This is a genomic window from Rhodovulum euryhalinum (assembly GCF_004342445.1).
Lineage (GTDB): Bacteria > Pseudomonadota > Alphaproteobacteria > Rhodobacterales > Rhodobacteraceae > Rhodovulum > Rhodovulum euryhalinum.
Map to the genome: position 1 here is coordinate 109739 of NZ_SLWW01000002.1, position 54564 is coordinate 164302.

Sequence of the window (54564 nt, forward strand, 5' to 3'; positions counted from 1 at the left end):
GAGGACGAACACCGCGGTTTGCGCACCCTGGCCCCCGGCCGCGTTCGGGATCAGCTGTACCGCCAACGGAATCTCGGTCCCCGGAGTGCGGATGCCGGCCTGGGGCATCTGCGCAAAGGTGCTGAGGAACGCGCCCGGCTCGCCGCCCGGCGGCGCCGCGCCCGGGCGTGCGGCGTCGGGCGTTGCGGGAACATTGCCCCCCACGGAGTCGAATACGGGAAAATACTGCATGCGCATCGCCGGACTTCTGCCACTGGTCCCGGGCAGATTGGCCGCCAACCGGTTACCGCTTCTTTACCGCTTGGGCGTCATAACCGGGAAAACGAGTCGCAATTTAGGGAAACCGCCATGCTTCCCCCCGTCACCTCCCCAGCCATGCAGACCACCGGCCCCAATCTCCGCGACGCCCCCCTGCGCGAGGCCGCGCAAAAGCTGGAGGCGCAGTTCCTTTCGGAAATGCTGAAACACGCGGGACTGGGAGAGGCGAAGGGCGCCTTTACCGGCGGGCCGGGCGAAGCGCAGTTCGCCTCGTTCCTGCGCGAGGCGCAGGCCCATGAATTGGTCCGGGCCGGGGGAATCGGCCTTGCCGAGCAATTGTTCGAAGCCCTGAAGGAGCGGATGGATGACCACGGATGACCCGATCGAGGATCTGCTGCTGCGCGAACGCGCGGCGCTGAGACGCGCCGATTTCCCACTCCTCAACGCGCTTGCCGAGGAGAAGGAGCGCATGGTGGCCGAGTTGGCCGCGCACCCCGTGACCGACCCGGCGACGCTTGCGCGGCTGCGTGCGCTGGCCGAGCGCAACGCCGAACTGATCGAAGCGGTCAGGCGCGGCGTCGATGCCGCCATGGCCACCCTGCGCCGCGCCCGCCAGCCGGCCGAACCGCTGAGCACCTATGACCAGAGCGGGCAAACCAGCAAGATCGGTGCCACGCAAGGGTCGCTGACCCGCCGCGCCTAGGCCTTATTTTGGCCCAAACGCCCCGCTAAAACCTTGGTTCATTAGCCGTCGTTTAACCCGCAGTTGAAATGCTCGGGATCGCACCCAGAAGACGGGTGGCACGGCACGGGATACCTCCACAGCCGTACGGGTGAGAACACCATTGGATCGTCGTTGATCGGCGGCATCAACCCGTGGCGCAAAGCGCCATACGAAAAGGAAGGACTGAACCCATGTCCAGCATCAATACCAATACCGGCGCAATGGTCGCGCTGCAGACCCTGAAAAGCATCAACTCGAACCTGTCCAAGGTTCAGTCGGAGATCTCGACCGGCAAGTCGATCGACTCCGCAAAGGACAACGCCGCGGTCTGGGCCATCGCCAAGACGATGGAGGCGGACGTGTCGGGCTTCAAGAAGATCTCGGACGGCCTGTCGAGCGCCGAGTCCACCGTTTCGGTGGCTCGTAACGCGGCGGAATCGATCACCGGCCTGCTGAATCAGGTGAAGGACCAGATCGTCCAGGCCAAGGGTGCCTCGAACGCCGACGAGCGGCAGAAGATTCAGAACAACATCAGCGCGCTGAGGGATCAGGTCGCATCGGTGGTCGGGGCGGCCCAGTTCAACGGCGTCAACCTCATCAACAACGGCGACGACATGGACGTGCTGTCCTCGCTCAACCGCGATTCTTCGGGGAACGTTGCCACGGCCTCGATCAACGTCAAGGCGCAGGATCTGTCGATCGGCGGATATGTGGCAGCAAATGCGTTCACCACCGATTCCACGGGCGTCACCGCGGCCACCGACCGCACGGCGTTCACCCTCGGCGCGACCGGCGGGACGGGGTCGATCGCGATCGACACCAGCACGATGACCGTCGGCGACTCGCTGAATCTGACCATTGGCGACCAGACGGTCTCGGTCAAGTTCTCGCAGGAGATCGCTGACGCAGGGGCCGCGGCGCAACAGAACGCGGCGATGGCGGTCGCCATGAAGAATGCGATCGACTCACTCGCCATTCAGACTCCTGGCACGCCCGTCCCCCCCGCGACAACCGCCGATCCGGATCGCCTGACGATCGCCATCGACGGGACGAACGCGAACCAGATCACCTTTACCAACGACACCGCCAACAGTCTGTCGGTCTCGGCCCAGTATCTGAACGAGGGGTCGGGCAAGCTGGGTGGCCTCAGTGCGATCGACGTCACCGGCGGCGACAGCACCGGCGCCAACGCGGCTCTGGCCTCGATCGACGGACTGATCAAGACCGCGATCGACGCCGCCGCCGCCTTCGGCACCTCGCAGAACCAGCTCGAAACCCAGAACGACTTCGTCAGCAAGCTGATGGACTCGATGAAGACCGGGATCGGCGCGATGGTCGATGCCGACATGGAGGCCACCTCGGCCCGGCTCCAGGCGCTGCAGGTGCAGCAGCAGCTTGCCACCCAGTCGCTGTCGATCGCCAACCAGGCGCCGCAGAACCTGCTGTCGCTCTTCCGCTAAGGCAAGGCAGGGCCGGGGCAAAAGCCCCGGCCCTTTCCTGACGGACCTAGCCCCCTCTCAGAACGGAAGGACACAGCATGAACGCCCTGCACATGGCCCGGACTGCCTATTCGGCCCCCACCCAGGCCCAGACCCGCACCCCCCGCGCCACCGAATACGCGGCCTTCGCCCGCATCACCGCCCGGCTCAAGGCCGCCGAAGGCGCCGGGCGCCGGAACTATCCCGCGCTGGCCGCGGCGATCCACGAGAACCGCAAGCTCTGGACGATGCTCGCCGCCGATGTCGCCGATGGCGACAACGGACTGCCCCAGGCACTGCGCGCGCGGATCTTCTACCTGTTCGAATTCACCACCCATCACAGCCGCGAGGTGCTGAACGGCAAGGCCGATATCGGCCCGCTGGTCGAGGTCAACACCGCCATCATGCGCGGCCTCGGGAAATCGGAGGCTTCGGCATGAGCGGTCTTGTCCTCAAGCTTGGCCCCAAGGAACGGGTCCTCGTCAACGGCGCGGTGATCGAGAATGGCGACCGCCGCACCCGGTTGTCGATCAAGACGCCCAATGCCAACATCCTGCGCCTGCGCGACGCGATCCACCCCGAAGAGGTGAACACGCCGGTGCGCCGGGTCTGCTACATGGCCCAGCTGGTTCTGTCGGGCGATTCCGTGCCCGACGACATCCGCCCGCAACTGCTGCGCGGGATCGAACAGCTGAGCCAGGTCCTGACCGACCATGACAGCCGGACCCAGCTGACGCTGGCCACCGAGGCGGTGCTGGGCGCGGAATACTACCAGGTGCTCAAGGCGCTGCGCAGCCTGCTGCCGCGCGAGGAACGCCTGCTGGCGGGCGCGAGGCCGTCATGAGCTTTCAGCCCGTCGTCCCACTCGGCGGGTACGCCGGCTGGCGCTTCCTCGAACGCACGATGGAGCGCCAGCAGGAAGCCTTCAACAAGAGCACCGTGGTCCAGCGCGATCTGGACTACTTCGCCGAGAAGATCGGCAAGGTCACCAACGCCGAAGAACTGGTGGGCGACTACCGCCTGCTCAAGGTGGCGCTGGGGGCGTTCGGCCTGCAGGACGACATCGGGTCGAAATTCTTCATCCGCAAGGTTCTGTCCGAGGGTACCAGCGCAAGGGACGCCCTGGCCAACAAGCTTGCCGACAAGAGCTATTTCAAGCTGGCCGAGGCATTCGGCTTCGGCGGCGTGGGCGCCCCGCGCACCCAGGAGCCCGGCTTTGCCGAGGAGATCGCCGAAGCCTATCGCGAGCGCAGCTTCGAGATCGCAGTGGGCGAACAGAACGACGACATGCGCCTGGCGCTGAACGTCGAACGGGAACTGACCGATCTCGCCTCGAATTCGTCCGGCGACGATTCCAAGTGGTTCAGCATCATGGGGTCGAGCCCCCTGAGACAGGTGTTCGACACCGCCTTCGGCCTGCCGACCTCCTTCGCCGCCATCGATCTTGACCGCCAGCTCGAGGTCTATCGCGAAAAGGCCGAGGCCCTGTTCGGCAGTTCCGACGCTGCGCAGTTCGCCGACCCCGACAAGCGCGAGCAGCTGATCAAGATGTTCCTGGTCCGCTCCGAGATCAGTGCCGGCTCGGCCGGCTACAGCTCGGGTCAGATCGCGTTGACCCTTCTCGGCGGCTGAGCCGGTCCGGGAAGGATCACCTCTGGGCGGCGCCGGTCCCGGCCGCATCGGGCAAGGGTCCGGCCACGGCCAGAACGTGGGCGAGGCGCGCGAAACTTGCATCGACATCGCCCGGCGAGTCCTCGGACAGGAACGCGTCAAGCCCGGGCCAGGCCTTGATCGCGGCATCGATCTCGGGGTCGGAGCCCGCTGCGTACAGCCCCGCCTGGATCATCATCTCGGCCCGGTCATAGGCGCCGAGCAGCCTGCGCGCCCGCGCGATCAGCGCGTTCTCGGCGCCGTTGGCGGCGCGCGGCAGGCTGCGCGACACCGACCTGAGCAGGTCGACCGCCGGAAACCGCCCGCGTTCCGCGATCCGCCGGTCCAGGACGACATGGCCGTCCAGCACCCCGCGCAGGATGTCCGCGACGGGCTCTTCCATGTCCGAACCGGCCACGAGAACCGAAAAGACGGCCGTTATGTCGCCCATGCCGTCGACACCCGGCCCGGCGCGTTCGGCCAGCGACATGATCGCCTGCGCGGTCGAGGGCGGATAGCCGCGCAGCGCGGCGGGTTCACCGGCCGCAAGCGCCAGTTCCCTGTGCGCCTCTGCAAACCGGGTCACGGAATCGGCCAGGAACAGGACGTGGTGGCCGTCGTCGCGGAAATGTTCGGCCACCGCCATCGCCGCCCAGGCCGCCCGGCGGCGGACCATCGGCGACTGGTCCGAGGTGGCGGCGACGATCACCGAGCGCGCCATTCCCTCGGGGCCAAGCACATGAGAGACGAATTCGCCCACCTCGCGGCCGCGTTCGCCGACCAGCGCGATCACCGCCATGTCGGCCTGAACCCCGCGCGCGAACTTGGCCAGCAGGCTGGACTTGCCGACGCCCGACCCGGCGAACAGCCCGATCCGCTGGCCGCGCACAATCGGCAACAGCGTGTCGAAGGCCGTCAGGCCGGTGCCCAGCCGCGGACCCAGGCCGCGCCGTTCGGTCGCGGGCGGCGGTGCGGCGCGCAGCGGCCGCAGCTCTGGCCCCGGCATCAGGGGGCGGCCGTCCAGCGGCTGGCCGAACGGATCGACGATCCGCCCAAGCCAGCCGCGATGCGGCGCGATCGCGCCCGGGCCCATCAGGACGACGCGGTCGCCCACCGACAGCCCTTCGGGCGTGCCGTCGGGCAGCACCGTGACCGCCCCCTCGGCCAGGGCAAGCACCTCGCCCCGGCGGCGCACGCCGCGGCCGTGCCGGATCTCGACCAGATCGCCCAGCCCGGCCTCGGCGGACAACCCCGACACGGTCACCGTGCCGCTGCCCGCGGCCATCACCCGGCCGACCGCGCGGATCGGGGCCAGCGCGGCAATGCGGGCCTGGAGCGCGGCAAAGGGACTTTCGGGCATGCGGCATCTCCGATCCGGGTCAACACTTACCGTTTCTAAAGGAATCATCCTTAAGCCTTGATTGAAACCGAGGGAGAATCCCCGATGTTCGACAAGATGGAAATCTTCCGCATGGCGCAGGGCCTGGCAGTCCATGCCGGCACACGCCAGGCCGTGATCGCGCGCAACGTGGCCAACGCGGACACGCCAGGATTCCGTGCGCAGGACATCGCGGATTTCACCGAAACCTACCGCAAGACCGGGCCCGAACTGCCCCTGCGCACCACGCGCGAGGGTCACCTGCCCGCCAGCGAAACCGGCCTGCGCGCCGCCGCGATCCGCGAGGACGACGCGCCCGGAGAGCCGAACGGCAACACCGTTTCCCTTGAAGAAGAAATGCTGAAGGCGGCCGAGACCAAGAGCAAGCACGACCTTGCCCTGGCCGTCTACCGCAGTTCGCTGGGCGTGCTGCGCACCAGTCTCGGCCGGGCAAGATAGGAGGCATGAATGGCAGATCTCAGTGACAGCCGTGGCCTCTCGGCCAGCGGGTTGCGGGCCCAGGCGGCGCGGTTGCGCCATGTGTCCGAGAACATCGCGAATGTCGACACGCCCGGCTACCGGCGCAAGCTCACGGATTTCGAGGCCGAACTGTCGCCCAAGGGCCCCGAGGGCGCCGTCAGGACCGGGCCGGTCCGGCTGGACCAGACGGACCTGCCCCGGCTCTATGACCCGTCGCATCCGATGGCCGACGAGGCAGGGTATTTCCAGGGCTCGAACGTTAACCTCGTGATCGAGATCGCCGACGCCCGCGAGGCCCAGCGCAGCTACGAGGCCAACCTGAAACTCTTCGACCAGGCACGGCAGATGTCGCGCGGCCTGCTCGACCTGCTGCGCCGTTAGGAGGCACGCCCATGGATATCCGTTCCAGCATCGCCGCGCAGGCCTATGCAACCGCCAGGCCGGCGACGCAGCCGCAGAAACCCGACAGCGGGGGCGCCTTTGCCGACGCCGCCCAGCAATTCGCCCAAACCCTGCGGAACGGCGAGCAGACCGCGATGGCCGCCATGTCGGGCAGCGCCGATCCGCACGCTCTGGTCCAGGCACTTGCGCAGACGGAACTGGCCATCGAGACCGCCGTCACCGTCCGCGACAAGGTGGTCGAAGCCTATCAGGAAATCCTGCGGATGCCGGTGTAACCCATGACCGAGTTCATCTTCTACGACACGCTGCGCCAAGGGCTGTGGATCGCCGTGATGATCTCGCTGCCGATGCTGACCGCGGCGCTGGTGACAGGGGTCGCGATCGGCCTGTTCCAGGCGCTGACCTCGATTCAGGAAATGACGCTGACCTTCGTGCCCAAGCTGGCCGCGATGCTGGTCGTATTCTGGATGACGATGGGCTTCATGACGGAAACGCTGACAGGTTTCTTCACCGACCGGCTTGTTCCGATCATCGCAGGGGGCTGAGGAATGGACAGCACCACCTATACCACGCTGACCCGCCAGGTCGGCCTGATGCGCGAGATGCAGAGCGTCGCGCATAACATCGCCAACGCCTCGACCGCCGGTTTCCGGCGCGAGGGCGTGATCTTTTCGGAACATGTCGCCGCGGTCGAGGGGCCGGGGGGATCATTGTCTATGGCGAACGCCCATGTGCGCAACATCGACCTGTCGCAGGCGCCGCTGACCCAGACCAACGGCACCTTCGATTTCGCGATCGAGGGCGAGGGGTTCTTCATGATCGAGACGCCCCAGGGCGACCGGCTGACCCGCGCGGGCAGCTTTTCGTCCAATGCCGCGGGCGAACTTGTCACGCCGGACGGATACCGGCTGCTGGATGCCGGCGGCGCGCCGATCTTCGTGCCGCCCGACGCGGCCTCGGTCGCGCTGGCCTCTGACGGCACGCTGAGCGCCGACGGCCAGCCGCTGACGCAGATCGGGCTTTTCCTGCCGGCCGACCGCAACGCGATGACCCATGTCGCGGGCACGCTGTTCGATCCGGGCGGGCCGGCCGAGCCGGTGCTGGAAGGCACGATGCTGCAAGGCTTCGTCGAACAGTCGAATGTCGATGCCGTGGCCGAGATCACGCGGATGATCGAGGTGCAGCGGGCCTACGAACTTGGCCAGAACTTCCTGACGCAGGAGGACGAACGCATCCGCGCGGCCGTCCGCACCCTGAGCGGCAGCACCTAGGAAAGGACTGAACCCCCATGCGCGCCCTTGCCATCGCCGCCACCGGCATGTCGGCCCAGCAGATGCGGGTCGAGACGATCTCGAACAACCTCGCCAACATGAACACCACGGGCTACGACGCCCGCCGGGCCGAGTTCGCGGACCTGCACTATCAGCAGGTCACCCGCGCAGGTACGATCAACGCCTCGGATGGCACCGTGCTGCCCACGGGCGTGCAGCTGGGCCTGGGCGTCCGGCCCGCCTCGGTCACGGTGAACCTCGCGCAGGGGTCGCTGTCGCAGACCGGCAACGATCTGGACGTCGCGGTCGAAGGGCGCGGCTATCTCGAGGTGACGCTGCCGAACGGCAACCCTGCCTATACCCGCGACGGGTCGCTGAAACGCACGGGCGACGGGCTGATCGTGACCTCGGACGGGTTCGAGGTGGCACCGGGCATCGTGATCCCCGACGATGCGCGCAGCATTTCGATCAACGCCGAGGGCGAGGTCTATGCCTATTTCCAGGATCAGGTGGAACCGCAGCTTCTGGGCCAGCTTACGCTGACGATGTTCACCAACGAGAAGGGGCTCGAGGCCATCGGCTCGAACCTCTTCACCGAGACCGAAGCCTCGGGCGGCCCGATCGCGGGGGTGCCCGGCGACGAGGGGTTCGGAACACTACGCCAGGGCTATCTCGAGGACAGTTCGGTGGATGCCGTGCGCGAGATCACCGAACTGATCGAGGCCCAGCGCGGCTACGAGCTGAATTCCAAGGTGATCACCGCGGCCGACCAGATGCTTGGCGCAACGACGCAGATCCGATGATACGCGCGATGCTCCTCCTCGGCGCGCTCTGTGCAGCCTGTCCCGCCCCGGCCGAGATGCTGGTGGCCACCCGCACGATCCGCGGCCAGACCATTCTCGGGCCCGCCGATGTCGCGGTGGCCGAGGGCGAGATGCCGGGCGCGCTGATCGACCCGGCCGAGGCGATCGGCCAGGAGGCGCGCGTGAACCTGTATGCCGGGCGCCCGATCCTGGCCGGCGACATCGGCGCCCCCGCGATCATCGAGCGCAACCAGATCGTGACGCTGCTCTACCGCAACGGCGCCGTGAACATCGCCGCGGATGCCCGCGCGCTGGACCGTGCGGGCGTCGGCGACGCGCTGCGGGTGATGAACCTCGCCTCGCGCAATACCGTGACCGGATATGTCGCGCCTGACGGCACCGTGACCGTCGGCGCCTCCACCAGACCCTGAGGAGTCCTGCTGCCATGAAACGCCTGACCCTGATCGCCTGTACCGCGGCGCTCGCCTTCCCCGCCGCCTGCTCGAAGCTCGAGGATGTCGGAAAGGCGCCTTCGTTCAAGCCGATCGAGGGCACGAACGAATATTACGCCATGACCTCGCCCGGGGGCCTGCCCGAATCGATCGACCGGCGCAATCCGTCGGACAGATCCTCGCTCTGGGCGGCGGGGCGCAACTCGCTGCTGGGCGACCGGCGGGCGGAACGGCGCGGCGACATCATGACCGTGGTGATCGAGATCGACGACAAGGCCGAGATCTCGAATTCCACCGCGCGCAGCCGCAGCGGGTCGACCTCGATGGCGGTACCGCAGATGATGGGAATTCCGCAGATCGTCGACCGCATCCTGCCCGACGGCAGCACGATGGCGAATGCCGCCGATGCGGATTCGACCTCCAGCCACAACGGCGACGGATCTGTCCGGCGCAACGAGAAGATGACGCTGCGTGTTGCCGCCACGGTCACCGAGGTACTGCAGAACGGCGTTCTCAGGATCGAGGGGTCGCAGGAGGTGCGGGTGAATTTCGAGATGCGCGAACTGATCGTGACGGGCTATGTCCGGCCCCAGGACATCTCGCGCCAGAACGAGATCACCTATGACAAGATCGCCTCGGCACGCATTTCCTATGGCGGGCGAGGGCAGATCACCGACATGCAGCAACCGCGCTACGGTCAGCAGATCGCAGACATCATCCTGCCGTTCTGAGGATCGACATGGGCAAGCTCCTTCCCGTCATCATCGCAGTCGTCGGCCTCTTGGTGGGGGGGGCGGCGGGGTTCTTCCTGCGGCCGGCCCCCAGTACCGATCCGGCCGCGGAACATGGCGCCGAGCAGGGCGCGGACACCGCCCATGACGGGGACGCAGCCCATGGCGGAGATGCCGGTCACGCGGACGGCCATGACGGCGCGACGGATCCGACCCGCGATTTCGTCAAACTGAACAACCAGTTCGTGATCCCCGTGGTCCGCAACGGCCGGGTCGGGTCGCTGGTCGTGATGTCGCTGAGCGTCGAGATGACAGGCACCGGCGGCACCGAGCTGGTCTTCAAGCACGAGCCCAAGCTGCGCGATGTGTTCCTGCAGGTGATGTTCGATCACGCCAATGCCGGCGGATTCGACGGCGCATTCACCGAAAGCGGCAACATGACGATGCTGCGCCGCGCGCTGGTGGAGGTCGCCCAGAAGGTGCTGGGGCCCGACGTGCGCGACATTCTCATCACCGACATCGTCCGCCAGGACGCCTGATCGGCGGCTCAGCCGCCCTCGGCCCGGTGGACAAGCCGCCGCAATGCGTCGTCGCGCCCGAAAGCGCGGGCAGCCTCCTTCATCCGCATCGCCTCTTCGACCCTGGCGCGGGCCAGCGCGCCGTTCAGCGCGGCGCGCCTCTCGCGGTACCAGCGTTCGCGGCTGTCGCCGAGAAGCGCGCAGACGGCCGGGTCGGCTTCGTCATCAAGGGCACGGCGCTGGGCGTCGAGCGCCGCGATCTCGGCCTCGATCCGGCGGCACGCCTGGGCCGCGGTCCGAAGACGGGCGAGCGCCGCATCGCGCAGCACGCCCCCGACCTGGCCCAGCCGCTTCAACCTGTCGTCGGGCGGCGCCATCACCGGGCCCTCGCGCGGGTGCGCATGTCTTCGGCAAAGCGGATGGCGGCGGCGACGGCACGGTAATGCTCGGGCCGGATTTCCTCGCCAATCTCGACGGTGGCGAAAAGCGCGCGGGCGGTCGGCGGGTCGCGCCGCATCGGCACGCCCGAGGCGGCGGCGACCTCGCGGATCCGGGCGGCGACCTCGTCGACACCCTTGGCGACGCAGATCGGCGCGCCAGGCCGCGACCGGTCCCATTTCAGCGCCACCGCGTAGTGCGTCGGGTTGACGACCACCACATCGGCCGAGGGCACATCCGTCATCATTCGGTTGGTCGCGATGTCCATCCCGCGCTGCCGGCGCTGCTGCTTCATGTGCGGATCGCCCTCGGACTGCTTGATCTCGTCCTTCAGTTCGTCGTGGGACATCCGGTTCTTGCGCCGGTGCTCGGCGACCTGCCAGAGATAGTCGACCGCGGCGATTCCACCGGCGATCGCGACCACCACCGCCATGAACTCGGCCGCCATCCGGCAGAAGGTGGCCGCCGCCATCGCCGGCGAAAGGTGCATGGTGCCCAGCATCTCTTCGACATGGGCCGAGAGATAGGCGCCGACGAGGAGGATGTAGAGAAACAGCTTGGCCGTGCTCTTGGCGAATTCGAACAGGCCGCCGCGGCCGAACTTGTTCTTCGCATTCTGGATCAGCGACACCTTGGAAAGCTTGGGCTTTATCTTTTCGGGCGCGACGACAAGGCTGCGCTGGGCCAGGATCGCGGCCAGCGCGGCCAAACCTGGCACCGTCAACCAGGGCAGCGCGGCCATCGCCGTGCTGCCCATCAGCCCGCCCAGCGGCGCGCTTCCATGCCCGTGCAGCATCAGCGGCGCAATCCGGTCGGCCTGGCCGATCAGCCCCGCACCGATTTCGCCCAGCGCCGTCAGGCTGGCCGCCCCCAGTCCCAGCGCGGTCAGTGCGAACCCGGCATAGGCGGCGGCGGTGTTGAGGTCGTTCGATCTGGCGAATTCGCCCTTCTTCCGGGCATCGTCCAGCTTTTTCTGTGACGGCTCGTACTGCTTGTCGCCGGGGCTTTCGTCGCTCATCCCGCGACTCCGAACGGGGCGGCGAAGAGATCGAGAAGGCGGCCCTGCCAGAGCGCGAGCATCGGCGGCAGTGCCAGCAAGAGCAGCATCAAACCGCCCGCGGTCAGTGCAGGTGCGCCGACGAAGGCGACCATGAGCTGCGGCATCGCCTTGTTGATGACGCCGAGCGCAAGGTTGTAGATCAGGGCGGCGATGACGAAGGGCATGGCCAGCGTGGTCGCCAGCCCGAAGCCGCGCGCAATCCCCCGGATGCCCCAGTCGGCAAGGTCCGCGGCCTCCGGGAACCGGCCCGCCGGCATCAGGTCATAGGACAGGATCATCGCCTCGGCGGCGCGCACGTGCAGCCCCGACATCACCGCCAGCGCAAGTCCGGCCATCATCATCAGCCGCCCCATGGCGGGCTGCGGATCCATCGACATCGAGCCCAGAAGCTGGGCCAGCGAAGTCGCCTGCGCGGCGATCTCGCCGGCCATCTGCAGCGCGAGGATCATCAACCGCAGGACAAGTCCGAGGGCAAGGCCGATCACCGTCTCGGTCACCAGCGCAAGGCCAAGCGGCCCGGGCGAAACGTCAAGTCCAGGCGCAACCGCGGGCGCCACGACCGCCGTGAAGGCAAGCGCCAGGCCGAGGCGCACCCGCACCGGCACGGCCCGCTCGCCGAAGGCGGGCAGCATCGCCATCACCGCGCCGACCCTCAGAAACACCAGCCATCCGGCCCAGAGAAGCGGCTGCCAGGCCTCGGCGAGTTGCGCCAGATCGTAGCTCATGCTGCCACCATGCCAACGAGCGACGGGCGGCTGTTGGTGCCGATCTCCTCGAAGGACAGGACGGGAACCGAGAGTCCCTTGGCGGATAGGGCCGTCTGGACGAAACGCCGCCGCCGCCCGGATGTCGCGATCACCGGGAAGACGCCCGCCTCGCCGGCCCGGGCCAGCCGCTCGGAGACCGCGCCGGCAAGCCGGTTGAACTCCTCGGGCGGCAGGGCGACGTCGGGGGGGCCGTAGTCGTTCGCGACCTGGTAGGTCGTGAAACGTTCCTCCCACTCGGGGGCGAGTTGAAGAAGCGGCAGGGTGCCGTCCTCGCGCCGGTGATCGGCGACAAGCTGAAAGCCGAGCCGGCGGCGGACATGCTCGCAGATCGCCTCGGCGCTGGCATGCGAGGGCCGCGCCTCGGAGATGGCCTCGAGGATCAGCGGCAGGTTGCGGATCGAAACCCGTTCGTCCAGCAGCAGCCGCAGCACCGCGAGCAGCAGGTCGGTCGGCACCTTGTCGGGCACCAGTTCCTCCAGCATCCGGCGGTTGGCGGCGGCGCGGTCGGTGTCGGAAAGGTTCGTCAGCTCGTCCAGAAGCCGGCGCAGCGCCCGGTTCGTCATCAGCCGCGCGAAGTTGCGCTTGACGACTTCCAGCAGATGCGTGGCCAGCACCTCGGACGCGTTCACCACCGTGACGCCGAGCAGGGCGAGATCCTCGCGCTGCTCGACAGCAACCCAGCGGGCGGGCGCACCGTAGACCGGCTCGCGCACGTCCTCGCCCGGGGGCAGCATCATCGCGTCGTCGGCCCGAAGCGCCAGGACCTGGTCGGGGCGCAGCCGGTCGCGGGCCTGCTCGACGCCCTGTATGCGCATGACATAGGTGCCCTGCGCCAGCGCACCATTGTCGGTCAACCGGATCTCGGGAAGGATCAGGCCATAGGTTTCGGCCACATGGCGCCGCATCGAGGTGATCCGCGCCTCGATCCCGGTGGCGGGGTCCAGCACCATTCCGACGAGGTCCGGCGCAAACTCGAGATGGATGTCGTCAAGGTCGAGCAGATCACCCAGACGGCTTTCGGGCTTGGCGGCGGCGGCATCCTTGCCTTGCGGTTTCGCCGCCTCCTCTGCGGCGCGCTCGGCCCGCCGGGTCATCATCAGGCCCGCACCCCCAAGCGCAAGGGCGCCCGCCATGAAGGGAACGAACGGCAGGCCGGGCACCAGCGCGAACAGGCCCAGCAGTACCGCGACCGTACCCAGCGCGGCGGGGTGCCGGCCAAGCTGGCTGAAGAGGGCGAGATCGGCGGTTCCCGTGGCACCGCCGCGCGACAGCAGAAGCGCCGCGGCGATCGAGATGATGACCGCCGGGATCTGGCTGACCAGGCCATCGCCCACGGTCAGGATCGCATAGGTCTCGAACGCGCGGCCGATCGGCATCCCGTGCAGGATCACACCGATCGCCAGCCCCATGACGAAGTTGAGCAGCGTGATCAGCAGCCCCGCCACGGCGTCGCCCTTGACGAATTTCGACGCACCGTCGAGCGAGCCGAAAAAGGTCGTCTCGGCCTGCTCGCGTTCGCGCCGCAGCTTGGCCTCGGCATGGTCGATGGCGCCCGCGGCCATGTCGCTGTCGATGGCAAGCTGCTTGCCCGGCATCCCGTCGAGGGCGAAACGCGCGCCGACCTCGGCCATGCGGCCCGCGCCCTTGGTGATGACAATGAAGTTGACGATCATCAGCACGCCAAAGACGACGAGGCCGAGGAACACGCTGCCGCCCATGACGAACATCGCGAACCCCTCGATCACGTCACCCGCCGCGCCGGTGCCGGTATGGCCCTGGCCGATGATGAGCTTGGTCGACGAGACGTTCAGCGACAGCCGCAGCATCAGCGCGGCCAGCAGGACGGTCGGAAAGGACGAAAAATCCAGCGGCCGCTCGATGAAGAGCGTGACGGTGAAGATCAGGATGGCGATCGCGAAGGACGCGGCGAGACCGATGTCCAGCACCCAGGCCGGCATCGGCAGGATCATCATCACGATGACCGCCATCAACGCAAGCGCCAGCAGGATCGTCGGCCGGAACATGTCCTTCAGGCTGAGATTCAGCACGCTCTCATTCCCCATCGGCGCCAGGTGCTGCAAGCCCGCGACCGGCGGTGGGCGCGATCAAGCCTCGAAACCGCCGCGCGAGCGCGTTTTCCGCGAGGCGGCGCGTGGGTCGGGAAGGGAGCGCGAAAGCCGCCATCCGACGCCCGAAGACGCGGTTGGACGGGTCGCTTGGGTCTGGGAAGTGCCATTCTGGCCTGTCCGGATCTGTCCTGTCTGATCGCAGGCTAGGGCGCGCAGGTTGAGAAAGGCTGAATCCCCTGCCGGTCTCAGCGCGGCCCGGATGAAACCAGCAAATCCTTCAGGCGGTCACGCATGGCCTCGCTTCCCTCGAGCAGCGCCCTGGCGCCGGAAAGGCTGGGCTCTGCCGCGGGATCGAACGAGGCGGCTGGCGTCTGCTGTCGCAGCACCGCATAGCCGCTCTGGGTTTCCGGCCCCTTTGCTTCGACGGTGGACCAGTCCCGATCACGCCAGGCGAGTTCGGCCTGTTTTCCGGTTTCTCCGGCGGCGGCGTAATAATCTGCCGCCATCGCGAGATCCCCACGGCTGCGGGCAGCCTCTGCCCGAAGCAGGTCGGCTTCTGGCGTGTCGACCTCCGACAGGTATTGCGTGGCCTGCTCGGGGCGCCCGGCCGCCAGCGCGAGACGCGCACGCACCAACCGCTCCTGACTGGTGCCCTGCGGCGGTATCATGGCCACGATTTCCTCGGCCCGGGCTGCGAAACCGAGCCGCAGCAAACGGTCGGCGACCGCGAAGCGCGCATTCGGGACGACGCTCACCTCGGGACGGGCCAGCACGCCGACGAAAGCCTGGCGCAAGAGTTCGGCGTCGTCGCCTTGGCCCGCCAAACCGCGCACCAGGTCCGACACCAGCTCTTCCCGGGTGTCCAGCCCGTGGTGGACCAGCATTCCGAAGGCCGTCGCGAAATTCCCGCGCGCTGCGTGGCCCCGGATCGCAAGTTCAAGCAGGCGACTTCCCAACGCCGTGCCGCGCCGTTCGTAGGCAAGCGCCTCGGCCAGGGCAAGCGCATCGGCCTCGGGGACCTGCCCCGCCGCGAGATCGGTTTCGAGTTGCAGGACGATGGCTTCCGGTGACGACGGACCGCCTTCGGACAGAACCTCGGCAATCCGGGCCTCGGCCGAGTCGGTTTCGCCCTGCGAAAGGTCGAGCCGCGCCTCGACCAGGGTGAGTTCGCCCGACCGGGTCTTGTCGCCCGCACGCGCCACGGCATTGCGCACCCGCGTCGCGGCGGCCGTTTCCCCGGAGGACAGGAACCGCTCGGCAAGGATCGGGCCAAGATGCCGGCGCAGGTGGAGCGGCAACTCGGAGAAGCCGCGAATGACGGCGGCTTCGTCGACATCGCTGACAGAGGGGATCTGCGGCCTCGCAAGCGCCGCCCAGAGCGCTGCGCGCGAGGGGCAGGAGATCTGGCCATCGAAAAGCTCGGGCGTATCGGCGAGCCCGCTGTCGATGATCGCCCCGAGCTGACGCCAGATCGCTGCCGGGGGCGTATCAAGGCCGACCGTATCGATGACCGCGCGCGCCTCGGCGCCGAATCCCAGGGCAAGATAGGCCCGAACGAGGTTCCCGGCCCCGTCGGGATCGGCCGCATCCCGCATGTTGAGCAGGGATCCGCGCCGATCCGCGATCAGCGCGGCCGGCGGCAGGTGGGCCCCCCAGGACGCGAGATCGAAATAGGAATCCGGATAGCACGGATCCCCAAGCGCAGACCGATCCTGGCCGTTCGCGCCGGGACCGTAGCCGCGATCGATGCTGGTTTCGACATGCATGTTGGGGCGATCGCCAAGGCCCGGAAGCGAGGGCTCGGGCGGAGGATCGGACGCTTCGGCGCTGTCATGGCCTTGATGACCGGGCGGATGCAGGGCCGGAGCAGGGGCGATATCGGCCGGTTCAAGCAGACCTTGCGCTGCGGCGCGTCCGATCTGTTTCATCAGTTCCGATCGCGCGTCGGCCACCCGGGGATCGGTTGCCGCCGCCAGGTCAGGCACCTTGGGCGGAATGAACCGGCCAACGACCAACGCGGTCGCCCGGCGTCCGGCATCCAGCGGTAGCCGGACCTGCGGCACCCGGACGGTTGGCCTGGTTTCTGCGGGGGGCGCGACATCCTCGGAGATCAGCGGCCGCTCGAACGGCGAGTCCCCCGGGGCGGGCCCATCCCGCAGGTCGAGAACGACTATGCCCGGGCGCAAGGTGAAGGCCTCGGCATGCACATCCCGGGACACACGGAGCGCCACGATGCCGGGTTCGGCCAGACCGATCTCGACGAGACGTGTTCGCGGAATCAGGTTGAAAATGCCGCCGAACGCGAAATCGAGATCGGGGTTGTCGAACCGGAGCAGGTAACCGTCCGGGCCACGGCCCAGGGTCCAGGTCTCGTCCGGTGGAACCTCGAACACGAGGCGCGAGAAATCCGCATGCTCGCCCGACCGGATCGCGACGGTCTGGGCGGCCGCGGGCATGCCGAACAGCAGGAAAAGGACAAGAAGCAGCGCCCGCTGCATCAGGCTGCCTCGTTCTTGGCGGATTTCAACGCCTCTTCAAGCTCCGAGAAGCTGGGGCGCATGCCGCCGGGGGTGTTCTGCCGTCCGACCTCGATGCAGATCGTCGGCGGGTGGTTGTGCAGGTTCGCGACGAGAACCTCGCGGATAAGGTGGTAGAAGTGAGCGTCCTCCTCGACCACGGCCTTCACCTTGACCGAGAACGGCCCGACGAAACCATAGGCAAGGAACACGCCGAGGAAGGTGCCGACCAGCGCGCCGCCGATCATCTTGCCGAGAATTTCCGGCGGCTGGTCGATCGAGCCCATGGTCTTGATCACGCCCAGAACGGCCGCGACGATCCCCAGCGCGGGCAGGCCGTCGGCGATCGACTGAAGCGCATGGCTGGAATGAAGCGCGTGGTGCATGTGCGCCTCGAGCCGCTTTTCGAGAACCTCTTCGACCTGGTGCGGATCATCGTAGTTCATGCTGGCCGCACGCAGCGTGTCGCAGATCAGTTCCACCGCCGCGGAATCGGCGGCGATCTTGGGATAGCGGCCGAAGATCGTGGACTCGCCGGGCGCCTCGATATGACTTTCCAGTTCCAGCGGGTTCTGCCGCGCGACGCGGATCATCTCGAACAGCAGGCAGAGAAGGTCGCGATAGTCGCCGGGCTTCCATTTGGGGCCCTTGAACACCTTGCCGACATCCTTGAACGTGTGCTTGATCGCGGCCATGTCGTTGCTGATCGCGAACGCGCCGATCGCCGCGCCGCCGATCATCATCATCTCGTAGGGCAGCGACTTGAGGATGATCCCCAGCTTGCCGCCGGCAGCAATGTAGCCGCCGAAGACCATCGCGAAGATGATGATGATGCCGACAATGCCGATCATGGCCGCCCCGCTGCATACGTGTCACCGCGGACTCTCGCAGGCCCGCGTTAAGAAAGGCTGATTATTCCTTGGGTGCGCGTGCGTTGCGTCCCGCGAGGATCACGCTGATCGAGTAGGCTACCGTCGGGTCGAGACCGGCCATGACCGCCGCGGCCGCATCCGCCCGCATCCGGCCGAGGAAACCCGCCGCGAAATCCGGGTCCATCTCGGCAAACAGCGCGGCGGCCTCTTCGGCCTTCATGTTCTCGTAGACCGCGGTCAGCCGGGCGATGTCGGACTCGGCCGCCTCGTCGGCGATGGTGATGGTCGATTCGAGCGCGGCCTCGGCCGCCTCCAGCGCCGCCATCTGGCGCGCGATCTCCTCGCGGGCGATGTCGAGGGTTGCCTCGCGTTCGTCAAGCGCGACCTCGCGCAGCTCGATCTCTGCCTCGCGGGTCTGAAGCGCGGACAGGACGGCCGCGATGTCGGGCGGCGGCGGACAGGGTTCGGCCGGGATCTCTTGCGTGGCATCGCTCTGGGCAGCGAGATGACGGATCTCCTCGGTCAGGGCCTGCGCGGTGCCGCCGCCAAAGCGGATCAGCCCCGACGCCAGAAAAAGTCCGGCGATGACAGGAAGAACTGCGCCGCTGGGGCGAATCCTTGGCATGGTCCGGCTCATTCCGCGGCCTCCTGGGCGGGGCGTCGGCGGAACAGGACCATCGGTCCTTCATCCGCGGGCATGGCCGCAGACGGCGCGGCGGGAGGCGGCGCGGGCGGAGCAGGGCGCGGGGCCGCGGCGGCCGGCGCCCGGAGATCCTCGCCCGGCAGGTCGTGCATCGCGGCCACCAGAAGCTCCAGCCGGCGGGCGACCTCTTCTGCCCGTCCTGTCAGGCTTTCGAGCCCATCGGTTGAATGTCGTGCCGAACTCTGTGCGCCGTGCAGCGCCCGGGTCATGTCGTCCACCTGGGCCGACAGCACGGCGATCGCACCGCCCATGCCCTTTTCCAGATCGTTGAAACGCCGCAATCGGCGGGCCAGAACGTGGCAGTAGAGCGTGGCGCCCAGTGCCCCGGCGATCAGCAGGATATCCGCGATCAACGCCATCCAACCCTCCTCAGTTCAGCACGAATTCGGTGATCAGCAGGTCGCGCACCCGATCCTGCCCGGTGACAAGCTGCACCCGGCGCAACATCTGCGCACGCAAGGTGATCAGCGCGGTCGGCCGTTCGAATTCGTCCGCCTCGACGGCACGCAGGTAGCTGTTCAGCACGTCCAGCACACGCGGCATGAGCAATGTCACCTCCTGCTGGTAGGCGGGGGTGACCTCGAGCTGGGCCTGGAACCTGAGGTGGCGGCCCTGCACCTCGGGTCCGAGCGTTATGATCAGGGGATCGACCGGCACGAAGGCCACGCTGGACAGAAGCGATTCGCCGCCATGGCCATCGCCACCGCCGTGACCATCGGCAGCCGTCTTGGAGTGATCGTCACCGCCCATGATCATGCCGGAATAAAGCGCGAAGAACGCCCCGCCGCCGAGCACGATGGCCCCGACGACGCCAAGGATCAGCGGCTTCTTCGAACGCTTGGCGGGGGAGTCTTCCCCGTCGGTTTCGGTCTTGGCCATTGGCCCGGGCTCCTTGTCTGTCCGGCTCTCTATAGCCGAATGAGGGCTAACCGATTGTTAAGCCGGTCCTGCGAAGGATGTGCGGCAGAAACGGGGCAGAAGCCCCAGGATCGGGAGACCAGTCTTGACGCAGCTATTGGCCATCTGGACCGGACTGACCCCGCGCCGCCGGATGATCGTGATTCTGGCGACAGTGGCGATGTTCGCCTCGGTCCTGGCCCTGTCGCGCGTCGCGACGACCCCTCGGATGGCGCTTCTCTATTCCGGGCTGGACACCTCGGCGGCCGGCGACGTGATCGGCGCCCTCGACCAGCGTGGCGTGGCCTATGAGGTGCGCGGGCCCGCGATCTACGTCGATGCCCGCCAGCGCGACTCGCTGCGGATGACCCTCGCCAGCGAGGGGCTGCCGGCGACCGGATCCGCGGGATACGAACTGCTGGACGGTCTTTCCGGGTTCGGCACCACGTCGCAGATGTTCGACGCGGCCTACTGGCGCGCCAAGGAAGGCGAGCTTGCCCGGACGATCCTTGCCAATCCCCAGTTTCGCAGCGCGCGCGTGCATATCGCCACCCCCTCGGCGCGGCCCTTTGCCCGCAACGCCAAGCCCTCGGCGGCGGTGACCGTGGGCGCCGCTGGCGGCGCGCTGGCCCCGGCACAGGCCAACGCGCTGCGCCACCTGGTGGCCGCCAGCGTCACCGGCCTGAGTGCCGGGGATGTCTCGGTGATCGACGCCAATACCGGCACCGTGGTGGCCGACGATGCGGTTCCGGGCTTTGGCGGCGATGCCGACGACCGGGCCGAGGCCCTGAAGGCGCGGCTGGAACGGCTGCTGGCCGCACGGCTCGGGCCGGGACGCGCCGTGGTCGAGGTGAGCCTGGAGACCGAGATGCAGAGCGAGTCGATCCGCGAACGTGTGATCGACCCCGACAGCCGCATCGCGATCAGCGCCGAGAACGAGGAACGCTCGACCAGTTCCAGCGATTCGGGCGGTGCCGCGGTGACAGTGGCCAGCAACCTGCCCGAGGGCGACGGTTCGACCAACCGCCAGGCCCAGCGCAAGGAATCCGAAACCCGCGAGCGGGTGAACTACGAGGTCTCCGAGACCGAGCGTGAGATCCTGCGCGCCCCCGGTGCGGTCAAGCGGTTGAGTGTGGCGGTCCTGGTCGACGGGATTGCCGGGGTTGACGATGCCGGCAACCCGACCTGGCAGCCGCTGCCCGAGGAAGACCTCGAGGCGCTGCGCGAACTGGTCGCCTCGGCCGCTGGCTACGACGAGGACAGGGGCGATGTCATCACGCTGAAATCAATGCAGTTCGAACCGGTTGACGCGCCCGGCACCGGACCCGAAAACAGTATCTTCCGCGACGTCTCCGTCGATCCGTTGACGTTGATCCAGCTTGGCGTGCTGGCCGTGGTCGCGCTGATCCTCGGCCTGTTCGTCGTCCGGCCGATCCTGGCTGGCTCGGGTCGCGCAATGCCGCCCAGCCTGCCCGCGCCCCGGCCCGCCAGTGACGGCCCGGCCTGGCTCGACGGCGAGATCGACCCCGATGACGGATTCGCAGGCGGCCTGCCCATGGCCACGATGTCGATGAACACGCTCGATCCTTCCGCGTTCACCGACAGCGGGTTCGGATCCGCCGATGAAGACCCGGTTGGCCGGCTGCGCGACCTCATCGAGGAACGGCGCGAGGAATCGCTCGCCATCCTGCGCGGCTGGATGGAAGACAGGCGGGAGACGCCTTCATGAACAGGCTGAACCTCGAGGATTTCTCGGCCCCGCAGCCAGCCGCGCAACAGCCCGTGGCGCAGCCCGAGCCGCCCGACACCCAGGACATGCGCCTGAACGCCTACGAGAACGGTTACAAGGCCGGCTGGGACGATGCGACCGCCGCCGAGGCCGAGGCCCGGACCCGGATCGCAGCCGACTTCGCCAAGACCCTGCAGGAGATGTCCTTCAGCTATCACGAGGCGCGCGCCCATGTCCTTGGCGCGCTCGGGCCGCTGCTCAATGCGATGGTCGAACGGGTGATCCCGCAGATCGCCGCAGACGGGTTCGCCCGGACCGTTGTCGAGACCGCAATGCAGATCGCGGATGCCGAAGTCGACCGGCCGGTGCGGATGCGGGTCTGTCCCGAAAACCGCGATGCACTGGAAGAGCTGGTCGGCCGAGACCCGGGCCTGCCGCTGGTCGTGGTCGAGGACGACACGCTCGGCCCCGGCCAGGCACTGGTCTCGGCCGGGACCGCCGAGAAAGAGATCGACATCGACGGGACGCTGTCCGCGATCCGGACCGCGCTCGAGGACTTCCTGACCACCCAAGAGGAGACCCGCCGTCATGGCTGAGTCCACATCCGACGGCCCGGCCGAAGCGCTGGGGGCCAGACTGCTCGACCAGGTTCCGATCGAGATCACCGTCTCGGTCGGCAAGGCGCGCCCACTGCTGCGCGATCTGCTGCGGATCGAACGTGGCGGCGTGCTGCCGCTTGACCGGCGGATCGACGATCCGGTGGAACTCTACATCGGCGACCGCCTGATCGCCCGGGGCGAATTGCAGGAGGTCGAGGGCGCGCAGCCCGGCCAGATCGCAGTGCGCCTGACCGAGGTGATCGACACCGTCAAGGGCGGCTGAGCGATGCGCGCTCCCCTCGTCCCCGCCATTGTCGCGCTGGTCGCGCTCGCCCTGCCCGCCGGCGCGCAGGAGGTGTCGATCTCACTTGGCGAGGGCGGCTCGCTCGCCGGCACAGGGGTGCAGCTGATCCTGCTGGTCACTGTGCTGAGCCTGGCGCCGGGGCTGGCCATCATGGTGACCTGCTTTCCGTTCATCGTGACGGTGCTGGCGATCCTGCGCCAGGCCATCGGCCTCCAGCAATCGCCGCCGAACATGCTGATCGTGAGCCTGGCGCTGTTTCTGACCTATTTCGTGATGGAACCGACCTTCACCCAGGCCTGGCAGGAGGGGGTGACCCCGCTGGTCGAGGAAACCCTGCCGATCGAACAGGCGATCCCCCGCATCATCGATCCGTTCCGCACCTTCATGGCCGCCCGGGCCGAGGCCGACACCTTTGACTCGCTTGCATCGCTTCGGCCCCAAGCCGACCTGACGGGGCCGATCGAGGAGGCGCCGCTTTCGGTCCTGGTGCCGAGCTTCCTGCTCAGCGAGATCGGACGGGCCTTCGAGATCGGCTTCCTGATCTTCCTGCCGTTCCTGATCATAGACCTGGTGGTTGCGGCCGTCCTGATGTCGATGGGCATGATGATGGTGCCGCCAGCGGTGGTAGCGATGCCGTTCAAACTTGCCTTTTTCGTCGTGGCCGATGGCTGGACGCTGATCTCCGAGGCGCTGGTGCGGGGCTATTTCCCGTCCGGCTAGACTGCACGGCCCGGGAAGTCCGAACCGCTGGAGTCCCGTGACCGACAGATCCCAAAGCGCCGCGCGGACAAGGGCTGGTGATTCTCGGTCGTGAAGGCGGCGGCAGGACTTGGTTCTGCGCCGGTATTCCGCTCAACAAGCCGGACATAACAGGCATCAATCCGGGCCACGCCTCGCACGCCTGACCGGCGTCTGCGGAATGAGCGGTCCCCCTGACCCGTCTGATCGATCTCTTCAACGGTACCGCCAAGGCCACGCGGACACGGACATCGACGCCCTGATGCCATGGGCCAGCGCCATGCAGGCAGATTGCCGTAAATAGTCCATCTCGGTGCCTGACGGGCGGTCGGCAACCCTTTGCCTCACGCGCTCTCGGCCACCAGAAAACCGAAAGCCCAATGGAGCCTTGCCGACGAATACTTCATGTCCGGCCCCTGGGACATCGCGGAACGGGGCCAAGGCCCGTGCCAGCGTCAGCGCACGAGGAATTCCGCATGCAGCGCTCCGGCCGCCTTGATGCTTTTCAGGATGTCGATCATGTCCCGCGGCGAGACGCCCAGCGCGTTGAGCCCAGCGACAACCTCGGACAGCGATGCGCCTTCGTCGATCTCGGCCAGTCCGATGCCCGGCTCTTCCTGAATGTCGGCCTTGGTCCGCGGCACGACAATCGCCTGGCCTTGCGTGAAGGGGTTGGGCTGCACGACGAGTGGCTCTTCTTCGATACGTATCGTGAGGTTGCCCTGCGACACCGCCACGCGCGAGATCCGGACGTCCTCGCCCATGACAATGGTTCCTGACCTCTGGTCGACGACCACGCGGGCCTTTCGTTGCGGCTCGACCGTGATGCCCTCGATCCGCTGCAAGGCATGGGCCGGAGAGGGCGCCTGGGTCGCGCCGATATCGAGCAGGACGGTGCCGGAATCGATCATCCGCGCGACACCGCGCCCGTAGCTGTTGTTGATCGCCGCCTCGATCCGGCCGGCGGTCGTGAAATCGGGGCTGCGCAGGGCCAGACGCAGTGAGGTCAGCCCGCCGAAATCGAACTCGATCTCCCGCTCCACACGCGCGCCGGAAGGGATGACACCCGCCGTGGGAACGCCCTGGACGACGGCAGCGCCCTCGCCCTCGGCAGACGCGCCGCCGGCGATCACCGTGCCCTGGGACACCGCGTAGATCTGGCCATCGGCGGCGTTAAGCGGCGTCATCACCAGCGTGCCGCCAAGCAGGCTCTTGGCGTCGCCGATGGCCGAAACCGTCACGTCGATCTGCGACCCTGCCCGTGCAAAGGGCGGCAGTTCCGCCGTAACGAAAACGGCCGCGACGTTCTTGGGCCGGAACTGCTCGCCGGTAACGTTAACGCCGAGCCGTTCGAGAATGCTCGACATGATCTCTTCGGTGAAGGGTGCGTTCCGGATGCCGTCGCCCGTGCCGTTCAGGCCCACGACGAGACCGTAGCCGACAAGGTCGTTGCCCCGCACGCCGTCGAACTCGACCAGATCCTTGATGCGGATCGGCCCTGCAGCGGCGGGAACCCCGACGACCAGGGCAAGAAGCAGGATCAGAGCATGACGCAGCATCATATGTAGTCCGCTAGGCTGAGACGCGACAGGCGCGCGGTGACGGTGTAGATGGTCTCGAGCTGGGCCTCGACGGCCTGAAACTCGCTGGCCGCATCGTATTGGTCGACGGCAAGCATGTCGATCCGCGCCAGCTCGAACATCTGGCGACTGGCAGAGTTCTCGGTTCGGATGCTCTCGACCCGTGCCTGGGCGGAGCCGATCTCGCCGCGCAGCGCGGTGAGATTACCCGAATTCGTCAACAGACTCTCACCGACCCGCGCGGCAAGCGACGTACGCTGTGTGACGTCTCCGCCGAACAGGGTGGGATCGGACAACAATGCGGCCGCGGCCATGTCCTTCAGGGTGTCGCGAATGACCGGGTCCGCGGCGGAGACATCGAGCGCAAGACTGTTGCCATCGTTCAGGCGCACCGCACCGACGGGACTCGCCGACCCGAGATACCCCGATGTCTCGAAGCCGCCGCCAGGTGCGTCGAACCACAGATCGATTGCGTCGAGAACATCCGAAGCGGTCGTCAGGCCCGCGACCGCGGCCTTCACGTCATCGTAGATTTCGGCACCCGTCGCCAGCGCCGCGCGATCGGTCGCGGCACCCGCGAACAGCGTCCGCCCGGCGACCTGGACGTTCAGCGCGGACACCGACATCTCGAACCAGCCTTTCGCGTCTGCCCCCAGCACATCGATGGTCCGCGCATCGAACATGTTCGATGCGTTCAGGAGGCTGGAACTGAGATTCTGGGATGCATCGTGAACCTGCCCGAGGGCATTCTGCATCGCCTCGGTCGTGAGCGCGGCCTCCTTGGTTGCGATCTCGTAGGAGTCCATGACCTTGAGGCTGCGCTCGATGGCCCCAAGCGCGCGGAAGTCGCCGCGCAGACGGGCGGCCGGATCGGCGGTGATGCCCGTGCTGAACTCCTCGCCAAGCCGGTTCAGCCGGGCCTTGATGTCGGCCGTCTGGGTGCGAAGGGCGAAACCGCGGGACAGGTCGCCGACGGAAACAAAGGACATGGCTATATCTCCATCAGCAGTTGCATCATCTGATCGACGGCCTGAATGACCTTGGCATTCGCGGCATAGGCCTGCTCGTAGAGCATCAGATCCTGAAGTTCGGCATCGGTATCGACGCCGGCCTGGAGTTCCGCCTCCTTCAACGCATTGGTGCGCGCGGACGCGAAGCCTTCGCTCTCGATCGCGACCTGCGCCTTGACGGAAACCAGAGACACGGTCTCGGCGGCAAGATTGGCCGCCGAAAAGAACTGACCCGCGAACGGACCCGACCCGACGGTTCGGCCAAGCGCCAATGCGTCGGTGAAGGCCGTCAACAGGGTCGAGTCACCCACAGCGCCTGGGCTGGCGGCCCCGAGACCGTCCCGCAGGCGCCAAAGCGCGCCGCCCGCGTCGGGATCAACGGCGGTGTTGACGGCGATCCGCTCGGACAGGCCGAGTTCATCCAGCGGATCGAAGGCGCCGGCCAGGTCGGTGAAGAGTCCGGCAGACCCGGCGGCAAGGCTCGGGTCGAGCGCGGGATCCTGGAATCGTTCGACGAGATCCCGGGCCAGGGCATCGAGATTGCCCTGCGCCTCGGTCGCCAGAACGTCGCGTTGTTCGAACAGCGCACCCAGGCGCCCGCCGCCCATCGGCGCGTACCGCCCGGTGGTGGCGACCGGCTCGCCATTCATGGTCAGCCCGGAAAGCGCCCCGCTTGCGAGCGTCATGTCCGCAACGATGAGGCCGACCTTGTCGAACCCGAACTCCGCGGGCGGGCCGTCAACGAGTGCGGCGCCACTCTGCGTGTAGAGCGCAATCATGCCGTGTTCGCGCGGGATCTGGCGCAGCGGAACGATTTCGGCGATGCGGTCCACGAGCACCTGCCTCTGGTCAACAAGCGCGCTGGTGTCCGCGTGGCTTCCGGCGTGGCTGCGGATTTCGTAGTTCAGATCGGCAATCCGGGCGAGCGAGTCGTTGAGCGTTCCGACCTCGCTGGCAATGGCGGTTTCGGCGTCCATCCGTACGGACTGGATGTCCTTGGCGGCCGCGCGGATCGAGCCGGCCACGCTTTGGGCGGTGGAAAGAACTTCGGCCAGGCGCGTGTTGCTGTCGGGCCGGCTGGCGGCGGACACGAATGTGCCTTCGAGCGCCGCGATCCTGGCAGCGATGGAATCGGCATCGTCGGGCGTCCCCAACGCCGCCTCGATCCGCGAGAGAGCATCGGCTCGGGTACCGGCATCCCCGGTATCCGCCTGGGAGAGGCGGCGGTCCGAGATCAGCGCGAGGTTCGTGTCGCGGCGGACACCGTCGACGCGTACCCCGCCGCTGTTCCCGCCGACCGCCACCGCCGAGGTTTCGAGCGCGCGACGGCCATAGCCTTCGGTCAGCGCATTGGAAATGTTCGACGATACGACCTGGGCCCCCCGTGACGCGGCGTTGAGGCCCGACAGGGCGTTCGACAGGCTGGCGCTCAGGCTCATCTCTCACCTCGCTTTCACGCTGGCCGCAGGTAGCGGCCTAGCGTTTGATGTTCGTCGTCTCCTGCAGCATCTCGTCGACGGTCTGGATGACCTTGGCGTTCGAGGAGTAGGCGCGCTGCGTCTGGATCAGGTCCGTCAGTTCCCCCGCGATGTCGGTTGCCGAGCCTTCGAGGGCGTAGCCAACCACATCACCGGTGGGCCCGTCTCCGGCATCCCAGAGGAAGAACGATCCGCTGGTGCTGGACAGCGTGTAGATCTGGTTGTCCAACGCGATCAGACCGTTCGGGTTGGGCAGGTCGACGATCGGGATCTGGTAGAGGGTGCGGGTGATCCCGGTATCGAAGACGGCGCTGACCATGCCATTTCCGTCGACCTCGACCGAGGTCAGGTTGCCGACCGGGAACCCGTTCTTGTTGATTGCCGTGGGCGCGAAACTGTCAGAGAGCTGGGTCATGATGCTGCCCGAGTTCTGGGCACCGATATTGATCGACATCGTGTCACCCAGCGGGCCAACATCGACCGTCAGCACACCGCTGGCCGGATCCCAGACGCCCGCGCCGGCGGCGGTGCCGGCCGCGGTCAGGGTCACGGTATCGAGCGTACCGCCCAAACCCTGGGTGGCATCGAACACCAGCGTGTACTCGCCGATCAGCGCGCCGCCCTGGGCGGAATCGCGCATCGTCATCGTCCAGGTGTTCGAGGCACCGGGCGCACCGGGAAGCGTTGGCGTGTAGGTAACGTTGATGCTTTGCGACGTCCCGAGGTTGTCGAAATACTCGACCGACAGGGGCAGCGCCGTACCGGCCGCGCCGAACTCGGTCTCGGTCGCGGGCAGGTTGACGCCAAGCGTGATTTCGGTGGTCGGTTCGGCGGCGAACTGGTTGGTCTGGATCTGCACCGGCTCAAGCCCGTCGGACGTGTCGCGGGGATAGGCGGGGATCGCTCCATCCGGGTCCGCCGGCCAGCCCAGCAGGACCAGGCCCGTCGAGGTGCGCAGGAATCCGTTGGCATCGGTCCGGAACGAACCTGTCGTCGCAAGATACATCGGGTAGTCGTCGGTGCCCGACATCAGGGCGGTTTCCTGCGTCACCGGCAGAAAGCCACGTCCGCGCACCGCGAGATCGGTGGGATTGCTCGTCGCCTCGAGCGCGCCCGGCTGGTCGATCATGCGCATCGAGGTGATGCGCACGCCACCGGCCGAATAGGTGCCGCGGTTGGAGCCGATCACCATCGAGTGGAAATCCGTCTGCGACCGCTTGTAGCCGTAGGTCGAGGAGTTCGCGATGTTGTCGGAAATCGTCGCCAGACGGTTCGCGTTGGCGGCAAGGCCCGCGACACCGGCATTGAGCGAGGAGGAAATCGTCATGGAAGCACCTTTCTGCTGCTTGGACCCCAGCCGACAGCACCGTTACATCCCGACATTTAACGCGTCCCTAACATCTAAAATCCGGTCTAGTTCTCCGTGTCCGACCGCAAGAGCACGATCTCGAGCCGGTTGTTCCGCGGTGCCATCGGCGTCGAGACGGCAGGCTTGCGGTCGGCATAGCCGCTGAGCCTCTGGAACCGCTCCGGCGTGATCCCCGTCTGCTCGAGCATCTGGCGCACCACCTGAGCCCGCGCGGTCGACAGGTCCCACACCGGGTTGTCCGCCAGAACGATGGGCCGCGAGCTGACATGGCCCGAGACCGACACCCCGTTCTTGACCAGCGCAAAGGCCTGCCCGATCACGCCAACCAGTTCCTCGAGCACCAGCATCGCGTCGGTACCGTCCCCGACGAAGAGCGGCGCCTCGTCAAGATCGAAGATTTCCACGATCAGCCCCTCGTCGGTCAGCCGCGTCGCGATGTGGCGCAAGAGCTGTTCGCTGAAAACCGTCTCGCCGCTCTTGCCGTTCAGCAGTTCCTCGATCTCTCGCAGGGCCTGTGCCTCGGCCTCGGCCTGGGCTTCGTCCTTCTTGTCGGAAGCGGCCTCGGCCCCGACCGAGCCGCGCGCCTGGCGCTCGGGCGTGGGGCTCGGCTGCGCGGCACCGGTGCCGGTCTGGGCGAGGATGCGTTCGGAAAACACGCTCTCGCCGCCGAAGGCGCCCTCGCCGCCACCGGAGACCCGGTTCACCGGGATCGTGGGATTGAAATAGTCCGCAATCCCCTTGCGTTGCTTTTCCGTCGTCGCGTTCAACAGCCACATCAGCATGAAGAAGGCCATCATGGCGGTCACGAAATCCGCGTAGGCCACTTTCCATGCCCCGCCGTGGTGTCCGCCGCCGCCCACTACCTTCTTACGCTTGATGATGACTGGCGCGTTCGTACCATGCGCCATTGCACCACCTTCGTATTTTCACCCCACCGCTTTTCTAGTGGGCAGCTACATTTGCCTAAGGGTGAAAATGGGCGGAATTCAGGCACCAAGCAGCAGATCTGCGGCCTTTTCCGCGATCATGATGACTGGCGCGTTGGTATTGCCGCTGGTGATCGTCGGCATGATGCTGGCGTCCGCGACGCGCAACCCCGACAGCCCTCGAAGACGGAGCTGGGGGTCGATCGGGGCGTCGGCCTCCGGGCCCATCCGGACTGTACCCACGGGGTGGAAGATGGTCGTCGCGATTTCGCCGGCCGCCCGCGCAAGCGCTGCGTCGTCGTCGCCGACAGGGCCGGGTTTCACCTCTTCGGGCGAATGGGGGGCCATGGCGGGCTGGGCCATGACCCGCCGGGTCAGCCGGATCGCCTCGGCCGCGATGCGCCGGTCGCGTTCGGCACCGAGATAGTTCGGCCGGATCTCGGGGGCGCGGCGCGGATCGGGCGAGGTGATGCGCACGTGACCCCGGCTTTCGGGGCGGAGATTGCAGACGCTGGCCGTGATCGCGTCAAACGGATGAAGCGCACCCCCGAACGCGTCGAGTGACAGCGGCTGGACGTGGTATTCTAGGTCGGGCGTCGCGAGGTCGGGCGAGGATCGCGCAAAGGCCCCAAGCTGCGAGGGGGCCATCGCCATGGGGCCGGTACGCCGGGTCAGGTATTCCCAGCCGATCCGGGCCTTTCCGATCCAGGTCGCAGCCATGGTGTTCAATGTCGGCGCCCCACTCACCCGGTAGGCGCAGCGGATCTGCAGATGGTCCTGAAGATTGGCGCCAATGCCGGTGGCGTCACGGATCACCTCGATCCCGTGCCTGCGCAACAGGTCCGCCGGACCGATCCCCGAAAGCTGCAGGATCTGCGGCGTCCCGATGGCACCCGCCGCCAGCACGACCTCGGCCCGCGCGCGCGCCTGCTTGATGGAATTGTCCTGGCGGTAGCGGACACCGACAACACGGCCGTCCTCGACGATCAGCCGCTCGACCTGGGCATGGATCTCGACCCTCACGCGGTCCTTGACGGGGCTCAGGAAGGCGCGCGCGGTGTTCCAGCGGAACCCTGCCCGCTGGTTCACCTTGAAATAGCCCACGCCTTCGTTGTCGCCGCGGTTGAAATCCCCGGTCGCGGGCACGCCCGCGGCCACGAAGGCGTCGCGCACGGCATCCAGGATGTCCCAGTGCAGGCGCTGTTCCTCGACCCGCCATTCGCCGCCCGACCCGTGCATCTCGTCCGGTCCGGCGAAATAGTCCTCGGACCGCCTGAAATAGGGCAGCACGTCATCCCAGCCCCAGCCCGGGTTGCCCAGTTGCCGCCAGTGGTCATAGTCGGCCGCCTGCCCGCGCATGTAGATCATGCCGTTGATCGACGAACACCCGCCCAGCACCTTGCCACGCGGATAGAGCAGGCTGCGCCCGTTCAGTCCCGGTTCCTCGGCGGTGCGATAGCACCAGTCGGTGCGCGGGTTGCCGATGCAGTAGAGATAGCCCACCGGAATGTGGATCCAGTGGTAGTTGTCCCGCCCCCCGGCCTCGATCAGCAGGACGCTGGCCTTGCGGCTGAGCCGGTTGGCCAGCACGCAGCCCGCGCTGCCCGCGCCCACGACGATGTAGTCGACCTCCACGGCATCCTCCCTTGTGCGCGTCCCGGCGGTGCGCGAACGCACAGCCCCCGTGTCCGCCCTTGTCCCTCCCCGGATCGACCCCACACTAGGGGCATCTCACGGCAACCGGAAGCGAACAGGAGAAAAGCGATGGCACAGCCTGTGGAGGGCCTGCATCACGTCACGTCGCTGGCCACCAGCGCGGTGGCGAACAACGCGTTCTTCACCGGCACGCTGGGACTGCGCCGCGTCAAGAAGACGGTGAATTTCGACGCGCCCGATGTCTATCACCTGTATTACGGGGACGAGACCGGCACACCCGGCACGGTGATGACCTATTTCCCCTACGAAAGGGCGCAGCGCGGCACACGCGGCACCGGAGAAATCTCTGTCACGGCCTTTTCGATTCCCGAGGGCAGCCTGCGCGCCTGGCAGACACGGCTTGAGGGCGCCGCGGTCGCGGGGCTGTCGCGCGATACCCGGTTCGGCGAGACGCGGCTGGAATTCGAGGGGCCGGACGGCGAGCGGTTCGCCCTGGTCGAGCGGGCGGACGGGCGCACCCCCTGGACCGGCGGGGGAGTCGATGCCGGAATGGCGATCCGCGGGTTCGACGGGGTGACCCTACGGCTGGCAGAGACGGGGCCCACAGCCGATCTGCTGCGATGCCTCGGCTACGAGGAATCCGCCCACGAGGGTACCCTGACGCGGTTTTCCCTGTCCGAAAGCAACGGTGCGGGGATTGTCGATCTCGAGACGGTTTCGGCCCCGCCCGCCGGGCAGGGCGCGGGCTCGGTCCATCACGTCGCCTTCGCGGTGCCCGACGATGCCGCGCAGAAGGCGCTGCGCGCGGCGTTGACGCGGGCAGGGATGCAGGTCACCCCACAGATCGACCGGGACTATTTCCAGTCGATCTATTTCCGAAGCCCGGGCGGCATCCTGTTCGAGATCGCGACGAACGCGCCCGGCTTTACCCGCGACGAAGACCCCGCGCATCTGGGCGAGGCGCTGAAACTGCCGCGCCAGCACGAACACCTGCGCCCGCGGCTGGAGCGCGATCTGGCGGATATCGACGCATGAAAACACAAGCGGCGCCGCGCAAAGGCGCGGCCTGGGATTTGTGGTGCCGGTGAAGGGGGCGGTCCGTCAAAATCGAACTGTTGAACAGCGCGGTTTTCAAATTTTTTACAATAACTTACGCGACAAGCACTCAACCCGGCTGCCAAGTGTGTGTGCTTGGCATGTCGGAAGCGTGTATCCGTTGATAACGGCGGTTCATCCCCGCGTGGGCGGGGAACAGGCATCGGTGGTCGAGGTCTGGCCCAGCACCGCCGGTTCATCCCCGCGTGGGCGGGGAACAGGAGGCGGCCAGCTACTCGGCCGCCGCCTACACCGGTTCATCCCCGCGTGGGCGGGGAACAGGCCGCTGCGTCGGCGCCCGCCGTCCATCTCGCCGGTTCATCCCCGCGTGGGCGGGGAACAGGCTGACCAGCTCCACCAGCCGGTCGATACCCCACGGTTCATCCCCGCGTGGGCGGGGAACAGGGATGCGAAACATCCGGCGTCATGCGCCGGGCCGGTTCATCCCCGCGTGGGCGGGGAACAGTCAAGGTGCACCAGGTCGCGGGCCACCAGCCTCGGTTCATCCCCGCGTGGGCGGGGAACAGTCCTTCTTGCTCAGCAGCCCGTCACGCAGGCCCGGTTCATCCCCGCGTGGGCGGGGAACAGAGCGACGGGGTGAGGCGCAGCTGCTTCTGCTCCGGTTCATCCCCGCGTGGGCGGGGAACAGGCGCCGGGGTCCGCATGATCGAGGCGCGCACGCGGTTCATCCCCGCGTGGGCGGGGAACAGACTATCACTGCCAGTGATCGTCAGCCAGAGGGCGGTTCATCCCCGCGTGGGCGGGGAACAGGTTGCAGAGCGCCGTTGCGACCTCGTAGGGGACGGTTCATCCCCGCGTGGGCGGGGAACAGGCTGACAGCGTTCTGCCCGAGCGCGGCGTAGTCGGTTCATCCCCGCGTGGGCGGGGAACAGTCTTGCTGCAGACCATTGATCTACCGAACAAATCACGATGTCAAAGAGCTTACCGAAAAGATGGCCTTTCTATGGGCCCTCACCGCGGCATTTCGGGAAGGAAGCTCACCAGCTTCAGACCATCGAAATCCACCGGCATCCGCCGGTTCTTTCCGGCCGTGAGGAAATCGTAACCCTGATCGGTGGGCGCCTTCCAGACCATCACCGCATCGCCGGTCGCGAGCCCGGCCAGGACCTGGTCCCAGATCATCTCGCGCGTGCGGGCGGAGTAGTCGCCGACGTAGACGCCGGCGCGAATCTCGACCAGCCAGGCGGCGAGTCGGCCGCGCAATCTCGGGGGCGCATTGGAGACGACCACGACCATCATGGGTCACCTGTGGCCCGGATCGCCGGAGGGCGGCGCGTCGGGAAAGGCGGGGGACACGGCCTCGGCGGGTGGATCGGGACGCGGCAGGTCCCCCGCCGACAGAACCTCTTCGATTGCGGGAATGATACGACCCAGGAGTCCGGTGCGCCGGAAGGCATCACGGCAGGCCAGCCGCACCGCGCGGTCGGGGGCCATGTCGAGCTTGCCCTTCGCCGCCTGGCCCGCAATGCGAAACGCCTCGGGCACCACTGTCTCGAGCTTGTAGAGATCGGCGATGTCGTAGACGAATGATAGCGGCTTGCCCGTATGCAGGAAACCGATGGCGGGGGCATAGCCCGCCGCCAGGACGGCAGCCTCGGTCAGGCCGTGCAGGCAGGCGGTGGCGGCGGAAAGGCAGCGGTTGGGTATGTCGCCGGCCTCCCAATCTGCGGGGTCGTAGGCGCGGCGTTTCCAGTCCACCCCGTACTGCCTGGCCAGCAGCGCATAGGACTCGCGGACCCGCACGCCCTCGATGCCGCGAAGCTGGTCGATTGAACGGCGCGAGGGCGCGGCCTCGCCGAAGCGCATGGCGTACATCTTGCGCACGACCCTGAGACGCGCCGCATCGTCGAGGGCGATCGACGCCTGCCAGAGCAGACGGTCCGATCGCGCCCCGCCGGGCTGCCCCGCCGAATAGAGCCGCACGCCGCCTTCGCCGACCCAGGTGATCAGCGTTCCCACCCGCGCCGCCAGCGCGATGGCGGCATGGGAAATCCGCGCGCCCGGTTCCAGCATGATCCCGGCCAAACCGCCAACCGGGATCTGGGTGCGCGTTCCGTCGGCATTGAGCGCGACGAAGGCGCCGTCCGCCACATCGAGCCGGGCGCGCTCCACGAAAACGAGCGAGGCGCGATCTTTCAGCGGGATTGGCCGCGGCGGCGGCAAACCGGGAAGGCCGCCCCCGCTCATGCCGCCCGGCGGATCAGCATCAGGCCGCAGCCGAAGGCCTTGGCGCGACCAAAGCCGCGGCCGAGCTGCGCCAGAAAGGCCGCCGCGTCCGTGACCTCGATGCGGCCCTCAAGATCGAGGATGCCGAATTGTGGCTGGCCCTTGCGCGGGCCGCGGTGATCGGGAAGCGCCACGGTCGAATAGTCGCCGGCCGCGGCCGTCACGACCTTGAACCCCGCCGCCTCGCCCTGTCGGGCGAGCCAGGCCGCGCCTTCCCGGCTGGCCGCCGCCATTCGTTCGGGGCCGCGCGCGCCCCCAGGAAGGCCGTGCAGCGCATCCATCACGACATCGACGCGGCGATTGCCCTCGCGCCTTGTCCGGGTCGCATTGGCGCGCAGAACGAAGTCGAGCCGTTCGCCCGGCGCAAGGACCGGCGCGTATTCCCTGACCTCATGCGGCGCGAACAGATCCATCGGTTGGGGCGGGCGTTCCGACAGGGTCAGGAACGTGCCGTCATGCTCTTCGCGCCAGAGGAAATCACGGCGACGGTCCGGGCCGTCGGCAAACGCCGCCCAGAGGAGCCTGTGGTGGGCCGACCAGCGCGGCCCAGCCTCAGACGGCATAAGCAGCCCGGAGAGAGCCTGCGCAGAGGGGCTGCACGACAACCGGATCCGGCTGAGATAGAGGTTCATGGCGCGCCTCCCACGGTGATCGTGACATCGCGGAGCGCAACGCGACGCGGCGCGAAATGCCAGAGCGCCCTGTCGCGGGGGATGTCGTGGACCTGTTCCTGAACGACGTCGTCCTCTGTCGCGTCGCAGATCAGCATGCGGGCCGTGGCGGTTCTGGCGCGACGCCAAGGCGGCAGTGTCAGATACGCCAGCGCGGCCTCGGGGCTGTCCGCCTCGATCACCTTTGCCCCGGGCGGGGCCGCCAGGGGACATGACTTGCGGCCAAGATAGAGCGTGTAGCGAGGGCGCATCAGGGCCGCCGCCAGCGCCTCCAGCCCTTCGCCCCAGACCGCGACACCATAGAGCGCCCCTGCCCGGTAGTCGCGCAGGGTGATGGTGGTGTTGGTGCGCCCGCGCGCTACGGCGAGCGCCTCGGGACGTGAATTGGGGCGTTTGGCGGCAGCCGAGGGCACGGTTTCGACCGTGTGGTAGTCGCGCAAGGGGGCGCCGGCGTCGAAGACGGCCACGGCCAGGTCCAGAGCATCCAGCGCGGCAAAGTCGCCATCGCGGTCGATCCCGAGTGCAGCGCCAAGCAGCCCCAGGATCGCCGAACGCCCCGGCCAAGCCAGCGAACCGCGTCGCTCATGCCCCGCCAGTTCACCCATCGCGCCGAGCGCGGCGGTCAGGCTGAACACCAGATAGGGCTTCATCACGCCCCCCGAACCACATCGCCTGCAAAGCGCACGACCTCGTCCAGCGTGCCGCCCACGCCCACGTGCAGGATGCAGTCGGCCTCCCAGGCCTGGCCATAGGCCGCGTCAATATCGGCGCGGGCCTTGGTCAATGCGGCCACGGAATTGTCGAGGAAAGGCGGTTTCCTGACCGGCTCGAAAAAGGCGCCCGACAGGTCGCGCGGGGCCTGCGGCCCTTTCTCGGCCAGGACATAGTGGGCGCGGGGATGGTGAGCAAAGCTGTTCTGCTTGCCGCGCGGGGTGGTCTGGGCGATGGCACGCGCCAGGGCCTCGGCCGCCTTTGCAGCGAGTTCACGCTCGCCGGCGAGGTTCTCGATCAGCAGGTCGGCGTTCACGCAGACATACTGGTAATAGACGCCAGACCCGAATGCAGTCTCCCCGAGGTGGCCAGCCCCGGTCTCTTCAGCCTTGTTCAGATCGTCCACCGCCGAATACCAGTCTTCCTCGGCCTGCGCGGGATGGGTGGTGATGGCATGGGCCACCTGCACCGCCGCGTCGCGGTTGAAATCGGCATCATCGGCCAGCATCCGCCCGAACATCGCGATGTCCACGGCACCATCGGCCCGGCGCAGCACCAGCTTCTTCAGATCCTTTTCCTTGGGCAGGTCCTCGCCCGCGATGATCTTGCCCGCCAGGTCCTCGGCCAGACGCCACTCCTCGGGCGAGATGAAGGCCAGCGTCGTTGCCACCCGTGCCTTCTCTTCCTTCTTCGGCGCCTCCAGCTTGCCGAAGATCGCGGCGACCTGCTCGGCGGCCTCGCGGGCCGCGTTCTCCGGCGCGCCGTGCCCCACCAGCCGCTGGACCAGTTCGTCGTAAAGCCGCTTGGTGCGCGTGCCCATGTTGTCCTTCAGGTCCAGTTCGAAGAACGCGCTCTCGCGCAGGGCGCGCTTGATCGACTGAGAAGACATCCGCAGGCGCGGGCTGCCGCCGACCATCGCCTGTTTCGGGCGGCCCTGGTCGTCGCGGTTCGGGTTCGAGGGGCCATAGCTGGTCAGCAAATGGAATTGCAGAAAGGTGCTCATTCGATCGTCTCCTTCAACTCGTCCTTGGGCGCATCCGCCCCGAAATAGTGAAAACACCAGCGCGGCCGGGCGGCCTCCCAGTGCAACAGGTCATTGGCCAGCGCGGCGACGTTGCAGCGCCGGTCGGCCATCGTGATCGCGCGGCGCAAAAGCGCGGTTAGTTCCTCGCCCTCGGCGCGCATCAGGCGCTGGAAACGCAGATTGGACAGCACGGGTTCCGCCCCGCCCAGACGCCGGGCGAGCGTTGCGCCATCATGCTCGCGCAGCTCGGCCAGCAGACCGGCGAGCCGGACGATTTCGCCCGACCGACCGGGACCGATCCCCAACGCCCGCGCCAGATCCTGTACGGCCGGTTCGCACAGCACGGCCATGGGCGCAGCCCGCCGCAGCCGCGCCGCGAGCGCCCGGGCTGCCGCGCTGTCGCGCGCGCCGATATGCGTGCTCCACCAGCCAAGGGCCACGGCCCCCGGCGTTTTGCCGTCATCGCTCATGCCGCTTTCCCCTTCTTCGTCACGGGAGGCTCCATCCCGAGATGCGTAAAGATCTCCCGCCCCTGCTTGCCAAAGCCCGCGAACGCACCCGTCAGGTACTTCCGCGCCTCGACGATCCGCTTGATCCGGTCGGTTTCGCACTGGTCGAGCCCCGGCACGGCCAGCGCATCGAACTGCCGCAAGGCCTGGGCACGCAGGTCGGCATGCCACGCACCCCGCGGGTCATCGCCGGACTTCAACTCCTGAACCCGTTTGAGGAAGCGATCCTCGGTCCGGGCAAAGAACGCCTCGCGCTCGGCCTCGCGCGTCTCGCCAGCCGCCAGAACGGGCTCCAGCGCCCCACGCAGCGCGACCCCGGCCGCCTCGGCCGCAAGGATCATCCCCACCAGCCAATCCTCGGCCTCGACGGACAGGTTCAGCAGGGGTTGCACCGACAGGATGAAATCGCGCGCCTTCATTTTGTCCATGGCCCAGCCCGCAACGATGACCGACGCCTCGCCGCTCCGCTCCCCCCAGTCGCGCAGGGACAGCGACCGTTCCAAGGTTTCACTGCCCACCTCCTGCGCCACGACCCCCAGCCAGTTGCGATAGCCGAACCGGCCTGCGCGCGGGTGTTTCGGCGGCCATTGCTCGCCAGCTTTCATTCGGTAATGGGGGCTGAGCGGATGTTTCCACAGGGTATAGTTCGTGCCCCATGGCTTCTGGATGACGCCGGTGACCCCCGCATCATCGCCGATCAAGCGCAGCCGCCGCGGCATGCCGAAGAACGCCTCGGCCCCGAAGACCCGCCCCTCGGGCGGCAGCGTCTGCTGCCCCGTGTCAGAGATGTTCGTCGGCCGCATCCAGGGCAGGTCGCCCAATGTGCCGGGCGCGCCGCAGGGGACGTTGGCCCAGACCAGCGGCCACAGCCCCTCGCCCGGATCGACAAGCGTGACCAGCGGGCCACCGCCGCGCATCGAGGTGCGGTTTCCTGCACCGCCCGCCGGGGCATGGGCCTGAAAGGCGTAGAGCGTCATGGCGGCCAGCGGCAGGTCAATCTGCGGGTAGCGGCCGCGGTGGACCATGAGGTCGGCATTGTTCTTCGCCGCGTTCGCCCCGGAACTGTCGATGAACAGCATGTCCACGGTGTTCACGTCGCCCACGAGCGGCTCCAGATCCTGAAGGAACCGCGGCCCGTCGCCCAGCAGGTTGAACGCGGGCGCAAAGGGGGCCAACCGGTCCTTCAGGCGCTGCGGACCGGGGGCAATCCGGCGCTGCCACTCGCCATTGTTCGCGGGCGGGTCGGCCAGGAACACCAGACCGATCAGAAATTCATAACAGGCGATGTTCAGATCCGGGCGCGGCCAGTCCGGGCGCGCAATGCCGGGTTCGGCCATCTGCCAGGGCGCGATCACCCGCCGCGTGCCATCGGCGCAGAGAACCGGAATCCAGGGGTCTTCGATCAAATTGAGGGGCATGAAAACTCCGATCGCAACAATCAAACAAAGAGAGACCACCCACCCCAAAACCTGTAAAGAGGGTCAATTGGCAAGGGTGTCAGCTTTTGTCACCGAAGGTCAGCCCAAGCGATCCTTCATACCGCAACCCCGCACAGATCGTTCCGTCCTCGGCGACCGGGCACAGACGGTACTCGGCGCGCTTCCAGTCTGGCCAGTCGCAGGTGACGGCGGCGATCTCGGGCGCGGACTGATCCGGCAGGGGCAGCGCGTCCAGCCGTTTCAGGCGGGCCGAGACCTCGGACAGCGCCCAGGCCTCGGGCCCCTCCCCGTCGGCCCAGGGCCGCAGCCCGCCAGCCTCATGCCGGGCCAGCACCAGCACCCGCTGCGCTTCGCCCAGCCGCGTCGGATAGCGGGCGTCGTCATTGGCCTGTCCGCCCGCACGATAGCCCGCCGCCAGATCGACGATGTTCTGTGCCGCATGTCCACGCGCCGCAGAACCCTGCCCTTCAGCCGTGACCTCGGCCTCGACAAGTGCCTCGGGGATCGGCCGCGCGTCGTTCCCATGCACAGCCTCGATCAGGGCCCGCAACCCCGACGGTGACTCGATGCGCCCAACCCGGAACAGCACGTCCGCCGTGCGCCACTGATCGGCCACCGGATACACCCAGGCGCCCCGGTCGAGCGTGCCGTGCAGCCAGCGGGCGTCGACCACCTGCGCCGGATCGGGCGACAGCACATGCAGGACCGGCGCGGGAACCGGGCGCGATGCGGCGGGGCGCCGGTCCATGTGCCGCCACAACCGCCCGGCGCGCTGGATCAGGGCGGCCATTGGCGCGAGGTCGGACACCATCACGTCGAAATCGAGATCGAGCGAGGATTCCAGAACCTGCGTGCCGATCAGCACGAAGCCTTCGCGCCCCTGGCACTGCTTGCCGACGCGCGCCATAACCTCGGCCTCGATCCGCTTGCGGTCGCTCAGCGCGAAGCGGGCATGCAGCAGATGCGCCGCGATCCCCCTTTCGCGAAGCATCGTGATCGCGGCGATGGCATCGTCCACGGCGTTGCGCACCCAGACACAGGCCGCGCCCGTCTGCGCCGAATTTTCCAGGAGGTCGGCCGCCTCATCCGTTCCCGTCAGCCGCTGGACATGGACCGCACCCCGAGCTCCCGTCGCTTGCGGCAGGTCGGTCACGGGCGCAGCGCCGGCTACGGTCAATGCTGGATAGGCCGGGCTGTCCGAGTACCCCTCGTAAATGGCCAAAAGCCGCGCCCGTTGCGCCATCGGCAAGGTTGCCGTCAGCAGGATCGCCGAGCCCCCGGCTGCGCGATGCATGCGAAGCAGCGCCTCGAGTTCGGCACCGATATAAGGCTCGCCCAGTTCGTGCACTTCGTCGACGATCAGGATCTTCGACGACAGGCCGAAATGGCGCAGCGCCTGGAATTTCACCGGCAACACCGACAACAGTGCCTGGTCGATCGTGCCGACACCGACATCGGCCAGCAGGGCGCGGCGGCGGCTTTCGGCCAACCAGCTCGAACAGGTTGCCTCATCCTCGCCGCACGGCCCGCCCGTCACCAGATCGCGGAACTCGACCGACAGCCCGGCCCGGCCATGGGCCAGCGTCAGGGTGGTTTGCCGGTCGAACAGCTTGCCGACGGTCCCGGCGGCGCGGCGGAACATCGCGTCGGCCGTCGCCATCGTCGGCAGCGCGACGAACAGGCCCCGGCCCTTGCCCGCCAGCAGCATGCGCTGCGCCAGGATCAGCGCCGCCTCGGTCTTGCCCGCGCCGGTCTCGTCCTCGATGATGGCCAGCATCGGCCCATCGGTCAGGGGAACCTCGGCGCAGGAGGCCTGCATGGGTCGTGGGGCAAAATCGAACAGGCGCGTGTCACGGGCCCTGCCGGATGCAAGGCCCGCACCGGCGACGGCGGTGCGCGCCGCTTCGCGCGCCCTGGCCCGGTAATCCGGCAGGCCGGGGCATGAGGTCGGCGGCCTGAACAAGTCCGTATTCGACCCGATCCAGTCCGCAACCGTGCAGAACCCAGGCAACCACCAGGACAAGGCGACCGTCCGTTCGTCGGACAAACCGTCCAGGGAGGCGTTCGGCCAGAGCCCGCAAAAGGCCTCCACCGCTTCACGCGCGTCTTCCATGCCCGCGCCGACTGCCTCCAGCGCCAAGCGGTAATCGCGCGTCCGTCGTCCGGAATATGCAAGCCCGCCCATATTCCGCTTTGGCGGTCGCCCGTGATGCCCCGCAACAGCCGCATAGAGCGTTTGCCGGTGCCAGCAATCGCCCCCGAGATGCGCCGCCACAACAGTGTCCAGTTCGAACAGGAGGGCCTCGGTCAATTCCCAGTGACGGAATGACTGCGGGACTCCCTTGCGCAGCATCCTCCGGAAGCTCTCGCTGATCTTGCCCAGATCGTGCAAGCCGACGAGAAGGACCAGAGCCTCCTGCAATGGCCGGCCAAATCCAAAGGGCTCGATCAGGCGTTCGGCGACCGCTGCCACATCGAGCATGTGATGGACTGCCAGATGTTCCGGCAGTCCCGGAGCATCGGCGCTCTTGCCCGGCCAGTCGGGGAATCCCATCCTGCCCTCCCCATTCAAGGGCCTAAGATATTCGCACCCGCCCACGGCGATGGATCAGGCCGAGACAGTTCACTCGTCGTTAAATGTCCAGTTGCCTCGCGAACCAGTCCCGACTGCGGCCCGCCGATCTCCCTTGCCGCCATGAAACGCATCACATTATTGCAAACGCGCGGGGTAAAGGTCGACATGATCGCCACGGGCATCGACATCAGTTCGCGCGCAGGCTCCGAGTCTGCCAGCTCCCAGTAAGGAAAAATGCCGTGATATGCCGCTGAATGTGCCGCGCAGAATCGCGCCGACCCATTCTGGGCATCAAGATGGCCGCTCCCTTCGTACAAGGGCCTCTCGCAGGATGAGCTTGCGTACCAGGCTGATCTTCACCGTACCTGTGTCAGCGGCGTCGAGCGCGGGGTAGAAAACCCCACGGTCCTCATTGTCGCCAAGCTCGCTGTCGCGCTGGGCGTGGAGTCATGCAGGCTATCTGAATTAAACGGTTGGATCGAGAAGACTGGTGCCGCTGAAGGGACTCGAACCCCCGACCCCATCATTACGAATGACGTGCTCTACCAGCTGAGCTACAGCGGCACTCTTCTCTGTCTTGGCCATACTATGGCCCTACAAGCTCCACAAGCCCCGATCTAACCCACTGGCTTTATTCGTCTTTCTTGGGCGGGCCCAATCATTACGAATGGATTGCTCTACCAGCCGAGTTATACCGGCACTGTGGCGCGGTCTTTATCACCCTCCTACGGGGGTGTGTAGACCCTTTTTCGCGTCTATCCTGCGGGCTTGTCCTTTGGCCCGCCGACCAGCAGCGGCAGCATGTCCGCCGCACCCGGCAGGGCGCCCTGCGGTGCGGGCGCGCGTTTCCACGCGAGCGTGTCGAAACCGTGGCATGCCGAACAGACAGGCGCCCATGTCTCGTGCACCGCACCGCAGCTGTCGCAGACCCATTGCAGGCCCCGGGGCGCGCTCAGCGCCTTGGCAAGATAGCCCCGCACCACGCTGTCATCCGCGCCCATGCCGCGCTCGATCGCAGCCATGAGGATCAGCGCGCGCGCGGTCGGATCGGTTTCGACCAGATCGCCCAGCGCCTTGCGCGCACCGGGGAAATCCTCGGCGGCGACGTGAAGCTCGGCCATCAGCATACGGGCCTCGGGATCGTCGGTCTTGCCCAGGACCAGCGATTCGAACCGCTTGATCCGGTCTTCGGGCGTCTCTTCGGGCGCGATCTCGGCAAAGGCCGCAGCAAGGTCGGGATGGGGTTGCACGTCCCAGGCGCGTTTCAGAACCTTGACCGCCTGCTTGGCCTTGTCCTGCTGGACCAGCGCGCGCGCCGCCATCGCGGCCGCGGGGATGAGGTCGGGCGACAGCCGGTTCGCCTCTATGGCAAGATCGCGGGCCCGCGCGGCTTCGCCATCGACCAGAAGATCGCGCGCCTCGCACAGTGCGAGGATCGCGTCACGCCGCTTGTGGACGTCACGCGGCAGGTTCCCATGGCGCAGCTTGGCGTTCAGCGTCTGGCGCGCCCCCTTCCAGTCCTCGGCCCGGGCTTGCAGTTGCAGCAACGTGTCCTGCGTTTCTTCGTGCCGCGGCTTCAGCGCAAAGGCCTTCTCGGCCAGTTGCATCGCGGTGTCGGTGTCGCCCTCGGCAAGCTTCTGCTTCATAAGCCCGCGCACGCCGACAAAGCGGGTGCGGTCGTCGGTCACCAGCTTCTTGTAGATCTCGGTTGCACGCTTGGTATCTCCGGTCATCTCGGCCGCCTGCGCGCTCAGCAGGTTCGTCAGCTCGGGCCGGCGGAGATAGCGTTCGGCCTTGGCGGCGTTCGACATCGCCAGCCGGGCCTCGCCCGAGGCCAGCGCCAGCATCCCGTCGGCCAGTGCCTGAAAGCCGCGGCGTTCCCGCGAACGGCTGAAATAGCGCGAGATCGCGGTTTCGTCGCCGTTGAGAAAGCGCAGCACCGCCACCAGAAGCCCCGCAAGTTTCAGCACCAGCCAGACCGCAACCACCAGCAGGATCGCGACGATCACCGCCTGCAGGGGCCCGAGTTCGAACTCGACATTGGCCACCGCGATGCGCAGGCCGGGGGCGTTTTCCATCAGGATGCCCGCGCCAAAGGTCAGGCCCGCGACGATCGCGACGAAGATGAGGATCTTGAGAAGAGACCAGAGCATGTGTCGCGCGTCCTTAGTTGTTCAGGCTTTGCTCGAGCGCCTCGGCGGCCTCGACGGCATCGGCACGGGCGACGGCTTGCGCGATCCAGTCGGCCATTTCGGCCTTGGGAGGGTCGGGCAGGGCGTCAAGTTCCGCAAGGGCAGCGCGCAGCTCGCCCCCGCGCAGCGCGGCTTCGGCCCGCGACAGAACCGCATCGGCATCGTCGCCCTCGCGCGGTTCCAGCGAGCGCAGGCCAAGCTGGCTGCGCATGAAGGCATTGAGCCGGTCGCCGACGCCCCCGGCAGCCTCGACCGCAAGCGCGGCATCCAGCGCGGCACGGGCGGCAGGCGGAAACTCGATCTGAAGCTCGGGGAGGGTGGCGACACCACTGGAGGCCACCCGCGCAAGGCCCTCGGGCACCTCGATCGCGCCAAACTGGCCCAGCGCAGAGTCGAAGGCCGCGCCATTCGCCAGCGCCGCATCGATCCGCATCAGGGCGGCGCGCGCCTCGACCTGGGCGGCGCGGTCCATCGCGGCGCCGATCTCGGCCTCGGCCTCGTTCGCGACCGCGGTGACGGAATCGGCCAGCTTGGCGTTCTCGTCACGCTGGGCGGCAAGTTCCTCGCGCATCAGGGCGATCTCGCGCTCGTAGGCGGCGACGGCCTCGGCGGACTCTTCGCCAACCACGGCAAGTTGCGCCTTGGCAAGCTCTTCCATGCGCGCGTCAAGCGTACTGACACGCTCGGCCAGCGCAGTCATCTGCTCGGCCAGCGCCGAAATCTCGGGGGCCAGCGTCTCGGCGCCAGCACCGGCCGCGCCGGCAAGCTCGGCCACCTGGTCCTGCAGCGCGGCGACCTGGTCCTGGGTCTCGGCAAGGCGCGCCTCGGCTGCCGACAATGCGGCCTGCGCCTCTTGGCCCAGACCGGCGCCGGGGAAGGGCCAGCCCTCGGGCTTGACGTATTGTGCGGCACCATAGCCGAGCCCAGCCGCCAAGACGCCGCCGATCAACGGCGCGAGGAAACCGCCCTTGCGCTGCGGTGCGGGCGCGGCAGGCACCGGCTTGGGCGTGGCCGCGGGCTCCTGCACCGGTTCGGCCCTGGTCTCGTCCCACGAGGCGCTGGCCTCGTCGAGCGTATCGGCCAGATCGCGCGGCGCGTCGAGCTGCCCTTCGCTGGTCCCCGAGGGCGTCTGGTCGGAAACGTCATCGGTTCCGCTATCCTCGGGCGGCGCGACAGCGTTGTCTGCCATTTCCGCATCGGCCTCGTCGATCCGCTCGGGTCCGGACACGGTCTCGGATTGCGACAATTCAGAGCTGTCCTCGGAAACCTTGTCGTTCTCGGTATTGGCCACGGAAAACCGCCTTTCGATTCGCTTCGCCTCGGGCCGCGCTTCGCACGACGCGCCGCACCATACTGGCTCGCCCCTACGGCCTCAAGGCGCAGGGGCTGCGTCAATCAAACTGGCGAGCGCGTCAAGCATCGCCGGGGCGTCGGGCCGCGCGGCCTCGCACAGCGCCACCGGCCGGGGTCCGGCCCAGGCCGCGGTCACCGCGGGACTCATCGTGGCAAGCGCCAAGCGGCCGGTTCGGCCCCGAAACTGCTCGCCCACCAGCCGCGCCGAGCGCGGAGAGAACAGCGGCACCAGCGTCAGCGGCGCCGCGCCGACGCGCGCAAGTGCCTCCGGTCCAAGGGGCAATGCCTGCTGGCGGTAGACAATCAATGTCTCGATCTCGAAGCCGAGCGCCGCAAGATCGCCCTCGATGTCGCCCGCGGCATGCTCTCCGCGCAGGTGAAGCAGTCGGCCTTCCGGGCGATGCGAGGCAAGATCCCGGACAAGCGCCTCTGCCGTTCCCTCGGAGGCGGTCGTGGAAAAACCGACGGACTGCGCCGCCTGCGCCGTGCGATCGCCGACGCACCACGCATGCAGCGACCGGTCGGGTTGCACGGCCGAAAAGGCCGCAACCCCGTTTTCCGATGTGAAGATGAGCCCCGACACACCATCAAGCGGGATCGGCGCGCCGGTCGGTGCGATCTCCAGCACCGGGGCGGTCACGACGTCAAAGCCCGTGCCGAACCGCGCGGCGAAGGCCTCGGCAAAGCGGGCCGACTGGGCGCGCGGGCGCGTCAGCAGCAGCAGCGGTCTTTCGTCGGGCAAGGCGGGCTCTCCCGGGATTGTGCCTGTCATCGGGCTGGTGTTACCTGCCCCCGGCAAGCGAGGCAACGGCAGAGCCATGGGCGACACCCTTACGGTGCTGGGACTAGAAAGCAGCTGCGACGACACCGCGGCCGCCGTGGTGCGCCAGCGCGACGGCGCGCGGCCCGAGATCCTGGCCTCGGTAGTCAAGGGGCAGGCCGAGCTGCACGCGCCCTTTGGCGGCGTGGTGCCGGAAATCGCGGCGCGCGCCCATGCGGAAAAGCTGGATATCTGCGTCGAGGCGGCGCTGGCGGCGGCGGGGATCGGGCTGTCCGACCTGGACGCCATCGCCGTCACGGCTGGACCCGGGCTGATCGGCGGCGTGCTGTCGGGCGTGATGTGCGCCAAGGGGATCGCGGCGGCGACCGGGCTGCCGCTGGTGGGCGTCAACCACCTTGCGGGTCACGCGCTGACGCCGCGGCTGACGGATGGGCTGGACTTTCCCTATCTGATGCTGCTGGCCTCGGGCGGGCATTGCCAGTTCCTGTCGGTCGAGGGGGTCGAGGATTTCACCCGGCTGGGCGGCACCATCGACGATGCGCCGGGCGAGGCCTTCGACAAGACGGCAAAGCTGTTGGGGCTGCCGCAACCCGGCGGCCCGGCGGTGGAGCGCGCGGCCGAGGCAGGTGACGCGCGGCGCTTTGCCTTTCCCCGGCCGCTGATGGACCGGCCGGGATGCGACATGTCCTTTTCCGGGCTCAAGACGGCGCTGTTGCGGGCACGGGACGCGGTGATCGCGGAAAAGGGCGGGATCACGGTACAGGACCGGGCGGACCTGTGCGCATCCTTCCAGGCGGCGGTACGCGACGTGCTGGCGGGCAAGGCGCGGCGGGCCATCGCGGCGGCACCCGTGGGCTTGACGGCACTCGCCGTGGCGGGCGGGGTCGCGGCCAACCGGGCGATCCGGGCGGCGCTCGAGGACGTGGCGGCAGAGGCCGGGCTGCCCTTCGTCGCGCCGCCGCTGGCGCTCTGCACCGACAACGCGGCGATGATCGCCTGGGCCGGACTGGAGCGGTTCCGGCTGGGCGCGCGCGACGGGATGGACCTGGCCGCCCGGCCCCGCTGGCCGCTGGACGAGAAAAGCCCCGCCTTGATCGGGACGGGCAAGAGAGGAGCAAAGGCATGAGCGTGATCGGAATCGCAGGGGCGGGCGCCTTCGGCACGGCCATGGGCGTCGTACTGGCGCAGACCGGGCGCGAGGTGGCGATCTGGGCCCACGAAGAGACGTTCGCCGAGGAAATCCGGCAGCGCAACGAAAACGCCCGCCTGCCCGGCGTGAAGCTGCCGGAGAACGTCGCGATCACGTCGGACATCGACGACATCGGCCGTTCGGAACTGGTGTTGCTGACGACGCCGATGCAGGTTCTGGCAGGGATGCTGCAAACCCATGGCGGGCGGCTGTCAGCGCGCGCGATGGTGGCCTGCTGCAAGGGGGTGGACCTCGCCACGGGGCGGGGACCAGTCGCGATCATCGCGGAAAACTGCCCGGCGACGGTGCCCGCGGTGCTGACCGGCCCCAGCTTTGCCGCCGACATCGCCCGTGGGCTGCCCACCGCGCTGACGCTGGCCTGTGCCGATCCGGGCGTGGGCGCAGCGTTGCAGGAACAGTTGTCGACCCCCACGCTGCGGCTTTACCGCACCACCGACACGGTGGGCGCGGAACTGGGCGGCGCGCTGAAGAACGTGATGGCCATCGCAGCGGGGATCGTGATCGGTACCGGGCTGGGCGAAAGTGCGCGCGCGGCGCTGATTACCCGCGGCTTTGCCGAGATGCAGCGCTTTGCCCGCGCCTATGGGGCCGAACCCGAAACGCTGGCGGGGCTGTCGGGGTTCGGCGACCTGGTTCTGACCTGCACCTCGACCCAGTCGCGCAACTTCAGCTTTGGCGTGGCGCTGGGCAAGGCCCAGTATTTCGACCCCGAGGTGACGGTCGAGGGCGCCGCCACCGCGCGGGCCGTCGCCGCCATCGCCACGGCGCGCGGCATCGACATGCCGGTGACGCAAAGCGTGGCCCATGTGATTGACGGCCGACGCAGCATTTCCGAGGCTGTGAAGATCCTGCTGAGCCGCCCCCTGAAGGAGGAATGACCGATGCCGCTGTTCGCGCTGATCTGCCGGGACAAGCCCGGTCATCTCGACACCCGCAAGGCCAACCGGGACGCGCACCTTGCCTATATTGCCGAAACCGGAGTCGTGGCGCAGGCCGGTCCGTTCCTGGACGGGGCGGGGCAGATGTGCGGGTCGCTGGTGATCCTCGACGTGACCGACCGCGCGGCGGCAGAGGCCTGGGCCGCGGGGGACCCCTATGCCAGGGCGGGGCTGTTCGACAGCGTCGCCATCGAGGAATGGAAGAAGGTGATCGGCTGATGGCGCATTGGCTGTTCAAGTCCGAACCCAACACCTGGAGCTGGGACCAGCAGGTGGCGAAGGGCGAGGCCGGCGAGGAATGGGACGGGGTGCGCAACTATCAGGCGCGCAACAACATGCGGGCGATGAAGGTGGGCGAGAGGGGGTTCTTCTACCACTCGCTGTCCGAGAAGGCGGTGGTCGGCATCGTCGAGGTGATCGCGCCTGCGCACCCCGACAGCAAGGCCGGCGATCCGCGCTGGGAATGTGTGGACATCAAGGCAGTGCAACCCCTGCCGCGCCCGGTGACGCTCGAGATGTGCAAGGCCGACCCGCGGCTGGAAAAAATGGTGCTGGTCAACAACTCGCGCCTGTCGGTGCAGCCGGTGACGGACGAGGAATGGCGGATCGTCTGCGAGATGGGCGGGCTGTAGGCGCAAGAGGGCACCCTGGCCGACAAGCCACGAAAAAATGGAGGGCTCCGCCAGATGCGGAACCCTCCATCACCCCACGTGCACCCTACGCACCACACGTGAACTTGTCTGAGGGCCCCGCCATACTGGAGGGCATGTCCGGACCATAACCCGGACGCCCGATCCATGCAAAAGGCAAGTGCCTGCAATTTAAGACGAACGCGCAGGCACATGGACAGGGGGTCCGTTGGCGGGCCCCGGGGGTCAGCCGTAGATCTTCTCTTTCCCGAAATGCCGGGTCAGCATGTAGTAGATCACGGCGCGGTACTTGTTCCGCTCGGACTTGCCATAGGTCTCGATCACCGCGTGGATCGCCTCCATCAGCTCGGGGCCGTCCCTGAGCCCCAGCTTCTTGACCAGGAACTTGTCCTTGACGGTTTCCAGTTCGCCGGGCTGTGACCCGGCCACGATGGCGGCATCGGCGTCATAGATCGCGGGACCGCAGCCGATGGTGACCTTGGTCAGCAGATCCATGTCGGGCTCGATCCCGCACTTGATGCGCAGGTCCTCGGCGTATCTGGCGATCAATTCGTCTCGTTTTCCCATGTTCAAACCTCCCAAGCTGACAATCCGGATGACAGAAGTCCCCAAAACCTAGGCAAAAAGCCGCAGCCCACAAACCGAAATTTCACGCAGATCGAGCCGCGGCTGGCATGTGTCGCTTTCACGCCTTGAGGCCGGCGGCGGGGCGCGGTCATATCGCGGCAAGTCACGTCGAGGAGGATCGAAATGGCGTCTTATCTCAAGACCACGCCGACCCGAGAGGGCTGGTTCGGCGACTATGGCGGCGCGATGCTGCCGCCGCCGCTGGAGCCGCATTTCAAGGAGATCCGCGAGGCCTATGACCGGATTTCCAAGTCGGCCGAGTTCATCCGCGAGCTGCGCTATATCCGCAAGCATTTCCAGGGACGGCCGACGCCCGTGTCCTATCTGAAGAACCTGTCCGACCTCTGCGGCGGCGCGCAGATCTACGCCAAGCGCGAAGATCTGAACCACACCGGCGCGCACAAGCTGAACCATTGCATGGCCGAAGGCCTGCTGGCCCGCTTCATGGGCAAGACCAAGCTGATGGCGGAAACGGGCGCGGGCCAGCATGGCGTCGCGCTGGCCACGGCCGCGGCCTATTTCGGGATGGAGTGCGAGATCCACATGGGCGAGATCGACATCGCCAAGGAGGCGCCGAACGTCACCCGGATGAAGCTGCTGGGCGCGACGGTGGTGCCGGTGTCCTTTGGCGGGCGGTCGCTGAAAGAGGCCGTCGACTCGTGCTTTCAAAGCTACATCTCGCAGGCCGATACGGCGCTGTTCGCGATCGGCTCGGTGGTGGGGCCGCATCCCTTTCCGATGATGGTCCGCAACTTTCAGCATGTGGTGGGCGTCGAGGCGCGCGAGCAGTTCATCGAGATGACCGGCGAACTGCCGGACATGGTGGCGGCCTGTGTCGGCGGCGGGTCGAACGCGATGGGCATGTTCTCGGGCTTCATCGACGATGACGTGGCGCTGTACGGGGTGGAACCGCTGGGCACCTCGTCCGCCTTGGGCGACCATGCCGCGACGATCAGCTTCGGCGAGGACGGGGATATCCACGGCTTCCGGACGCTGGTTTTGAAGGATGCGGACGGCAACCCGGCGCCGGTGCACACGGTGGCCTCGGGGCTGGACTATCCCGGCGTGGGGCCGGAACACGCGCATCTGCACAAGACGGGCCGCGTGAGCTACACCACCGCCGACGACAAGGAGGCGCTGGGCGCGTTCTTCGCGCTGTCACGGCACGAGGGCATCATTCCGGCGCTGGAAAGCGCGCATGCCGTGGCCTTCGCCATGCGCGAGGCGAAAAACCATCCGGGCAAGTCGATCCTGATCAATCTGTCGGGCCGCGGCGACAAGGACATCGACTATGTGACGCAGACGTTCGGGTTCGGCGAAACGCTCTAGGCGAGCGAGACGCGCCGCGGACCCGATCCGGGGCCTTGACCCGCCTGCATGGGCCGGCGGAGGAGGGCCGGGGCGGGGTCTAGGTGGCAGCGCCCGGCCTGAAGGCAAGCAAAAGGCCGCCGCGGGTCCAGCCCACGGCGGCCTTCTTGCCGATGCGCCGCCTCAGTAGCGGTAGTGTTCCGGCTTGAACGGGCCTTCGGGTGTCACGCCGATATAGGCCGCCTGCTCGGGCGAAAGCTGCGTCAGCCGGACGCCGATCTTGTCCAGATGCAGGCGCGCAACCTTTTCATCCAGGTGCTTGGGCAGGATGTAGACCTCGTTGCCGTACTGGTCGCCCTTGGTCCACAGCTCGATCTGCGCCAGAACCTGGTTGGTGAAGCTGGCCGACATCACGAAGGACGGATGGCCGGTGGCGTTGCCGAGGTTCAAGAGGCGGCCTTCGGACAGCAGGATGATGCGGTTGCCCGAGGGCATCTCGATCATGTCCACCTGGTCCTTGATGTTGGTCCACTTGTGGTTCTTGAGCGCGGCAACCTGGATCTCGTTGTCGAAATGGCCGATGTTACCGACGATCGCCATGTCCTTCATCTCGCGCATGTGCTCGATGCGGATGACGTCCTTGTTGCCGGTGGTGGTGATGAAGATGTCGGCGCTGCCGACCACGTCCTCCAGCAGGACCACTTCGAACCCGTCCATCGCGGCCTGAAGCGCGCAGATCGGGTCGACCTCGGTGACCTTCACCCGTGCCCCGGCGCCGCGCAGCGAGGCGGCCGAGCCCTTGCCCACGTCGCCATAGCCGCAGACCACGGCGACCTTGCCTGCCATCATCGTGTCGGTGGCCCGCCGGATGCCGTCGACCAGCGATTCCTTGCAGCCGTACTTGTTGTCGAATTTCGACTTGGTGACGCTGTCGTTCACGTTGAAGGCCGGGAAGGGCAGCAGGCCCTTGTTCATCAGGTCGTAGAGACGATGAACACCGGTGGTCGTTTCCTCGGACACGCCCTTGATCGCGTCGCGCTGGCGGGTGAACCAGCCGGGGGTTTCGGCCATGCGCTTGCGGATCTGGGCGAACAGCGCCTCTTCCTCTTCGGAATGGGGTACGGCGATCAGGTCGTCCTCACCGTTCTCGACCCGCGCGCCGAGAAGGACGTACAGCGTCGCATCGCCACCGTCGTCGAGGATCATGTTGGCGGTGCCGTCCGCGAACTGGAAGATCCGGTCGGTATAGGTCCAGTAGTCGACCAGAGTCTCACCCTTGACGGCGAAGACCGGCACGCCCGCCTTGGCGATCGCGGCGGCGGCATGGTCCTGGGTCGAGAAGATGTTGCACGACGCCCAGCGCACATCCGCGCCCAGCGCCACAAGCGTCTCGATCAGCACGGCGGTCTGGATGGTCATGTGCAGGCTGCCGGCGATCCGCGCGCCCTTGAGCGGTTGCGCCGCGCCATATTCCTCGCGCAGCGCCATCAGGCCGGGCATTTCGGTTTCGGCGATGTCCAGTTCCTTGCGGCCGAACTCGGCCAGGGAAATATCCTTGACGATAAAATCTTCAGCCATCGCGGCCTTCTCCTCGGGATTGTCGGTTGCCGCTGCCCTTAGCATCCCCGGCCCGTCTCGACAATGCGCGCGGCCCGTGGCAAGCCGACGAAAACGAACGTGGTGAACGGATGCGACGGACACGCGCCTGGCAACGGATGCTCTCGGGCCGCCGGCTGGACCTGCTGGACCCGACTCCTGTGGATATCGAGATCGAGGACATTGCCCATGGGCTGGCCTTCGTCGCCCGATGGAACGGTCAGACGGCAGGGGATTTTCCCTATTCAGTGGCCGAACATTCGCTGCTGGTCGAGGCGCTCTTTGGCCGGTTGACGCCCGATGCGCCGGCCAAATGGCGGCTGGCGGCGCTGCTTCACGATGCGCCCGAATACGTGATCGGGGACATGATCTCGCCGGTGAAGGCCGCTGTGGGGCCGGACTACGGAGAACTCGACCGGCGCCTCGCGGTTGCGGTTCACCTGCGCTTCGGGCTGCCGGCGACGGTACCCGACCGGGTCAAGAAACAGATCAAGAAGGCCGACCAGGTCTCGGCCTGGCTGGAGGCGACGCAGATCGCGGGGTTCACCGTCAGCGAGGCCGACCGCTTCTTCGGCAAGCCCGACCCGGCGCTGATCGAGGGGCTGGGCATCCGGCTGCGCCCCCCGGTCGAAGTCCGTGCGGCCTATACCGCGCGGCATGCGGAACTTCTGGCAGAAATCTGATCGGTCTCAGCCGCAGGTCTGCCCGGCCGCCGCATCTTGCTTGCGCCACCCCACGAACTGCTCTGGCGTGAAACTCACGACGAGGTCGCCCCAGGCGAGGCGCTGCTCGATCCCGTCCGGGCAGCCGTCAAGGGGCAGCGTGCGGGCCGGGCCGAGTTCGCGGGTCAGGGCGGCAATCACGCCCCCGGGGGCCCGGCCGAAGTCGATGCGAAGGGGACTGCCGTCGATGGCAAATCCACCCGAATCGGGCCGCAACAGGGTCGAGTCAGACCTGGGCGTTGCGGTCACGCAACCCGCCACCAGAACGAGCAGCGCAACCGCGCCGGTCCTCACCTCGGGCTGCGCTTGGCCAGGATGCGCTGAAGGGTCCGGCGGTGCATGTTCAGCCGCCGCGCGGTCTCGGACACGTTACGGTCGCATTGTTCGTAGACGCGCTGGATATGTTCCCACCGCACGCGGTCGGCCGACATCGGGTTTTCGGGCGGCGGCGGCAGTGCCTCGCCGTTCGACAACAGCGCCGCGGTCACGTCATTGGCGTCAGCGGGCTTGGACAGGTAGTCGGTCGCGCCGATCTTGACCGCGGCGACGGCGGTTGCGATCGCACCATAGCCGGTCAGAACCACGATCTTGGCGTCCGGCCGCTTTTCACGCAGGATCTCGACCACGTCGAGCCCGTTGCCGTCCTCGAGCCGCAGATCCACCACCGCATAGGCCGGTGGACGGGCCGTGGCGATCGCCTTGCCGGCTGCGACGGAATCCGCCGTCTCGGTCTGGAAACCGCGCTTTTCCATCGCTTTGGCGAGACGTCGCAGGAACGGTTCGTCGTCATCCACGATGAGAAGGGTAGGATCGGGGCCGAGATCCTTGAGTTCGTCGTCGGCCATGGGGGCAAACTCCTGATGGGGCCAGACATTTTCGTCCTTGTAGGACGTTAACGCCGGTGGGTCAATTTCACTCAGAACGAATCGACAAAGCAGGCCACCCTCTCGGCCATCTCGTCGGGCGTCACATCGCGCTCGAAGACCTCGACCACGCCGAGATCCGGAAACGCGAGGTAGGTGAAGGTGGAATGGTCGATCAGATAGTAGTCGTCGTCTGCATCCTGTATGCGGTAGAAGGTGCGATAGGCGCGGCTGGCGGCCTGCACCTGTTTGGGGGTTCCGGTCAGGCCCAGCATCCTTGGGTGCATGTAGCCGGTGAACTCGGACAGCAACTCGGGCGTGTCGCGCGCCGGATCGATCGAGATGAAGACCGGCCGGACCTCGTAACCCCGTCCGTCCAGCAGATGCACCGCCTCGGCGTTGCGACTGTTGTCGAGCGGACACACATCGGGACAGAACGTATAGCCGAAATAGATCAGCGTGGGCCCGGTAATGACATCCGCCTCGGTCACGGGTGCGCCGGTTTCGTCGATCAGGGTGAAGGGCCCACCAAGCTGCGCGGGATCGCCACCGATCCGTCCGGTCCGGCACTGGGCAAAGCGGTCATCACCCGGCCCCCTCTGTGCCAGGTAAACCCCGCCGCCGATGAAGCCGGCAAGAGCGGCGGCGGCGACTGCGGCCAGGGCAATGCGGTTCATGGCGGAACTCCTTGCGCGATCCGTGGCGCATTGATCGGCTTTCGCGCCCGGATTAACAAGGGCAAACCCTGCCACAGGATGCACCATGCCTGAACCCACCCCCGGTCTTCTGCCCCCTGCCGAGCGCAGCAACTGGATCCGCCTGCGGACCCTGATCCTTCTGCGCTGGGCCGCGGTGGCCGGGCAGGTGATCGCCATCGCGGTGGCGGAACTCTACTTCCAGATCCAGCTCGATCTCGGGCTTTGCCTGCTGGTGATCGGTGCGGCCGTGCTGGCCAACATCGTCGCCGTCGCCGTTTTTCCCGAGAACCGGCGGCTGTCGGAAACCGAGACGATGCTGACGCTTCTGTTCGACATCGTGCAGCTTTCCGCGCTGTTGTTCCTGACCGGCGGGCTGAACAACCCCTTCGCGTTGCTGATCCTGACGCCGGTAACCATCTCGGCCACCGCGCTCAGCCAGAAATCGACCCTGTTTCTGGCCCATGTGGCCTTTGCACTGGTCTCGCTGGTTGCCTTCTAT

The 54564-nt window shown here is 67.3% G+C and carries 60 protein-coding genes, 1 tRNA gene, 1 pseudogene and 1 CRISPR repeat array (2 of these 63 only partly in view); of the genes and pseudogenes, 28 read left to right on the forward strand and 34 right to left on the reverse strand.

All coding sequences use genetic code 11. The features are described 5' to 3' along the window. Positions 1–231: the beginning of a flagellar hook-length control protein FliK gene (gene fliK, locus EV655_RS02795; RefSeq protein ID WP_165905251.1), read on the reverse strand. Its footprint begins 1683 nt before the window's first position; the window shows 231 of its 1914 coding nt (coding positions 1–231); it begins with the start codon at positions 229–231; its stop codon lies beyond the left edge, outside the window. 117 nt (positions 232–348) lie between these two features. Between fliK and EV655_RS02800 the strand changes: the two genes are divergently transcribed. The 6 genes from EV655_RS02800 to EV655_RS02825 all read left to right on the forward strand — a co-directional run bounded on the left by EV655_RS02800 (position 349) and on the right by EV655_RS02825 (position 4092). After that, the gene (locus EV655_RS02800; protein WP_132541499.1) at positions 349–636 is read left to right on the forward strand and encodes a rod-binding protein; all 288 of its coding nucleotides are present in this window, start codon (positions 349–351) and stop codon (positions 634–636) included. Next, positions 623–961: a hypothetical protein gene (locus tag EV655_RS02805; protein WP_132541502.1), complete on the forward strand. Its 339-nt coding sequence runs from the start codon at positions 623–625 to the stop codon at positions 959–961. Before EV655_RS02800 ends, EV655_RS02805 begins: the two co-directional genes overlap by 14 nt. A gap of 212 nt (positions 962–1173) precedes the next feature. Beyond that, complete coding sequence (locus EV655_RS02810) at positions 1174–2442, forward strand: flagellin (protein WP_132541505.1); 1269 nt, start codon at positions 1174–1176, stop codon at positions 2440–2442. Between the two features lie 77 nt (positions 2443–2519). After that, on the forward strand, positions 2520–2900 hold the full coding sequence (flaF, locus tag EV655_RS02815; protein ID WP_132541508.1) for a flagellar biosynthesis regulator FlaF: 381 nt from the start codon (positions 2520–2522) through the stop codon (positions 2898–2900). Next, complete coding sequence (flbT, locus tag EV655_RS02820) at positions 2897–3304, forward strand: flagellar biosynthesis repressor FlbT (RefSeq protein ID WP_132541511.1); 408 nt, start codon at positions 2897–2899, stop codon at positions 3302–3304. Before flaF ends, flbT begins: the two co-directional genes overlap by 4 nt. Continuing rightward, on the forward strand, positions 3301–4092 hold the full coding sequence (locus EV655_RS02825; RefSeq protein WP_132541514.1) for a DUF1217 domain-containing protein: 792 nt from the start codon (positions 3301–3303) through the stop codon (positions 4090–4092). Before flbT ends, EV655_RS02825 begins: the two co-directional genes overlap by 4 nt. A gap of 16 nt (positions 4093–4108) precedes the next feature. On the opposite strand, the gene EV655_RS02830 is transcribed toward EV655_RS02825, so the two are convergent. Next, a complete protein-coding gene (locus EV655_RS02830) occupies positions 4109–5470 on the reverse strand; it encodes a FliI/YscN family ATPase (RefSeq protein ID WP_132541517.1) in 1362 nt (453 codons plus the stop codon). Between the two features lie 84 nt (positions 5471–5554). Between EV655_RS02830 and EV655_RS02835 the strand changes: the two genes are divergently transcribed. The 9 genes from EV655_RS02835 to EV655_RS02875 are packed head-to-tail and all read left to right on the forward strand — an operon-like array spanning position 5555 to position 10166. Beyond that, the gene (locus EV655_RS02835; RefSeq protein WP_132541520.1) at positions 5555–5947 is read left to right on the forward strand and encodes a FlgB family protein; all 393 of its coding nucleotides are present in this window, start codon (positions 5555–5557) and stop codon (positions 5945–5947) included. A gap of 9 nt (positions 5948–5956) precedes the next feature. After that, the gene (flgC, locus tag EV655_RS02840) at positions 5957–6349 is read left to right on the forward strand and encodes a flagellar basal body rod protein FlgC (RefSeq protein WP_132541523.1); all 393 of its coding nucleotides are present in this window, start codon (positions 5957–5959) and stop codon (positions 6347–6349) included. Between the two features lie 11 nt (positions 6350–6360). Then, on the forward strand, positions 6361–6645 hold the full coding sequence (fliE, locus tag EV655_RS02845) for a flagellar hook-basal body complex protein FliE (RefSeq protein WP_132541526.1): 285 nt from the start codon (positions 6361–6363) through the stop codon (positions 6643–6645). A 3-nt stretch (positions 6646–6648) separates the two neighbouring features. Next, positions 6649–6915 carry a flagellar biosynthetic protein FliQ gene (locus EV655_RS02850; RefSeq protein WP_132541529.1) on the forward strand — a complete coding sequence of 89 codons (267 nt, stop codon included), beginning with the start codon at positions 6649–6651 and terminating at the stop codon, positions 6913–6915. 3 nt (positions 6916–6918) lie between these two features. Continuing rightward, on the forward strand, positions 6919–7641 hold the full coding sequence (locus tag EV655_RS02855; RefSeq protein WP_132541532.1) for a flagellar hook-basal body complex protein: 723 nt from the start codon (positions 6919–6921) through the stop codon (positions 7639–7641). Positions 7642–7658: 17 nt separating this feature from the next. After that, complete coding sequence (flgG, locus tag EV655_RS02860; RefSeq protein WP_132541535.1) at positions 7659–8444, forward strand: flagellar basal-body rod protein FlgG; 786 nt, start codon at positions 7659–7661, stop codon at positions 8442–8444. After that, a complete protein-coding gene (flgA, locus tag EV655_RS02865; protein ID WP_132542119.1) occupies positions 8444–8875 on the forward strand; it encodes a flagellar basal body P-ring formation chaperone FlgA in 432 nt (143 codons plus the stop codon). Before flgG ends, flgA begins: the two co-directional genes overlap by 1 nt. 14 nt (positions 8876–8889) lie before the next feature. Continuing rightward, positions 8890–9627, forward strand: coding sequence for a flagellar basal body L-ring protein FlgH (flgH, locus tag EV655_RS02870; protein ID WP_132541538.1), 738 nt, complete (start codon positions 8890–8892; stop codon positions 9625–9627). Between the two features lie 8 nt (positions 9628–9635). Then, positions 9636–10166 (forward strand): flagellar basal body-associated FliL family protein, encoded by a 531-nt coding sequence (locus EV655_RS02875; protein WP_132541541.1) that lies wholly within the window; start codon positions 9636–9638, stop codon positions 10164–10166. Positions 10167–10174: 8 nt separating this feature from the next. On the opposite strand, the gene EV655_RS02880 is transcribed toward EV655_RS02875, so the two are convergent. From EV655_RS02880 to EV655_RS02920, 9 genes are all read right to left on the reverse strand, one after another. Continuing rightward, positions 10175–10522 (reverse strand): hypothetical protein, encoded by a 348-nt coding sequence (locus tag EV655_RS02880; protein ID WP_132541544.1) that lies wholly within the window; start codon positions 10520–10522, stop codon positions 10175–10177. Further along, entirely contained in the window at positions 10522–11601 is a 1080-nt protein-coding gene (locus EV655_RS02885; protein ID WP_132541547.1) for an EscU/YscU/HrcU family type III secretion system export apparatus switch protein, read from the reverse strand. The genes EV655_RS02880 and EV655_RS02885 overlap by 1 nt, the downstream gene beginning before the upstream one ends. Then, entirely contained in the window at positions 11598–12368 is a 771-nt protein-coding gene (locus EV655_RS02890; protein ID WP_132541550.1) for a flagellar biosynthetic protein FliR, read from the reverse strand. The genes EV655_RS02885 and EV655_RS02890 overlap by 4 nt, the downstream gene beginning before the upstream one ends. Continuing rightward, positions 12365–14434: a flagellar biosynthesis protein FlhA gene (flhA, locus tag EV655_RS02895; protein ID WP_424511297.1), complete on the reverse strand. Its 2070-nt coding sequence runs from the start codon at positions 14432–14434 to the stop codon at positions 12365–12367. The genes EV655_RS02890 and flhA overlap by 4 nt, the downstream gene beginning before the upstream one ends. A gap of 290 nt (positions 14435–14724) precedes the next feature. Beyond that, positions 14725–16686 (reverse strand): hypothetical protein, encoded by a 1962-nt coding sequence (locus EV655_RS02900; protein ID WP_132541553.1) that lies wholly within the window; start codon positions 16684–16686, stop codon positions 14725–14727. 290 nt (positions 16687–16976) lie between these two features. Continuing rightward, positions 16977–17846 carry a flagellar motor stator protein MotA gene (motA, locus tag EV655_RS02905; protein ID WP_132541556.1) on the reverse strand — a complete coding sequence of 290 codons (870 nt, stop codon included), beginning with the start codon at positions 17844–17846 and terminating at the stop codon, positions 16977–16979. A 61-nt stretch (positions 17847–17907) separates the two neighbouring features. Next, entirely contained in the window at positions 17908–18504 is a 597-nt protein-coding gene (locus tag EV655_RS02910; protein ID WP_132541559.1) for a MotE family protein, read from the reverse strand. Beyond that, on the reverse strand, positions 18501–18929 hold the full coding sequence (locus EV655_RS02915; RefSeq protein WP_132541562.1) for a hypothetical protein: 429 nt from the start codon (positions 18927–18929) through the stop codon (positions 18501–18503). The genes EV655_RS02910 and EV655_RS02915 overlap by 4 nt, the downstream gene beginning before the upstream one ends. Positions 18930–18939: 10 nt before the next feature. Continuing rightward, positions 18940–19449, reverse strand: a complete 510-nt coding sequence (locus EV655_RS02920) for a flagellar basal body-associated FliL family protein (RefSeq protein ID WP_132541565.1) — start codon at positions 19447–19449, stop codon at positions 18940–18942. Between the two features lie 124 nt (positions 19450–19573). On the opposite strand from EV655_RS02920, the gene fliF reads away from it, so the two are divergent. Genes fliF through fliP form a run of 4 tightly spaced genes read left to right on the forward strand, consistent with a single transcriptional unit; the run spans position 19574 to position 22819 of the window. Further along, a complete protein-coding gene (gene fliF, locus EV655_RS02925; protein WP_132541568.1) occupies positions 19574–21196 on the forward strand; it encodes a flagellar basal-body MS-ring/collar protein FliF in 1623 nt (540 codons plus the stop codon). Next, the gene (locus EV655_RS02930) at positions 21193–21792 is read left to right on the forward strand and encodes a FliH/SctL family protein (RefSeq protein ID WP_132541571.1); all 600 of its coding nucleotides are present in this window, start codon (positions 21193–21195) and stop codon (positions 21790–21792) included. The genes fliF and EV655_RS02930 overlap by 4 nt, the downstream gene beginning before the upstream one ends. Next, on the forward strand, positions 21785–22078 hold the full coding sequence (locus EV655_RS02935; RefSeq protein WP_132541574.1) for a FliM/FliN family flagellar motor switch protein: 294 nt from the start codon (positions 21785–21787) through the stop codon (positions 22076–22078). The genes EV655_RS02930 and EV655_RS02935 overlap by 8 nt, the downstream gene beginning before the upstream one ends. A 3-nt stretch (positions 22079–22081) precedes the next feature. After that, positions 22082–22819: a flagellar type III secretion system pore protein FliP gene (gene fliP, locus EV655_RS02940; RefSeq protein ID WP_132541577.1), complete on the forward strand. Its 738-nt coding sequence runs from the start codon at positions 22082–22084 to the stop codon at positions 22817–22819. Positions 22820–23292: 473 nt separating this feature from the next. On the opposite strand, the gene EV655_RS02945 is transcribed toward fliP, so the two are convergent. From EV655_RS02945 to EV655_RS02970, 6 genes are all read right to left on the reverse strand, one after another. Further along, positions 23293–24396, reverse strand: coding sequence for a flagellar basal body P-ring protein FlgI (locus tag EV655_RS02945; RefSeq protein ID WP_132541580.1), 1104 nt, complete (start codon positions 24394–24396; stop codon positions 23293–23295). Next, positions 24396–25406 (reverse strand): flagellin, encoded by a 1011-nt coding sequence (locus EV655_RS02950; RefSeq protein WP_132541583.1) that lies wholly within the window; start codon positions 25404–25406, stop codon positions 24396–24398. The genes EV655_RS02945 and EV655_RS02950 overlap by 1 nt, the downstream gene beginning before the upstream one ends. 2 nt (positions 25407–25408) lie before the next feature. Further along, positions 25409–26866, reverse strand: coding sequence for a flagellar hook-associated protein FlgK (flgK, locus tag EV655_RS02955; protein ID WP_132541586.1), 1458 nt, complete (start codon positions 26864–26866; stop codon positions 25409–25411). A gap of 37 nt (positions 26867–26903) precedes the next feature. Then, on the reverse strand, positions 26904–28232 hold the full coding sequence (locus EV655_RS02960; RefSeq protein WP_132541589.1) for a flagellar hook protein FlgE: 1329 nt from the start codon (positions 28230–28232) through the stop codon (positions 26904–26906). 86 nt (positions 28233–28318) lie between these two features. Beyond that, complete coding sequence (locus tag EV655_RS02965) at positions 28319–29182, reverse strand: OmpA/MotB family protein (RefSeq protein WP_132541592.1); 864 nt, start codon at positions 29180–29182, stop codon at positions 28319–28321. Between the two features lie 78 nt (positions 29183–29260). Continuing rightward, on the reverse strand, positions 29261–30835 hold the full coding sequence (locus tag EV655_RS02970) for a GMC family oxidoreductase (protein ID WP_132541595.1): 1575 nt from the start codon (positions 30833–30835) through the stop codon (positions 29261–29263). A 129-nt stretch (positions 30836–30964) separates the two neighbouring features. Here EV655_RS02970 and EV655_RS02975 point away from each other — a divergent pair, with 129 nt between their 5' ends. Beyond that, entirely contained in the window at positions 30965–31891 is a 927-nt protein-coding gene (locus EV655_RS02975; protein ID WP_132541598.1) for a VOC family protein, read from the forward strand. A gap of 191 nt (positions 31892–32082) precedes the next feature. After that, positions 32083–32844: direct repeats of the CRISPR family, unit length 29 nt; unit sequence CGGTTCATCCCCGCGTGGGCGGGGAACAG. 79 nt (positions 32845–32923) lie between these two features. On the opposite strand, the gene cas2e is transcribed toward EV655_RS02975, so the two are convergent. The 8 genes from cas2e to cas3 form a co-directional block, all read right to left on the reverse strand. Beyond that, on the reverse strand, positions 32924–33208 hold the full coding sequence (gene cas2e / locus EV655_RS02980; protein WP_279389324.1) for a type I-E CRISPR-associated endoribonuclease Cas2e: 285 nt from the start codon (positions 33206–33208) through the stop codon (positions 32924–32926). Positions 33209–33214: 6 nt separating this feature from the next. Continuing rightward, positions 33215–34159 (reverse strand): type I-E CRISPR-associated endonuclease Cas1e, encoded by a 945-nt coding sequence (cas1e, locus tag EV655_RS02985; protein ID WP_132541604.1) that lies wholly within the window; start codon positions 34157–34159, stop codon positions 33215–33217. After that, on the reverse strand, positions 34156–34830 hold the full coding sequence (gene cas6e / locus EV655_RS02990; RefSeq protein ID WP_132541607.1) for a type I-E CRISPR-associated protein Cas6/Cse3/CasE: 675 nt from the start codon (positions 34828–34830) through the stop codon (positions 34156–34158). Before cas6e ends, cas1e begins: the two co-directional genes overlap by 4 nt. After that, a complete protein-coding gene (cas5e, locus tag EV655_RS02995) occupies positions 34827–35519 on the reverse strand; it encodes a type I-E CRISPR-associated protein Cas5/CasD (protein ID WP_132541610.1) in 693 nt (230 codons plus the stop codon). The genes cas6e and cas5e overlap by 4 nt, the downstream gene beginning before the upstream one ends. Next, positions 35519–36583, reverse strand: a complete 1065-nt coding sequence (cas7e, locus tag EV655_RS03000) for a type I-E CRISPR-associated protein Cas7/Cse4/CasC (RefSeq protein ID WP_132541613.1) — start codon at positions 36581–36583, stop codon at positions 35519–35521. The genes cas5e and cas7e overlap by 1 nt, the downstream gene beginning before the upstream one ends. Next, positions 36580–37074 carry a type I-E CRISPR-associated protein Cse2/CasB gene (gene casB / locus EV655_RS03005; protein WP_132541616.1) on the reverse strand — a complete coding sequence of 165 codons (495 nt, stop codon included), beginning with the start codon at positions 37072–37074 and terminating at the stop codon, positions 36580–36582. Before casB ends, cas7e begins: the two co-directional genes overlap by 4 nt. Next, positions 37071–38531, reverse strand: coding sequence for a type I-E CRISPR-associated protein Cse1/CasA (gene casA / locus EV655_RS03010; protein WP_132541619.1), 1461 nt, complete (start codon positions 38529–38531; stop codon positions 37071–37073). The genes casB and casA overlap by 4 nt, the downstream gene beginning before the upstream one ends. A 79-nt stretch (positions 38532–38610) precedes the next feature. Beyond that, positions 38611–41106, reverse strand: a complete 2496-nt coding sequence (cas3, locus tag EV655_RS03015) for a CRISPR-associated helicase Cas3' (RefSeq protein WP_132541622.1) — start codon at positions 41104–41106, stop codon at positions 38611–38613. Between the two features lie 348 nt (positions 41107–41454). On the opposite strand from cas3, the pseudogene EV655_RS19110 reads away from it, so the two are divergent. Continuing rightward, positions 41455–41562: pseudogene (locus EV655_RS19110) on the forward strand (helix-turn-helix domain-containing protein); the annotation flags it as partial. 53 nt (positions 41563–41615) lie between these two features. Here EV655_RS19110 and EV655_RS03025 read toward each other — a convergent pair. The 4 genes from EV655_RS03025 to EV655_RS03040 all read right to left on the reverse strand — a co-directional run bounded on the left by EV655_RS03025 (position 41616) and on the right by EV655_RS03040 (position 45414). Continuing rightward, positions 41616–41691: transfer RNA gene (locus EV655_RS03025), tRNA-Thr, on the reverse strand. 191 nt (positions 41692–41882) lie between these two features. Then, positions 41883–43280 (reverse strand): heme biosynthesis protein HemY, encoded by a 1398-nt coding sequence (locus EV655_RS03030; RefSeq protein ID WP_132541625.1) that lies wholly within the window; start codon positions 43278–43280, stop codon positions 41883–41885. Between the two features lie 13 nt (positions 43281–43293). After that, the gene (locus tag EV655_RS03035; protein WP_132541628.1) at positions 43294–44610 is read right to left on the reverse strand and encodes a COG4223 family protein; all 1317 of its coding nucleotides are present in this window, start codon (positions 44608–44610) and stop codon (positions 43294–43296) included. Positions 44611–44691: 81 nt separating this feature from the next. Beyond that, a complete protein-coding gene (locus tag EV655_RS03040; RefSeq protein ID WP_165905253.1) occupies positions 44692–45414 on the reverse strand; it encodes a uroporphyrinogen-III synthase in 723 nt (240 codons plus the stop codon). Positions 45415–45490: 76 nt separating this feature from the next. Here EV655_RS03040 and tsaD point away from each other — a divergent pair, with 76 nt between their 5' ends. Genes tsaD through EV655_RS03060 form a run of 4 tightly spaced genes read left to right on the forward strand, consistent with a single transcriptional unit; the run spans position 45491 to position 48233 of the window. Then, entirely contained in the window at positions 45491–46579 is a 1089-nt protein-coding gene (tsaD, locus tag EV655_RS03045) for a tRNA (adenosine(37)-N6)-threonylcarbamoyltransferase complex transferase subunit TsaD (protein WP_132541634.1), read from the forward strand. Continuing rightward, the gene (locus EV655_RS03050) at positions 46576–47541 is read left to right on the forward strand and encodes an NAD(P)H-dependent glycerol-3-phosphate dehydrogenase (protein ID WP_132541637.1); all 966 of its coding nucleotides are present in this window, start codon (positions 46576–46578) and stop codon (positions 47539–47541) included. Before tsaD ends, EV655_RS03050 begins: the two co-directional genes overlap by 4 nt. Positions 47542–47544: 3 nt before the next feature. Beyond that, entirely contained in the window at positions 47545–47820 is a 276-nt protein-coding gene (locus tag EV655_RS03055) for a YciI family protein (protein ID WP_132541640.1), read from the forward strand. Next, positions 47820–48233 carry an EVE domain-containing protein gene (locus tag EV655_RS03060; protein ID WP_132541643.1) on the forward strand — a complete coding sequence of 138 codons (414 nt, stop codon included), beginning with the start codon at positions 47820–47822 and terminating at the stop codon, positions 48231–48233. Before EV655_RS03055 ends, EV655_RS03060 begins: the two co-directional genes overlap by 1 nt. 243 nt (positions 48234–48476) lie before the next feature. Here EV655_RS03060 and EV655_RS03065 read toward each other — a convergent pair whose 3' ends face one another. After that, on the reverse strand, positions 48477–48818 hold the full coding sequence (locus tag EV655_RS03065) for a DUF2853 family protein (protein WP_132541646.1): 342 nt from the start codon (positions 48816–48818) through the stop codon (positions 48477–48479). A gap of 183 nt (positions 48819–49001) precedes the next feature. Between EV655_RS03065 and trpB the strand changes: the two genes are divergently transcribed. Then, complete coding sequence (trpB, locus tag EV655_RS03070) at positions 49002–50207, forward strand: tryptophan synthase subunit beta (protein ID WP_132541649.1); 1206 nt, start codon at positions 49002–49004, stop codon at positions 50205–50207. A gap of 162 nt (positions 50208–50369) precedes the next feature. Here trpB and ahcY read toward each other — a convergent pair whose 3' ends face one another. Continuing rightward, a complete protein-coding gene (gene ahcY / locus EV655_RS03075) occupies positions 50370–51764 on the reverse strand; it encodes an adenosylhomocysteinase (RefSeq protein WP_132541652.1) in 1395 nt (464 codons plus the stop codon). A 110-nt stretch (positions 51765–51874) separates the two neighbouring features. Between ahcY and EV655_RS03080 the strand changes: the two genes are divergently transcribed. Beyond that, on the forward strand, positions 51875–52465 hold the full coding sequence (locus EV655_RS03080) for an HD domain-containing protein (protein ID WP_132541655.1): 591 nt from the start codon (positions 51875–51877) through the stop codon (positions 52463–52465). Positions 52466–52471: 6 nt separating this feature from the next. Here EV655_RS03080 and EV655_RS03085 read toward each other — a convergent pair whose 3' ends face one another. The 3 genes from EV655_RS03085 to EV655_RS03095 form a co-directional block, all read right to left on the reverse strand. Next, positions 52472–52798, reverse strand: a complete 327-nt coding sequence (locus EV655_RS03085) for a hypothetical protein (protein WP_132541658.1) — start codon at positions 52796–52798, stop codon at positions 52472–52474. Further along, complete coding sequence (locus EV655_RS03090; protein WP_132541661.1) at positions 52795–53349, reverse strand: ActR/PrrA/RegA family redox response regulator transcription factor; 555 nt, start codon at positions 53347–53349, stop codon at positions 52795–52797. The genes EV655_RS03085 and EV655_RS03090 overlap by 4 nt, the downstream gene beginning before the upstream one ends. A gap of 71 nt (positions 53350–53420) precedes the next feature. Beyond that, entirely contained in the window at positions 53421–54044 is a 624-nt protein-coding gene (locus EV655_RS03095; protein WP_132541664.1) for an SCO family protein, read from the reverse strand. Between the two features lie 85 nt (positions 54045–54129). On the opposite strand from EV655_RS03095, the gene regB reads away from it, so the two are divergent. Beyond that, positions 54130–54564 carry the 5' end (the start) of a sensor histidine kinase RegB gene (gene regB, locus EV655_RS03100; RefSeq protein ID WP_132541667.1) on the forward strand. The gene runs 963 nt beyond the window's last position, so only the first 435 of its 1398 coding nucleotides appear in the window; it begins with the start codon at positions 54130–54132; its stop codon lies beyond the right edge, outside the window.

Coding starts and splice junctions, on each gene's coding strand:
- EV655_RS02800 (WP_132541499.1), top strand. CDS start 349: ATGCTTCCCCCCGTCACCTCCCCAGCCATGCAGACCACCGGCCCCAAT.
- EV655_RS02805 (WP_132541502.1), top strand. CDS start 623: ATGACCACGGATGACCCGATCGAGGATCTGCTGCTGCGCGAACGCGCG.
- EV655_RS02810 (WP_132541505.1), top strand. CDS start 1,174: ATGTCCAGCATCAATACCAATACCGGCGCAATGGTCGCGCTGCAGACC.
- flaF (WP_132541508.1), top strand. CDS start 2,520: ATGAACGCCCTGCACATGGCCCGGACTGCCTATTCGGCCCCCACCCAG.
- flbT (WP_132541511.1), top strand. CDS start 2,897: ATGAGCGGTCTTGTCCTCAAGCTTGGCCCCAAGGAACGGGTCCTCGTC.
- EV655_RS02825 (WP_132541514.1), top strand. CDS start 3,301: ATGAGCTTTCAGCCCGTCGTCCCACTCGGCGGGTACGCCGGCTGGCGC.
- EV655_RS02830 (WP_132541517.1), bottom strand. CDS start 5,470: ATGCCCGAAAGTCCCTTTGCCGCGCTCCAGGCCCGCATTGCCGCGCTG.
- EV655_RS02835 (WP_132541520.1), top strand. CDS start 5,555: ATGTTCGACAAGATGGAAATCTTCCGCATGGCGCAGGGCCTGGCAGTC.
- flgC (WP_132541523.1), top strand. CDS start 5,957: ATGGCAGATCTCAGTGACAGCCGTGGCCTCTCGGCCAGCGGGTTGCGG.
- fliE (WP_132541526.1), top strand. CDS start 6,361: ATGGATATCCGTTCCAGCATCGCCGCGCAGGCCTATGCAACCGCCAGG.
- EV655_RS02850 (WP_132541529.1), top strand. CDS start 6,649: ATGACCGAGTTCATCTTCTACGACACGCTGCGCCAAGGGCTGTGGATC.
- EV655_RS02855 (WP_132541532.1), top strand. CDS start 6,919: ATGGACAGCACCACCTATACCACGCTGACCCGCCAGGTCGGCCTGATG.
- flgG (WP_132541535.1), top strand. CDS start 7,659: ATGCGCGCCCTTGCCATCGCCGCCACCGGCATGTCGGCCCAGCAGATG.
- flgH (WP_132541538.1), top strand. CDS start 8,890: ATGAAACGCCTGACCCTGATCGCCTGTACCGCGGCGCTCGCCTTCCCC.
- EV655_RS02875 (WP_132541541.1), top strand. CDS start 9,636: ATGGGCAAGCTCCTTCCCGTCATCATCGCAGTCGTCGGCCTCTTGGTG.
- EV655_RS02880 (WP_132541544.1), bottom strand. CDS start 10,522: ATGGCGCCGCCCGACGACAGGTTGAAGCGGCTGGGCCAGGTCGGGGGC.
- EV655_RS02885 (WP_132541547.1), bottom strand. CDS start 11,601: ATGAGCGACGAAAGCCCCGGCGACAAGCAGTACGAGCCGTCACAGAAA.
- EV655_RS02890 (WP_132541550.1), bottom strand. CDS start 12,368: ATGAGCTACGATCTGGCGCAACTCGCCGAGGCCTGGCAGCCGCTTCTC.
- flhA (WP_424511297.1), bottom strand. CDS start 14,434: ATGTTCCGGCCGACGATCCTGCTGGCGCTTGCGTTGATGGCGGTCATC.
- motA (WP_132541556.1), bottom strand. CDS start 17,846: ATGATCGGCATTGTCGGCATCATCATCATCTTCGCGATGGTCTTCGGC.
- EV655_RS02910 (WP_132541559.1), bottom strand. CDS start 18,504: ATGAGCCGGACCATGCCAAGGATTCGCCCCAGCGGCGCAGTTCTTCCT.
- EV655_RS02915 (WP_132541562.1), bottom strand. CDS start 18,929: ATGGCGTTGATCGCGGATATCCTGCTGATCGCCGGGGCACTGGGCGCC.
- EV655_RS02920 (WP_132541565.1), bottom strand. CDS start 19,449: ATGGCCAAGACCGAAACCGACGGGGAAGACTCCCCCGCCAAGCGTTCG.
- EV655_RS02930 (WP_132541571.1), top strand. CDS start 21,193: ATGAACAGGCTGAACCTCGAGGATTTCTCGGCCCCGCAGCCAGCCGCG.
- EV655_RS02935 (WP_132541574.1), top strand. CDS start 21,785: ATGGCTGAGTCCACATCCGACGGCCCGGCCGAAGCGCTGGGGGCCAGA.
- fliP (WP_132541577.1), top strand. CDS start 22,082: ATGCGCGCTCCCCTCGTCCCCGCCATTGTCGCGCTGGTCGCGCTCGCC.
- EV655_RS02945 (WP_132541580.1), bottom strand. CDS start 24,396: ATGCTGCGTCATGCTCTGATCCTGCTTCTTGCCCTGGTCGTCGGGGTT.
- EV655_RS02950 (WP_132541583.1), bottom strand. CDS start 25,406: ATGTCCTTTGTTTCCGTCGGCGACCTGTCCCGCGGTTTCGCCCTTCGC.
- flgK (WP_132541586.1), bottom strand. CDS start 26,866: ATGAGCCTGAGCGCCAGCCTGTCGAACGCCCTGTCGGGCCTCAACGCC.
- EV655_RS02960 (WP_132541589.1), bottom strand. CDS start 28,232: ATGACGATTTCCTCCTCGCTCAATGCCGGTGTCGCGGGCCTTGCCGCC.
- EV655_RS02965 (WP_132541592.1), bottom strand. CDS start 29,182: ATGGCGCATGGTACGAACGCGCCAGTCATCATCAAGCGTAAGAAGGTA.
- EV655_RS02975 (WP_132541598.1), top strand. CDS start 30,965: ATGGCACAGCCTGTGGAGGGCCTGCATCACGTCACGTCGCTGGCCACC.
- cas2e (WP_279389324.1), bottom strand. CDS start 33,208: ATGGTCGTGGTCGTCTCCAATGCGCCCCCGAGATTGCGCGGCCGACTC.
- cas1e (WP_132541604.1), bottom strand. CDS start 34,159: ATGAGCGGGGGCGGCCTTCCCGGTTTGCCGCCGCCGCGGCCAATCCCG.
- cas6e (WP_132541607.1), bottom strand. CDS start 34,830: ATGAACCTCTATCTCAGCCGGATCCGGTTGTCGTGCAGCCCCTCTGCG.
- cas5e (WP_132541610.1), bottom strand. CDS start 35,519: ATGAAGCCCTATCTGGTGTTCAGCCTGACCGCCGCGCTCGGCGCGATG.
- cas7e (WP_132541613.1), bottom strand. CDS start 36,583: ATGAGCACCTTTCTGCAATTCCATTTGCTGACCAGCTATGGCCCCTCG.
- casB (WP_132541616.1), bottom strand. CDS start 37,074: ATGAGCGATGACGGCAAAACGCCGGGGGCCGTGGCCCTTGGCTGGTGG.
- casA (WP_132541619.1), bottom strand. CDS start 38,531: ATGCCCCTCAATTTGATCGAAGACCCCTGGATTCCGGTTCTCTGCGCC.
- cas3 (WP_132541622.1), bottom strand. CDS start 41,106: ATGGGATTCCCCGACTGGCCGGGCAAGAGCGCCGATGCTCCGGGACTG.
- EV655_RS03030 (WP_132541625.1), bottom strand. CDS start 43,280: ATGCTCTGGTCTCTTCTCAAGATCCTCATCTTCGTCGCGATCGTCGCG.
- tsaD (WP_132541634.1), top strand. CDS start 45,491: ATGGGCGACACCCTTACGGTGCTGGGACTAGAAAGCAGCTGCGACGAC.
- EV655_RS03050 (WP_132541637.1), top strand. CDS start 46,576: ATGAGCGTGATCGGAATCGCAGGGGCGGGCGCCTTCGGCACGGCCATG.
- EV655_RS03055 (WP_132541640.1), top strand. CDS start 47,545: ATGCCGCTGTTCGCGCTGATCTGCCGGGACAAGCCCGGTCATCTCGAC.
- EV655_RS03060 (WP_132541643.1), top strand. CDS start 47,820: ATGGCGCATTGGCTGTTCAAGTCCGAACCCAACACCTGGAGCTGGGAC.
- EV655_RS03065 (WP_132541646.1), bottom strand. CDS start 48,818: ATGGGAAAACGAGACGAATTGATCGCCAGATACGCCGAGGACCTGCGC.
- trpB (WP_132541649.1), top strand. CDS start 49,002: ATGGCGTCTTATCTCAAGACCACGCCGACCCGAGAGGGCTGGTTCGGC.
- ahcY (WP_132541652.1), bottom strand. CDS start 51,764: ATGGCTGAAGATTTTATCGTCAAGGATATTTCCCTGGCCGAGTTCGGC.
- EV655_RS03080 (WP_132541655.1), top strand. CDS start 51,875: ATGCGACGGACACGCGCCTGGCAACGGATGCTCTCGGGCCGCCGGCTG.
- EV655_RS03090 (WP_132541661.1), bottom strand. CDS start 53,349: ATGGCCGACGACGAACTCAAGGATCTCGGCCCCGATCCTACCCTTCTC.
- EV655_RS03095 (WP_132541664.1), bottom strand. CDS start 54,044: ATGAACCGCATTGCCCTGGCCGCAGTCGCCGCCGCCGCTCTTGCCGGC.